This is a genomic window from Clostridium beijerinckii HUN142 (assembly GCF_000621745.1).
Lineage (GTDB): Bacteria > Bacillota > Clostridia > Clostridiales > Clostridiaceae > Clostridium > Clostridium beijerinckii_A.
The window spans coordinates 115,343-173,013 of sequence record NZ_JHXK01000005.1; the positions used below are offsets into that span (position 1 = coordinate 115,343).

Consider the following 57,671-nt stretch of genomic DNA (forward strand, 5'->3'; position numbering starts at 1 on the left):
ATGTCTTAGATGACTGTATGAAACTTTGTGCAAGAATTCAGTTCTATATTATATTTTCCTATATAAATTAAGCTCTTATTTATTAGCTAAATTTAGTGCAAAATCTAATACTTTTGCTCCATTCATCATTCCGTAATCAACCATTGGTATTACATCCACTGGAATTCCAAGTGGTTCACATATTTTTTTTGCTTTTCCTAATGTATATCCAACTTGTGGACCCAACAATGCAACGTTTACACCATCTAGATGTTTATCCATTTGTCCTTCTGGGAAAGCTTCAATATCTACTTCTATACCTTTAGTCTTAGCCACATCATTCATTTTACTAACTAAAAGACTTGTTGACATTCCTGCTGCGCAAAATAATCTAATTTTCATCATAGTTGATTCCTCCTTAAATATATATAGTTTATTAAAACAAGAATTATAGTTGTTTATTAATTAAATTTATATCTCTTTTATTGTTTTACTAATGTATTTATAATTTTTCTTAATTCCATTATTTGTTCAATTAAATTCTTTTCAGTTATTGCTGTCATTAAATGATCTTGTGCATGTACAAATAAAACCGATATGTCAACTTTTTCTCCATTAGCTTCTTTATGAAGAAACATTGTCTGACCTTCATGAGCTTTAGCTAATGCATCATTTGCTAATTGCATTTCTTTTTCAGCTTCCTCATAATTTCCTTCGTTCACATTATTAAGAGCCATATAAGCATGATTTTTGCAGTCTCCAGCGTTTATTATAATATTCATGATTGCTAATTCTAATTCTTCCATTTTGCTCTCTCCTTTGATACTTTTTGTTTTTATACTTTATATTAATTTTGTTTTGTTTCTCTTATGCTTATATATAAAGCAATAACTGTGCCAAGTTTCTGATGCAGAAATAAAAATGTCATTATGAGTTCAATCGTAGCATTTATGCACTTTTAAAGATAATAAAATACTTTAAAAATAATTATTATGTGTTTTACTTTTTCGCAAATTTTTTAAAACAAATAGTCAATGTGTTTTATTTTGTGTATTTATTATATGTTTCATACGTAATTTTTTAGCTATTAGTATGTTCAAGAAAATATTTTGCACTAAATTATAAAACTTGATCTATAAATTTAAACAAAAAAATATAAATATCTATAAAGTAAGATTACTGATCATCCTACAGAATAAATATTTATATATTTTTAATTATTATTATTTCATCATTTATTTCTCAAATGTTGTTACTATTACTATTAAAGAAGGTCATCAAATAGCATATTTCATCATCTGAAATATTAATTGAATACTTTGTATTTATGGACGCACATGCATTTTTCACTATCTTATATAAGTTTACACTGTTTTTTATATATTCTTCTTTTCCTTCAAAATCTAATGTAATTTTATTTTCTTTATATCTATCTATAACACAGGCCATATGCAAAGTGATTCCAATTAGCATATTAGTTCTTATATCAATCTTTAATTCCTCTGCAACTGTTCTGTTAAATTTCTTTATGCTCTTAAGTACCATTATTCCATCAACATTCTTTAAATCACGCTCTAAAGTTTCCTCCATTTTTATATAGGTTTCCTCTGCATCAATAAGATTTTGTATATCCTTAGCACAATGTCCATCTATAATATCATCGAGAGAAAACTGTGGGCTGTTTACATCTAGCTCAAAAGGTCCAACGAAACAGATAACCTCATATTTTTTCCTTAACTTCTCTATTCTTTCATACACATTCTCTTTGCCTATGAAATTTATAGGAACAATTTCAATTACCTTTTTATCAAAAGTTAAATTTCTCTCTAATATTCCTTTAATTGTCTTAGCTCCGCCTTCACCTGTTGTGCATACTGTAACTATTGCTAACTTTTTATCCTTTTCATTTTTCTCGTAATCTATATCTGAAACATTATCATCATATAAACTATTTACATCTAGTGTTTCTCTATATATTTCATCCAAAGAATATCCCATCATAGATTTTCTTGTTGCTTCTAATGCATGCAGAGTACTGACTAATGGTATAGTTCTAGTTTTTATATTAAATATGTTTTCTACTTCTTTTCCAAAAGTCGTAAGTGAACCCATATCCACTAAAAATAATATATCCGATTTAATTCTTTGTTCTCTAATATATTCTATAGTTTTCTCTAATATCTTCTCAGGCTTTTCTTCTATAGGAGCATTAATACCCGCAGTGTTTTCTGTTCCAAGCAGACTATTAACTGCCTCAGCCATTGATGTTGCTGTACTAATGCCATGAGCAATTATTATTATCTTCACATCATTTTGTGCATATCTTAAGTTTCCATAGCTATAACTTAAGAACATGGCTATAAACCCTGCTTCATCAATAGGCATACTTATGTCAATTGCTCTCTCTATCATCTTCAAAGCATCTAAAGCAACATTAAATTCTTTTTTATTTTCTTCTCTAATACTACTTAATTTGGGATTAACAATTTTTTTATTTCTTCTTATCCTATCTATTGAGTTACTAATATGAACTGCTAACCCATAGCTAATCTTTTTGTCTAGCTTTATTCCCAGTTCTTCTTCACAGAATAAAATAATCTCCTCTATTATCCCCATAACATCTTTCTCTACGATATTTTTTATATTTGTCATATCAACTTTAGTGCTAAATTCATTAATATATTTTTTAAAATAATCTTCAATATCTTTTTCTATTTCCGCCTCTAAATATTTTCCTTTTATCCCCTTTGCTTTAAGTTCACTTGTCCTTAAATCCAGCATCTCATAGATATTGCTATCATTAGTACCTTCCTCAAATATTTCCCTATCTTCATCTTTATCAAATATTAGATACCTCTTATTTATGTCAATTAGTTTGTTCCATAACTGTCTATGTTCTATTTCTTTATATAAGCCTTCCCTTATATATAGCGGTAAATCTATACTATTTATCTTTATAGCATCTTTCCTATTTGATAGAAAATCAGCATATGCTTTAGCACAAGCTAATTGTATATCAGATCTTAACTGCCCTATATTATTCTCACAATTATATGATAAGAAAGCTTTTATTGAGTTTATTGATACTTTAATCCTTTTTCCAAGCCTTCCTGACTCCTCAATCATGAATTGTTTTATTAAATTGAATCGTTCTTCCATTCCTCTATTTTTTAATGATGGTATTGTTATAATCATAGGGATTCTTCTAGTAAATGTTCTTAGCAATGCCACATTCGGATCCTCTGTAGTAGCAGTTATTATAAGAACACTCGCACTTCTTTCACTTTCTGTTTCTCCAAGCATTCTATATACTCCTCTATCCATAAATGTAAAGAACATCTCTTGCCCTTCCGCCGGCAATCTATGGACCTCATCAAGAAATAAAATTCCTCCATTAGCTTTCTCTAGCAAACCAACTTTATCAAAATCTGCACCCGTATAAGCACCTTTTTTTACTCCAAATAATTGTCCAAGTAATAATTGAGGATTATTTGCATAATCTGCACAATTAAATGTTATAAAAGGACTATCCTTAGATTTCACATTCATTTCAATAGCATATTTATAGATTAATCCTGCAAACGTCGATTTGCCAACTCCTGTTTCCCCAAGCAATAGTATATTCATTCCATTTGGTGGATATAATATTGCAGCTTTTGCCTGTTCCACTGCTGTATATAAACTAGGATTAGCTTCTGAAAACTTATTTATTATTGATAAATTGGAGGTAACGTTTTCCTCGTCTATTGCAATAAACAGTGTTGGCTTTCCCTTTACTTTTACTGCTTTTCCTTCACTTACCAACTTATTTAAATCATTGCTTACATTTGCTCTGCTAAGGTTTAACTCCTCCGCAATTTCTAATGCAGAAATTCCGTTTGGAAACAAATCTTTTATTTCTCTTAACTTTGCAAGAATTAATTCAATTCTTTTCATCTCATTAATCCCCCTATTAACTTAAAATATTTTTGCATACACTACTTAACTTAAAATATATAAAGCGAGACTCTATACATAGTAATATAATAACATACTATTTATTAGCCTCGCCTGCTTTATCAATGACAATAATAATATTTGTTTGTAATAGTCCAATTACAAATTATCTTATCGCTTTTTTACTTTATTGTAAATACCTACCTTAAGCAATTAAGTTAAACTCATACATTTACATAAAATGAACATAATTTGATTAGAATTTATCTTCACTCTCCTACTAATCCGCTTTCCCTCATCCTATTAACAAATTTTTCTGACTTCTTATTCATCTTTTCTTTTAAAAATACAGCAATAATTATTGATATGAAAAAATATATAGATAAAATTCCAATATTGTAATATAAGGAACTCCAGATAATTCCACCTACTGCCTCTCTCATTCCTCCTATGGCATATGTAAAAGGAAGCATTGGGCTTATATTTTGAAAAAATTTAGGTGTAAGTTGTATTGGAAAAGTTCCTCCTGATGCTGAAACTTGAAGCACCATTATAATTAAAGCTAAAGCCTTACCCACGTTTCCAAATACGGAAACCAAAGTATATATTATCATGATAAAAATTATACTTACATACATAGAAAATATTAAAAGTATTCCTGGACTTACCGAATAAGTTTTAATAAAAAACAAATTCCCTAAAACAATGATAATAGCTTGTAGCAATGAAAGAGTTGCAAGAGTTAGGAACCTGCCAAAAAACATTTTTGTGGTTCCTAAATTCTTCACATCATCCAATGGCTCTACATGGACAGATAGTATAGAAAGTAATGTAAATCCACCTACCCATATAGCAAGAGTACTGTAAAATGGAGCCATAGCTGATCCATAGTTGGGTATAGGAAATACCCTATTTTGAACTGGCTCAATTGGGTTTGCCAAAAAATCACTTACATCCTTTGTATTTTTATTTAGAAAACCTGTAAGCTCGTTGAATTTTTCATCATTACTCAAACTTTTAAATTTTTCAACATTACTGTGGATAGTCTCCTCAGTTTTTGGAAATTTATCTTTAATATTTTTAATCTGTTCTGCTCCTAAATCAGTACCAATATTAGCGTCTTTTAACAGACTATTTATTAAAGGTATATTATTTTTTGCGCTTTCTAAAAGCGTTAATGAATTGTTTACCATATTTGTTGTATTGTTTACAAGACTATTTATTGCTGGCGAAATAGCGCTGTCAAAATTATTTATTGAATCATCAATAAGTTGTGATGTTTTATCTATTCCTTGTATTAGAGATTCTACTGCATCTGAAGAAATCTTATTACCACTACTTAATGTAGTTATCAAAGCATCTAAATTTAATTTATTTTGAACTAATTGATCCCTAATATTTTGCATTTTATTTATAAAATTAGATATTGCACTACTATGTAAAATATTATTTACAGACTGAAGTATATTTATATCGTTATTAACAGCAGATAGTGAATTATTCATTTTAGTTGAAGCTGATTTTAGAATATCCTGCTGCCCCTTAACATCTGTATCAATGGAATTATTAATACTGTTAAGTGCATCTCTTGTTGCAGTAGAATTAGCCTTTACTGTAGCTAAATCTGTTCTAACATACGGAGATATATTTTTTATTGTGTCATTAACCTTAGAAAAAAAGTCATTACTGGATTGAACAGCATTTTGAGCGTTGTTCAGTGAATTTGTTATATTAGGTATATTCCCTTGAATATTTTGTATAAAGTTATTTAGATCTACTGCCCCATTATAAGCATTATTTATGCCTTCACCAATTTGAGGTAGGTTATTATCTATATCATTTATAATATTCATAAGTTCTTCTAGCTGAGGCTTAATCCTCTCAAGCTCAATACCATAAGCATTCATATAATTTAGCACAGTACTGCTTACTTCTTCTGTAACAGAACTAGTTATTTCATTTTGTAAACTGGTTAATCCGCTTTTTGTAATTTTAGGTGCTATCGCATTAATTTTTTCGTTAACAGAATAAATAAGTTTAGCTTTTTTAGGTTCACCATTTGCTGCAACTGAGAGAAGATTACTTGAAAAATCTTCTGGTATAGTTATACTAGCATAATACTTACCATATTTTACTCCACTTTCTGCTTCATCATCATTAACAAAAGTCCATCCAATACTTTCATTACCTTTTAGCTTATCTATTACCTCTCTACCTATATTAATTTCTAGGTTTTGAAATTGAGCACCTTCATCATTATTTACTACTGCTACTAAAAGCCCTTTGGTGTTCCCATATGGATCCCAAGAAGCTATTATATTAATCCATGCATATAAAGCAGGTACGAAAAGTAACCCTACTATTATAATCATGAGAGGAATATTAGTTGTTATTTTTCTTATATCCCTTTTGTAAATTTTAAATATTGTACTCATAACTTTTGCATACCTTCCTTCTTGAACTTAATGTTAAGGCACAATTAAACAATACAAGTATAATAATGCTAAGTTTATGTTCTCCATTAAAGTATTAAATAATTCAAAAGCACTTTTATGATTTTACTACGACAGCTCAACAATAGATTCTAATCAAAAATAATACTAGTTATTATTTTTCTATCTACAAAATTATCTACTCGCAAAAAAGCTACATTAAATAATTCCAGTGTAGCTTTTAATCTTAACTATTTTGAATAATTTTGGACATGTGATCTAAATTTATTTTCCACTTCCATAAAAATATCTTTATCATAGTAGGTAAAAATAGTACAAATTATGCCCGGTACAAAAATTAAACATATAATAGAAACCGATTTTAATAGATAATACATTAAAACTAGAACAACAATTTTCAATATGGTTTTTGGAAACTTTTTTATCATAAAGTATAGTGATAGGATCAATAAATCTTTTAATTTAATCTCAAATCTAGAGTTTATAGAAAAAGCGTATATCCCTATAACAATAGATATCGCCATAAGTAAAGCAATGACTACGTGTATGCCACTTTGAGGCATATTTACATAAAAATATTTAAAATCAATAAAGAATATCGTGATAATAATAAGTTCAGTGAGCCAAAGCCTAATGTTAGATAAAAAATTCTTCCTATAAGAGTTCCAAAAAGTTGAAGAAAAATATATATCTCTTTCGCGAATTATCTTACCTATAGTACTATACAAAGCTCCTAAAGATGGTCCTAATGGGATTAAGCATATAAATAGAAGCGATAAACTAAAATTATTAGGGGATAGTGCAGTCAAAATTAAAAATAATATAAGGAGTATATTACAAATACCCATATAAATACTACTTAGACAGAGCCCAATAATATAATTTGTAATTGCGTAAATTGGTTTATCATAAAATTCTCTCATCATAAATCCTCCTATACTAATTTTATGTTTTAACCAAATTAGATCTGATGCTAATTTTAGCGATATGCTCGTCCGCACAACATACTCTATTCAAATTGGCTAGTGCTAATGTCTCAGATCTAGCACTACTTTTATACCTCATATGCGTTATAATACATAGAACTTTTATTCTATTATTTATCCACAAAGAAACTCTCTTCTGGTCCCAAAAATGAAGCCGGAAGTTTTCCTTTTGATAATACCATCTTTTGCAATACTAATCCTGCATCCAATCCATAAAATCTGAGTGTGTGTATTCCTCTAGTTAATTTATGAATAGTTGTAGTTACATGAATATTTTCCAAAACTGCATTACACCAAATGTCATTATCGTAATCTCCAGCAATAAAATCCTTTGGCAGCGCATCTGCTATAATTGGTGTTTCATCATCAAATGCTACAGCATATTTTAATCTGCTCTTTTTAGATAGATTATTTGTTGGTGAAACGTAGGTAGTTAAAGTATATTCTGCATCATCATTTAACCTTAATCTATATTCTAAGTATGGTGCATCTTCTGCTTTTTCAAAGGACACAGTTGTAGGGAACATCTTCATTGAAGACAAAGTACGACCATAATTTTTAAGTACTTTCCATTCCACATCGGATTTTTTAGCTTTATCTGCTACATGCTCTGCTTCAATAGAAACCACATCATGTGCCTCAGCAAAGGTCATACTCTGTAAATCCGCAATATCGATAACTTCAGCTACAACGTTTACCTTTACTGTTTTTCCTGCTCCTGAAATAGTTATAAAACCATTTGATGTATCTGATACTTTATTCCACTCTATTGAAACATTAATTTTTATTCCATCGGATATAGTTCCTTGTTTACTATTTAACTTTATCCAATCTGCACTTGTTTCAATTTTATAATCAAATTCTGTGCTTCCTCCATTGCTGATAACAATAGAATAACTCTCTTTACCTAAGTTTGTAAAGGCTGGCAGAACTGCTGTACCTGAACAGTACGCATCTTCAGTTCCTTGAACATCTACAATCATGACACTTCCATCCTTTAGTGAAATTTTGAAAACTTCAGGATACGTCCAGCTATCAGGATTCCATTCCATATATCCTATATGAGGAGAACTCATCATTCCCTTCCACTTTCCATTAGACATATTGTCATTATAATAAGCCTGCATTTCAATATCCTTTACTTTACACTCTTCTACCAATTCAGCATATAAATTTGCAAGAGCACTATTTCGTTTATAATACAAATTATTTAATCCTGCATATACCTGCATTTTAATAATATTTGCTGATGCTACAGCAGGATAATACACCAACTGGTAATATGTATCCTTATAAACTTCTGGCATCTCATCGTAATATTTCTTAGTTCTGTGTTCTAAATAAATTGCTTTTTCCAGTACTCTTTGTGCTTCATTATAATTTATATAGCTATACGTATCAGGAAAAGTAACCTCAGGCTTTCTCCATCCGCTCATTTTCGCATAGCTTGTTAATATACTTTCAATTCCATCTAATACATCTTCGCTTCCAGCATTTCCGAATTGCTGCACAATCCACTTCTTTGTATATTCCCTAGTCTTATTTCTTCCATTAGCGCCCCAATTTTCAAAGTCATAGGCCAAATCTAAGAAGTAGGAAACAGGAAATTCATTTGGTTTTAAATCTCCAATATTCGCTATCCATATATCACGTACACCATAATCATAAGCCATAGTCATCTGTTCCCATACTTTTTCAAGAGGAGTTGTATTTACCCATTCATAAGAACGTGGACCTCCATGATAATCAAAATGGTAGTACATTCCCCAGCCTGTCTTACGATTTCGTTCTGCTGCCCCTGGAAGGGTACGTACATTGGCAAAGTTATCATCTGCAAGCATAATTGTAACATCATCTAGCATATCCCAAGATCTTAATCCCTCTGTCTTATCTGTTCCATACCAATATTTTTCTACTTCCTTATATATAGTAAGCACCTGAGGTGCATCCTCAAGACCTTGTTCTTTTAATAAACGCTTTTGTGTTCTGATGATATCCTTTAAAAGTTCGATGTTTTCTTCTTCAGAACCTTTTAATGCAGAGTCTTGCTCTCCTCTCATACCTATAGTGATTAGACTTTCAAGACCCTTGTTACGCTTAAGCCCATCTTCCCAGAACTTTGTTATCGCAGATGCATTGCTGGAGAAATCCCATATTGGATTTGTACCATATTGACCATTAATATTCTTCCATTCTTCACCTGCTCTAAACATTGGCTCATGATGAGATGTACCCATTACAATACCATATGCATCAGCAAGCTCCGCATTAGCTAAAGGATAGCTTTTACCATTTTCACTAAATACAGCACTCCACATAGCTGGCCACAAAAAGTTTCCTTTTAATCTCAAAATCAACTGGAATACCTTATCATAAAATTCTTCATTAAAATCTCCAAATGCATTAGTTACCCATGATCCTAAAGATGGCCATTCATCATTTAAGAAAAAGCCTCTATATTTTACTGATGGTTCTTTAGAAGTAATAGTTAACTCATTTTCTGAAAAGATTAATTCAGATTTCTTTGCTGGCATAACATCTGCAAAATAAACCCATGGGCTTACTCCAATTAATTCTGAAATACGATAAATACCATAAATTGTTCCTCTCTTATCACTTCCTACAATAACAATAGCTGTATCAACACCTTCAATGGGCTTTTCAACAACCTGTACCTTATAGCATTCGCGCTTGTCCTTTATTGAAGATACATCTAGCATTCCTTTAGTAATTAACGAATCAATTATTTCGTTATTTTCTATTGAGCCTGCAATAACTACTGTTTCCTTTAATTCTCTGATATCTGTTACTACTGTTGGTGTCACTCCAATAACTAAATTAACATCTTCTGCAAAGGAATCTACTACAAGCTTTAAACCTTTATAATCTTTTCCTTTTGAATCTATATATATGGTAGATGCTTTTCCTTCTACCGCAATTGTTACGTTTTTCATATTTCTAATCTTACCCCCTTAATAATTGAATAAATTATTAATGTCTCTTATATTTTTAATCTAAAAATGGTGTATATCTAACCTAATTTAAACTATAATATAATCCTTTTAGCTTCATCAGCTCCTCATGAGTTCCTTCTTCAGCAATTGTATTATTGTCAATATATAGAATCCTATCAGCATTTCTTATAGTGGATAACCTATGTGCTACTATAAATGCTGTTTTATCCTTAAGGATTATATCCATTGCCTCTTTGATCAAATTCTCAGTCTCTGTATCTATAGAACTTGTTGCTTCATCTAATATAATAACCGCAGGATTTTTAAGAATAATGCGAGCAAAACTTATGAGTTGTTTTTCCCCTGCTGAAAGTCCTGCACCACGTTCCTCAAATTCTTGATAGAAGCCATCCTTCATTTTATCTATACATCTGTCTGCGAAAATAGTTTTAGCCGCCTTAATACAGTCTTCATCTGTTGCCTCTGGTCTTCCATATCGTATATTATCTATTACAGTTCCCTTAAATATAAAAGGATCTTGCATCAATACTCCAACTTCTCTACGAAGTGACTCAAGCGTAACCTCTCTTACATCAATACCATCTATCTTGACACTACCATTATCTACATCATAAAATCTTGTAATAGTATTAATTACTGTTGTTTTACCTGCACCTGTAGGTCCTACTAACGCAATAGTTTCTCCTGGCTTCACATGGAGATTAAAGTTCTTTAGAACATCTACTCCATCTTCATATGCAAAAGTTACATTATCAAAATCAACCTGTCCTTTTACATTTATGAGTTCAATTCCGCTATATTTACTTTCAATCTCAACAGGATAATCAATTGTATCAAATACCTGCTCTAAGTTAGAACTTACCTGCGCCAATTGTTGTATAATGATAGCAACCTGTGTAAGTGGACCACTGAAAAGACTCATATAGCTGATAAAAGCAACTATTGTACCAGCATCAATATTGCTATTGCCTTGAAGTATCAAATATAATGCTGTTCCATACAAACAGAGAGTACCAATGTTCCAAAATATTTCAACAGTTGGTGTATTAAGTTCATTTCTCATAACTATCTGCATCCACGTTCTAGCACTGATATCATGAACTTCCATATATATTTTTTCATTCATATCAATTCTGTTATAGTTCTTAACTATTTTTTCGCCCATAATTGATTCCACAAGAAATGCTGTTCTATTTGAAAGCCTTGCTCTGTGATATGCAAACAGCTTCCTTATTGAATACCTAAGTCCGAAGACACATATCATCATTGGAATAACTGCTCCAAAAACTATAGCTGTAAGCTGAGGACTTATTGCAAGCATAAAAATAGTAACAACTACTATTTTTACTATATAAATAAGAAATAACAGCAAATTGTTAGTAAAAAAGTTAGCAAGATCATTAATATAATCAGTAACACGTACAACTATCTTTCCATCAGGTCTTGAATCAAAGTAGTCAAATGACAGCTGTTGAAGTTTATAAAATATGTCCTTCCTTATTTTCGCAATTATGTTATGCCCCGTCTTACCCATAAGTCTTTGATGAGCAAACGTAATTCCTATTTCAATAGCTGCGAGTACCAGAAACCCAGCAACTATAAGCACCAGTTCCCCATACTCCTTAGCTATAACTGTATGATTAATAATATATCTAAGTAATAATGGCGCCATCATTGATACTGCCGCTGAAATAAGCATCAAAAAACCTACTAGTATAAAAATATTTTTATACGGAAGGATATACCGTATAACTCTTCTAAACTGCTTGATATCCAATTTCTTTTCTATAATTTCATCCTGAAAATACGTATTTCTCTGTGCCATCTTATCTTCCCACCTCACCTGCTGCTAGAGCATCAAAGTCGATAACTGATTTTCTCTGAGCTTCTTGAATTTTATATACCTTTGCAAAATGACCTCCAAGTCTCATAAGCTCCTCAAAGGTTCCTCTCTCTGCAATCATACCATCTTGCATATAAATTATTTCATCACAATCAATCACTGAAGACATCCTGTGGGCAGAAATAAGAATAGTTTTATTTGGATAATGCTTTTTAATATCTGAAAGAAGTCTCTTCTCTGTATCGACATCTAGGGCACTTGTTGAATCGTCAAGTATAAGTACAGGAGAATCTTTGAGAAGTGCTCTAGCTATAGAAACCCTCTGCTTTTGTCCCCCTGAAATACCCATTCCTTTCTCTCCCACAATTGTTTCATAGCCTACTGGAAGCTTTTTAACAAAACTGTGTGCTTGAGCATGTTTTGCTGCTTTTATTACCCTTTCTTTTTCAATTTCAGGCTCAGCATATGCTATATTAGAATCAATAGTGTTAGAGAAAAGAAATACTTCTTGAAATACATACGAAAAGTTACTTCTAATAGATTTAAGTGAATAGTCTCTTATATCGTTTCCATTTATCTCGATGGTTCCATCTGTTAGGTCATGGATACGCACTAAGGACTCTAAAAGTACACTTTTACCGCTTCCTGTTCCCCCTACAATACCAACCTTCTTGCCATATGGAATATGAAGGCTGACACCTTTAAGTACCTCATTTTCCTCCATGGTAAGGTATGCATTCTTGATATAGATGTTAGGTACGCTACTTATTTTTAAATTTGCCTTACCATCTATTATTTTAGATTCGCAGTTAATGAAATTCATCATTTTTTGTCCCGAAACAAACTGCTGCTGCATTTGGAACAAAGTGCTATTGATCTGTGATATATGATCCATTATTTTAAGTACATAGTTAGAACATGCAACAAGGTATCCTACCATCATATAACCTTTTATAACAAGAATTGTGCTGACTGTAATAGTCCCGATATAGGATATCTGCTTAATTGAACTAAATATAACTTCAAACTTAGTAGATAAATTAATTTGACTGATATAAGAATTTTTCATTTTCTCGTTGGACTTATCAAATTTTCTCTTTTCAAGCTCCTCATTAGTAAAAGAACGAACCAAACGTACCGCCTCAATATTCTCCTGAACATTCAAACTCATCTCGCTATTACTCTTTCTTATATTGCTGTAATTAGCCTTTGCTGCATTTTTAAAATTCTGCAATGCAATAACAAAAATCGGCATCATAATTAACGGAATAGCAATAAGGCTTATGTTAATACTTGATAACAAAAATATACAAGTAATGAGTACAAATATGCTATCTAGTATATTAGGAATCATTCTACAAAAAAGCTCCTTATACATGATGGTATCAAAATTCATAGTCGTTAATAATTCGCCAGTGTTATACTTGGAAATAGATTCACTATCCAACTCCATGAGTTTACGAAAAGTAATCACTCTTAAGTCCCTCTCCAAATTGAGACCAAGACGTTGATTAGTGGTATTCTTAATATAAATAAGAATTATCCTTGCAAGAAGAAAGACTATAAACACAGTTGCTAAACTGAAAAAAAGCTTTATTGAATGAACCTCACCATATTTTCCATTAAGTACAAATGAAAATACCCCATTATTTGCAGGCTTATTATCACATATAACATAATCAATAAACATTTCTGAAAATATAGGAATCATTAGATCTGCAACTATAGCTGCATAACTGATAAGCTGTATAATAATAGCTCCTACCAAATTTCTTTTCCAATATTTAAAACCAAACTTTAATACTTCCATAAAATCACTCTTTTCTTTATGAATATGCTCCTTATTTACTATAATGTTTAAATGAAGTATGGTCTCTCTCTGTTTTCTTAATATTCTCTATAATTGCTTTTGCTTTAAATTTAATAGTAGGATCATTAATTTCGTTTGATAAATTTGCACTTCATCTCTATTAATTTCTTTTAATCGAGTCTTTTCTAATATTCAGGCAGAAGGCTTATCGTTAATAAATTTTCTCAATGCTAATTATATTTTCACCTTTTAATAACAATTAACATCCCTTCTCAAAATCTATAATCAGGTTTTATACGCCACTATTCTGATAAAATGAATATAGTTCCAATAAATTTTCCTACTTCACATTAAATTACTATTTTACTAAAAACATGTCTCCTTAAAATTTACCACTAATTAGAAATTAAAAAACCTAACAAATTATATAAAAAACATTAATAATTATACTTTTTCAATCATTAGTTCATTTTCAAATCATAAATTTATACTTAAAAAGAGCCGAGCACTAATTTAGCACAACAGCTCTTTTAATTTATATTGACATCTCTCAACTTCTTTAAGAAAATTAAAATAATCTAATTATATCCAAAGCCAAGAATAGTAAAATATTTATCAAAACTATCTTCTGCCATCTTTATTTCTATCCTGTGTTCCATACTGCTTTCCTCTTGGTACAAAATAACAGCATTGCAGTGTGTCCATCCTACTACTTTGGGATCTGCTGTTAACACAAACTTACCATCAACATAGACATTTGCCTTACCAAAATCCATTCTTCCAGAATCCTTGAATACTAATAGTAAACTTCTGCTACTAACTATTAAACTGAAGCTTTCATTTCCAGATTCAGGTGTATGCATCCAATTGTATGGGAATACAGGTGTTGGGAATGGATTATCATCCATTTCCACATATTGAAGATCTTCATCTGTTTCTTTAAAACTTCCTTGTTCTATTACTGCACTACATTCATTATCCTTCTTATCAATAAGGCGCATCCCTACAAAGGAGTTGCCTATAGCTGGTTCCTTATCTAATGAGACATCCTTCTCATCTAAAGTGCTATTTGCAGTTTGTTCAAATAAGTATGCAAGACAATCTGCCATTATTGAATGCCCGTCACTTGTAGGATGATAGATGTCATAGAAAAACTGTCTCTTGGTTATAATATTTCCTTCTTCTTTAGTTAGTTTGAATTGTTCAACTACAGCATCAGATATACTTACCATTGGCAAATCATAAAGCTTTCCAACAGGTGAAAGCCTTTCTTGTAAATTCCAGTCATTAGCAAATACACTAAATAATAAAATTACTGCCGGCTTATTTTCACTTGAAAGTGTGTTCAAAATCAAACTCTCGTAACATACACCTCTTGTCTCATCACCTTCATCATTTACTGCAAATTCAACAACTACAATGTCTGGCTTCACCTTTCCGTCTCTAAAAACATCTCTATCATATCTTATCAACCCTAGCTCAGAAGGTGTCCCACCTACCCCTGCTTTTATAAAATTAATGTTACCGCCTTCATTGCTTCCAAAAAGCTCTTTAAATTTCACATAGGATTTATAGGCATAACATGCGGTATGAATTGGTTTGGCTCCAGCTCCTTGAGTGATAGACCCACCAATATATGCAATAGTTACATCTTCTCCCCTTTTTGCCTTATCTATAGCTGCTTTAAGCCTTCTGTTATTACCAATACTTAAAAGGGATTTTGAAATCATTGAATTATACTTATCACTTTTAAATTCCACTGGTGGATCTATTTCGATTTCCGGTACCTTATAACCTTCATTCAAATAAACTTTTACTGTTGCCTCCGCTATTAGTCCTGGTTTTTCAAATTCAAAGGCTATTTTCCCTACTACATCATCATCCTTTGACCACTCATAATCTTCAATCTTAAGGATTACCTCAGTTCCATCCTTCTTACAAGGCAGTTTAATTTGAGTTCCACCTCCATATCTGTCCACTTTTCCATAGTTATGAAATACAAAATCAATATTCCCTGCACCTTCAGATGCTTTTACAGAAACTCCAATACTATGAACCAGTTTGCAGAACCCATCATATTCATTTAGCAATGTAAGAATATTTTTATCCTCAACTCCCCCCACAAATTGAGCATCAAAGGCTAGTCTTCCTTCGTCTAAATAAATTTCCTGTGAAGGTTTTCCATCTAATCGTGCAGTAGCCTCTATAATCTTATCTATCATTATATAAAAACCACTACGCTTTTTTTGTGGATCTTTGGGAGCTTTAGGCCCTGACTGTGAATTATTAATCATATTTTTCTATCCCTCCTCTTGAGATAATGTAAAACAGACTGGAAATTTTCCCAGTAGTGTGTTATTATGTTTTAGTTTACGTTTACAATAAAAAGTATAATTATGATACATCATAATATTAAAAATAAGCTATACTTATGCGGTCACACTACATAAGTATATTTCACTAAATTAATTCTAAAACCATCTTACTAAAATCACTGTCAATTTAAAACCTATAAAATTATAGATTTTATCCAAGTTTTTATATATAATTGATTTTCCCTACTAACCATCACCCTTCTTTCACTTCTAAATCAATTTCTTTCATTACGAAATTGGTATGGTGTAAGCTTTGTATTTTTCTTAAAGCACTTACTAAAATAGTTGCCACAAGAAAATCCACATTTTAAAGCTATTTCATTTATAGACAACTCTGTGTTGTGAAGCAATTTCATTGCATGTTGCATCCTAATATTTGTAAGATATTTTAATGGATTTACTCCTGTTTCCTTAGTAAATTCTCTAGTAAAGTGACTAAGAGAAATTCCTAATCCATCAGCTAATGTGTTAATTCCTTCAAGTTTTGAAAAATCATTTTCCATTCTTTCTATGGCTATCCTTGTTCTCATAGAATAATCATCTTGATTATAAGCAACTTTACTACATAACAAGCATAAAAAATGAAAAACTGTTTCACTTCCTACAAAGGGCTGAATATGCATTCCATTCCTTAAGTTTTCATGAAACTTTAATAAATACTGTATTACACTACTATTTTCAGAAAGTGTTATAATCTTTCCTGTCTTGTTCACTATCTTATCATAATAGGGCTTTACAGCAGTCCCTTCAAAATGAATATATAATATCTGCCACCCATCCTCATCTAAATCATCTGGACAATAATATTTTTCGTCATCTGGAATTTCTACAAAAAACGCCTGTCCTGCCTTAATATTATATTTTTCATCTCCTGTTTCAAAAACTCCATAACCCTTTAAAGTATATTGAAACAAATATCCCTTTATATCCCTAAGATTATTATCAAAATAATAATCAGAAGTATTCCTCTTTTCAATTCCCATATCCTTCAATTCAAATGGTGGATTTGGAATTTGGTCAAAAAATACAAAACCATAAGATCCAAATTTATATGACATCAAAAATTCACCTCTTTTATCATTTTATCACTCTTGCAGCTTCAAGAAATGCTGTAATAAACTTAATATAAAGTATCATATTAATATAAAAATGTACAGTATGATTACATCAAAAAAATACGTTATTCATACAAGAGTTTAATGGGATACTTAAGTTAATTTATAAATTTTTCATAGAAAGGATTTTTATTATGCTATTAAAAAACAATTTTGCAAAAACTCCGCCAATGGGTTGGAATAGTTATGATTATTATGATACTACAGTAAATGAAGCCGAAGTAAAAGCTAATGCAGAGTATATGGCAAAACATTTAAAAACTCATGGATATGATTATGTTGTTGTTGATATTCAATGGTCTGATCCTGATGCAGGCACCGATAGAACAAACTACCAATATATAAACTTTAGCCATTTTAATATGGATGAGTATTCTAGGCAGATTCCTGCTGAAAACAGATTTCCATCTTCTAAAAATGGTGCTGGTTTCCGTCCTCTTGCAGACTATATCCATAGCTTAGGTTTAAAATTCGGTATTCATATTATGAGAGGTATTCCTAGATATGCTGCTCATACACATATGAAAATTAAAGGTACTGATATAACTGCTGATAAAATTGCAAACCCTTATTCTGTGTGTAAATGGAATCCTGATATGTATGGAGTTGATTGCCAGAAGCCTGGTGCTCAAGAATACTATAATTCCATTTTTGAACTATATGCGCAGTGGGGTGTTGATTTTGTAAAGGTCGATGATATATGCAACACTAATTTCTATATAGATAATCCATATTCAGCTGAAAAAGAAATCGAAATGATTCATAAGGCTATCTCAAATTCTGGAAGAGATATGGTTTTAAGTCTTTCTCCAGGACCAGCTGTTATAGAAAAGGCTTGGCATTTAGAAAAGTATGCAAATATGTGGCGTATTACTGATGACTTCTGGGATAATTGGGACTTGTTAAAAGATATGTTTAGACGTTGTGAGATTTGGCAAAACCATGTATCAACTGGCTGCTATCCGGACTGCGATATGATTCCAATTGGGTGGTTAGGCAAAGGCTTTGGTCATGAGCGTTATACCAATTTTACAATCGAAGAACAGATTACATTGATGACCCTTTGGTGCATATTCCGTTCTCCCCTAATGATTGGAGCTGAATTGACCAAATTAGATTCCCAAACTTTAGAACTTTTGACAAATGATGAAGTACTTCATTTGATAGCAAATTCACATGGAGCAATTCAAATAGAACGTGATAATAAACATGCAATATGGTTTAGTAGAGATGTTAACTATGATAGTTGTTATTTAGCTCTATTCAATTTATCAGAAGAAAGTCAAATTTTAGACATTTCTTTAAAAGATATTGGAATTAGTACTGAAGTTTCTCCTCGTGATTTATGGAAACATGAAAATTTACCTCTAGTTCAGAATGTACTTATTTCTAATATTCCTCCGCATGGTGCATCATTATATAAATTGAATAAACAGCTGTAGACTAAAAAACTCAATCGCTCCCTGCTAAGTAGACAGCAAAAAAATGAAAACATTTTATTACTTATTGTGTCTGCCATAAGGGAGCATATTATTTTATACTAATTTCCTATTTCTATTATTTCTCCTGCATCTATTTCAATGATCTTTTCATCATATTCAAACCATATTTTTATACTTGATGGATTCTTTATCTTCTTGCCATAAGAACTAAATATTAATCTATTATAGGCCTCAATATACTCATAAATTTCTATGTTTGTTGCATACCAAATATCTTCTCTTTTACCTACATATTTACCAAAATCCTCAATAACATTCCAATTATCATCCGCTTCAAATTCATAGCTATGTCCCCACAGATAAAATAAATAAGGTGAATGAGTCACCTCATCTTCAACAAACTTTTTTGAAAGGTTTTCTAGTTCTGGTGACTTATGATGGCAGGTTGCGGTTAATCTCATCCAATCCCTTGGAATCCTAAAGTCATTAGTTGAAATTACAGTCCTTGCATATACAATCCCACATGCTTTAATTGCTGCAACAACTTTATCATCAAAGGTACCATAAGGATAGGCCATTCCACGTACTATTGTATTGAATTGCCTTTCAAGGTTTTCTCTATCTTTCATTACTTCTTTAATAACAAGATTACTTGATAATTGTTCAAGAAATGGATGTGTTAAAGAATGAACTGCCACTTCCTGACCAGAATTTTTATAAACCTCCGTAACCTGCTTTTCAGTCATTCTACGGTGAATCTGCCCTTCTGGATAAATTGTACCTTCTTCTGCATATACTCCACTATTCAAATTAAAAGTCCCTTTTAATCCATACTTATTCATAATTTCAATTAGACGAATATCCTGTTCTACACCATCATCATAACTTAGTGTAAGAGCCTTAGCTCTGCCTTCAGGGAACCTTAAAAATATACTTGCCATAATATCACTCCTGTTCAATTGTTTTACCCTGATACTTATATATTCACTAAATATTAGTGGACATCTTACCTAGAAATTACCATTAATCATCTGCAGCAAAATTGTTTTCTGTATTGCAAAGGTGTCTTTTCTTTCAGCTGAACGAATTTATTGATGAAATAATCAGTATTGTTATATCCAACTTTCTCTGCAATTTTATAAATTTTATCATCACTACGTTTTAGTAGTTCTGCTGCTTTTTCAATTCTATATGCATTTAAGTAATCCTTAAATGATATACTATACTGCTTTTTAAATATTTGACCTAAATATGCACTATTAATATAGTATTTTTCACTTAAATATTTTAAACTTAATTTTTCCATGTAGTGTTCTGAAATCTCTTTATCAATTTGATTCAAAATCCCTTGAAATGAGTTTTGTCTTAATTGACTTAAATATTCTGCAAATTCTAAAGAAAATGTCTTTAGATGGTTTGCACTTCCTCTGCTTATCATTTGTTCAAAAGAAACAGAACTAATATACTGCATTACTTCCTCTTGATTTATTTCTGAATCTAATTCTTTTGCAATATTAATAAGATTACATAATAAATAATTTATATTGATTTTTATTATATCTAAATTTATTTTATATTCTCTAAAACTCGTATAAATCCTATCAACACACTTTATTATTTCTTCCTTATTATTATCCTCAATTTCATGAATTAGGTAATCCATGTACTGTTTTCCTGCATTACAGCTTAACTCTTTTCTCTTTGCCATTTCATCATAATAAGTGATATTGTTTTCAATTGAAAAATCAGAAAATAACTTAGCCACAGTAGCAGATTTATATGATAATGATATTTCTTCAATACTATTTACTTTCTCACCTATATAAATAAAGAAATCATGTTTTTGAATCTGTTGCATACCAGATTTAAAGTTTAAAATATATTCACTCTCGTTCATTCCTTTTTCTTTTGCTAATCTTTTATCATAAATAAATCCAATATCATAGCATTCTTTTGACTGTCCCATATCAATAATTACATTATAATAATTTTCACCCAACCAACTAATCATGTTTTGATAGAAAATTTGCTGCTGTTCCATTTTTTCATTCTCTGATATGTTAATTTCATCATTATTACAATAATTAATTTCAATGATCATATATCTGAGCTCAGAAGAAAACATTTGACGCTTTTTAATATATTTCAGATTGGAATCATTGCATTTACCATATATAATCTCATTTAGAAATCTATCATATACAACTTTGTCTTTTATTTTCTGTACGGTATTTTGTTTTTTCTGCTTCATATACTCTTCTTTAAATGAATTTAGCACTTTAACTAGTTCATCTCTTTGAATTGGCTTTAGAATATAATCAGTTACATTACACTTTATCGCTTTCTTTGCATATTCAAACTCATAATATCCACTCAATACAATTATTTTTATCTCAGTCAATATATTTTCACGCACATACTCAATTAATTCAATTCCATTCATTTCTGGCATTTTTATATCTACAATGAGTAAGTCCACATCTTTTGTTTCTAATTCCTTTATTGCCTCAATGCCGTTAGCAGCCTCTCCAACAATTTCATAACCATATTGTTCCCAATTAATTAGAATTTTTAACCCTTGCCTAATAAATGGTTCATCATCTACTATCAACACCCTTATCATAATATCCTCCCAAATTAGAAATTATTATTCTGATTCTCTTTAACAAAAGAATTGCTTACCCCTGGCTCATCAAGAAAAATCTGTATTGTAACATCCGTTCCTTCCTTTGGTTTACTGTCAATTTCGAACTGCATATTATTATTACAATACATTTGCAAACGCATATAAGTATTAAGTACACCTGTACTTTTGCTGTTATTAAGCATATCTATTTCTGCATTTCTTAGCTTGTCTCTAATTGAATTCAACTGATCTTCCTCCATACCACTTCCTGTATCTGAAATCTCTATGAATAATCTACTATCATACTTAAATATGGAAACATTAATACTAGCATTATGGGATACTTCTTCAATACCATGAACACAAGCATTTTCAACAAAACTTAAAATTGATAGTTTCGGAATCCTTATTCTCTTACAATCTCCCATAACATAAAAACTAAAAGTTAATTTTTCCCCAAACCTATATTTTTGTATTTGAAGATAATTTTCCACAAAGAGCATCTCGTCTTCAATTGTAATATAATCTTCTCCCCAATTTATTGTCTTTCTTAGCAATGCTGATAAATTTTCAATTATTTCTGCTGTTTCACTTTCACCTTTAATTAAACTTCTCATTCGAATACTTTCAAGAGTATTAAACATAAAATGAGGGTTTACTTGACTTTGAAGTGCTTTTAATTCAGCCTGCTTTTTTGCAAGTTCAAGCCTTTGCTTTTCTGCATCCCTTTTAAACACTACTTCTATTAATTCCTTAATTCTTAATACCATTAAATTATAGCTGCGAATTAATTTCCCTATTTCATCTTGTCCATCATTATACTCTATTGTTGAAAATTCCTCATTTTCTACCTTTCCTAAATATATACCAAGCAGTGTTACCCTATAACCTATAGAGTGAGATACCAAAATAATAATAATTGTAGGCAACAATAAATTAAATATCGCTAGTCCAAATAATATTTCTTTTCTCTCTACAATTTTTGATAAAGGACTGACCTCATTTGCCGTGATAATAATATTCCATGCTTCATTTGCTACCTTAAATCTAAAAAAGTCGTTTAACTTAACATCCTTTTCTTCTATAGAATCTATTGTGTCAAATTCTTCTGTACCAACGTTAGATTTTTTATTAGAAAATAATATATAACTCTTATTACATACATATAAATTATCTTCCATTTTTTCATTTAAAATATCATTTAATATAACATTATAATCAACGTCAATTTTCAAAATATTCTCATGCGTTTTGTCGAAGTTGTCTAACTTTCTTGTAATGCTAATTGTTCGTGCAGTATTATTTATTCCATAATTCTTCCTATTATCATCATAATATACTGATATAGTCATATCTTCATTATTGTTATAGAATTGCCTATACCACTCACTTTGGCGTGTTTCTGATGTTAATTTTCTAAAATTACTACTATTACTAATAGTATCATTATCGGTATATATAGTAACTTGATATACATGTTGAGAATTATAGTAGTAATTGATTACATTATTTTGTAATAAATAATTATATCTTTCATAGTAATCAAGAAGATTATCATACCTTCTTGTAATAAAATCATTTAAAGTTATGTCATTATGCAAATGATTTGATACCAATACACAATCATCTAAAACTGAACTCAAATTATATTTAACCCTTTCTATTGCATGCTCCATTGTTATTCTTTGCTCTCTTACCTCGTTACTTTTTATAGTTATATACACTATAGAGTTAGTAACTATCATAGGAATTAGAACACAGAATAAATATATTATTATTAATTTTGATCTAATACTATAATTATTCAATATTTTAAAGTTCTTCATTTTATTACCCTCTTAAAAAATAATACGCACTTGTATTCTATGAATATAATATAACATCATAGTAAAATAATCAAATAATTGATGTTATTTCCAATTAGTATACTCTCTTGTTACAAAAACTTTTTATTTAACTACCTTAAAATATTTATAAGTATTATTATCTATTTTGATTTTATATTTAATTTATCATAACAATGCTTTTATATATCTAAATCAAAATATAAATAACTTTATATTATAATATTAATTGAAACATTTGCTAATTGGGGATTCAAGTCTTTGTCCTCTGTTAAATCTAGTACTGGATAACCATCTATATCAAAATGTACTCGACGAATTCCACTACTTCTTGGTGCATCAACTCCAGGTCTTGCATGATAAAGATTCCATACAATTCCATCATCGTCAGTTACATATGAGTTATGTCCTGTTCCATATTCTCCGGGAACACTTCTAGCAGTTAAAAGTGGATAGTTCCCCTTTGTCCAACTGTTTGGATTTAATAAATCTGCATCTTTTTCAGCAGTTAAAAGTCCTATAACATAAGTCGAATCTATAGCTGCACTTGAAACGCTTAAAAATATCTTTTCATCTTTAATAAGAGCAAATGGCCCTTCATCAACAAAGGTATGGTTATTTGCCCAACCATATTCTGGCTTGGAAATAATTACTAGATCACTTATTAATTTCCACGGTTCTTTTGGATCAATCTTTGCAATATAAAGCCATGCTCCAAGATCTACAGGCAAAAACTGGCGTTGTGACCAACAAACATAGTAATCACTGCCCCATTCAAATACGGTCATATCAAGAGATATAGTTTTTCCCGCTTCACATAATTCTGTGCCATCTTTCTTTACAATTCGCTGTGGTCTTGACCAATCTGCAGCACACATTGGATCACCATCTTTTTTGAGCTTCATAAAATGAGATTCTACGCAGAAAAATTCGCCTGTTGTTGCGGCATGAAAAATATATAATTCACCTTCTATGATATGAAATTCTGGTGCCCATAATAAATTCTTGATATCATCATATGTGTCTGAATCTAGTATTAATGCTTCTTCTGCTGTTACAAGCTCAGGTATACTGTCTGCTTCTCTCATATATAATGTATGATTTTCATCAGCATCATTAGTTGCAATAAAATAATACTTTCCGTTCCATTTTATAGCACATGGATCTGCACGATTAATAGCAATTGGAAATTCATAATGATCTTGATGTATAGTGCCTGTAATCCTATATGTTCCTTCTTTATTCCAATCTATTTCACCTGTATTCCAATCTATAGTCTTTAAGTCAGTTGTCCCATCACTATAAATAGCAGTTGCTTTTACATCTTTTAAATCCTCTTTAGATGTCACTTTCACACTGCTTGGAATTTCAATTTTGATATTTGTTGGAGCAGTTAGTTTACAAATAATTCTATGAGCTATTTCTGTAGATACATTTATTACATTGCGTGGTACTATCCCTTCTATATCACTCTTTACACTATCTATCGCAAAAGCTTCTGTTCTTTCTGGCATTGAAGCATCCTCTAGATTTGTAATATTAGTGATGGAATTCTTATAATAGTTTCCACTTTCATCACTCCAATGAATAAAATAAGTTTTCATTTCTTCATTATATTCGCATGCCACATCATTTACATATGCATCACTTTTTAAATTAATTAAACCTATTTCTTTATATTGCAATAAATCTGATGATGTAAATAATAAAACAGAGCCTTTACTTTGACTATCATTTTCTCCATCTTGTTTTGTGCGTACAGCTATAACTCCAAAAGTATTATCTTTCATATGAAAAATATAAGGATTTTTCAAACTCTTTGCATTAAGAGATCCGTCCTCATTTTCAGTTGCTTTAGCAAATAAAACACCTGAATTATGATTTAAATCTTCAAACTTTATTCTATCATCGCTATAGGCAAGATGCATACTATATGCTAACTTAGTAGAATATATGTCATCTTCTTGTGGAGCTCTAGTGTAGCAAAGTATATAGTTAGCAGTTTTTTTCATTTCTGATATCATTTTTAATCCATCTCCTTAATTTATAATTTCCAAATAGCATTGTATAGTTATTATCTCTTACTTTAAAATGCTATACTTAAACTTAGAAAACTCAGCAGTTCCACCAATTTCCTTCGTGGAAAATAAGAATAAACCAAAGCGACACCCTACAAACTGATCCATTTTCCATACCATATTATGTGTGATACCTAATTTAATCCATTCTTCTCCATCTTGATAATAAAACTCACACTCGTCTTTATTGTCTACGAAACAGCCGTGTGCCTTAAGTACAACTTTGTTTTCCTTTATAGGAATCCTCGCATACTCAGTTCCCGGCTCATTATCTATCAAATTTCCAAAGATGGATTTGTCATCAGTTTCTCTTGCTAACATCACCAAATAATATTTGTCTTCTTCTTTGGTGAGTGCAATCAATCCGTAGGAACTGATTAGAAAGCATAAACCAGCATAATCACCATTTTTAAGTTCACTACCATCCAAATTTACAGTAACTTCACACGCAGGTCCCATGGCACGTTGTGTAAGTGTATTTACTGCATAATTTAAATTCGGACTTATTTTTCCTGAATGGATGCGATATGTTCCTGGCTTTTCTGTTACTGACCATAAATTATTTGACGGTATATGATTCCACTGCCAGATATCCTTTAAATGAATCTTGTGGTTATCATCCGGTTTATAAATAAAATCATCATCTCCAACAAGCGGTTTATATTCATAATCTGATCGTGTACTCGGAATCTCAATATGTTCAGGAGCTTTTTTATCAAATACCGGAAAGCCATTTTCAAAGCGCAGTGGTACAAGAACTGGTATACGTCCAACAGCACCATGATCTTGAAATAACATTGAATACCAGATACCATCAGGAGTATCTACTATTCCTCCTTGCGCTACACCTGAATTAAAATATCCCATATCATCATCAAAAACCTCTCCCCCAACAAATTCTCCCTCTAAAGATTCTGCTACAAAGCAAGCTTGAGTTCTTCTATGATGTCCAAACTTTGGTATATGAATAAAAAATGCATAATACTTACCATTAATTTTATAGAAATGAGCTCCTTCATACCCAAGGTAAAACTCTTGTGTCTCTCTCACAATTATTCTATTTATTCCACCTGCTCTAGGGCTTGAAAGCTCCTTATTTAATTCTGTGAGATGAATTTCAGTGTTACCGTAAATAATATAAATTCTGTCGTCATCATCAAATAGCAATGAACAATCGTGATAGAAGCCTTCTATTATTTGTTTTTTCCAAGGTCCAGCTATATCTGTAGCTGTAAACAGATATGTCTTTTGCGTATCATTTGCTACAAAACATACATAAAATTTTCCCTTATGATAACGAAGGGAGGCTGCCCACATTCCTTTTCCATAGATATGTTTTTCACCTTCTAGTTTCTGACCTTGTGTATCATCTAAGGCTTCATATACATAAGTTGCTACTTCCCAGTTTATAAGATCATAGGATTGCATAATAACGCAACCTGGCATAAAATGCATTGTTGTAGTAACCATATAGTAAGTATCATCTACTCGTATTATATCTGGATCTGGATAGTCAGCCCAAATAATGGGATTACCTCTCATATTAGAACCTCCTCTCTTATTTTGAATATATATATCCTCTATCACTTTTTTGATCTACTGGAAATACTTCAAAATATGTCAAAGCATTCTTGCTTAAATTCAGCTTAATTGTAGTCTCTTCCTTCTCTGCTGCCACTCGCTCCGTAGTAACTAATGGCATTGAGCTTCCACGAAGTAATGCATTCTGTGCTGGCGTCGGATATGCTGGTTCTCCAATATCATGCCAAATCTTAAGAGGATTACAACACACTTCATCAACAGTTTTTACTAATAGACATGCCTCTTTGCTCATTGGCAGTGTAAAATTCAACTCCAAGTCTCGGTCTGCCTCAACATTTTTTATTAAATTCCACGCAACACCTTTATAGCTTCCGTCTTGTGTTTTTACTATAACAGCTTCCTCAGATCGATGTACGCACTCACCTTGCAGCTCTTTAAAGAATGCAAATGTCCAAAAGGTTGGTTTTGGAATTACACCATTAGCAACAAGACCAAAACCGCCATGGAATGGAGTAAATGGAACTCCATTTTCTTCAAAAATATCTCCAAAGGTCCAATAAGAATATGAGGCATTGCAATCACCTAAGCTAGAAAGAAGCTTAGCGATATAAGCAGCATTAACATTTTGATCGTGTAGCGGACAATTGGGAATATAAGAAGTATTAAATTCCGTTATGTGGATATCCATACCTTTATATTCTTCATAACTATCTACAATATCCCTAGTTATCTGCAATTCCTTAAGTAAATTTTCTGGCTCACGCAATTCTTGATATCCATAATGCCCAATATGTTCAGGCGCTTCTGTTGCATAAGCATGTCTTGTTACGAAATCTATTGGAGCAGAACTTTCATGGCAAAAATTCATAAAATCCTTCATCCAGTTCACATCATCAACACCGCAAATTGCAGGCCCTCCGATTTTAAATCTTTTATCCAGCTCTTTAATGGCTTTTGCTGTGAATTCATACAATTTAAAATACTCTTGCTTGTCTGCATTTTTCCAAAAAGCATTTAAGTTTGGTTCATTCCATACCTCAATCGGCCATTTTACCACTTCGTCTTTCCCATAACGTTCCATTAAATGTCTTAATGTTGCCTGAATAAGAGCATTCCATCCTTCATAATTTCTTGGTGGTGTCACATTTCCTTTCCAATAAAATACTGTTTGATCTCCAGAAGCTAATTTCTGTGGCATAAATCCTAATTCTAAAAATGGACGTATCCCAAGTTCAAGATAAGAATCCATAACCATATCAAGATACGTAAAGTTATACTCTGCAGTCATATTTCCAATATCATCTTTATACTCCTGATAAATTGCCATGTCGTCAGAAAACAATCCATGCCCGCGAATATGAGAAAAATGTATGTTGTCTTGAACATATTTCAATTGTTCTTGATAAGCTTTATGAAGTGCAAGTCCCATTCTTCCCGTTCCAATGCAGAACAATGCATTATTGTTAAATGTAATTTTCTTTCCCTTTATTATAGAATAATGTTTAATCATATATTATCTTCTTACCTTTCTTACTTACATACTTCAAGTATATTGCTAAAACTTACTGTGCTTGAAGGAGTCGCTGATATCCAGCCACTCCTTCATGTTAATTCTTCTTACGTTATAATCCATCAAAGTTATAATTTTAAGTATATATTGATTAGAATAACAATTTATTTTCTCTTTATATTTCATACTACTATTTACATTCAGTATCTAAAGTTAATCAACAAGTTTTAAATTACCCACATTTCTCATAGTAGACCAAGTTTGACCAGTTGAATCTGACCATATATTTATTCCGTTTCTTACACCTCCAGCAGCATCATTTACTTGAGCATCAAATCCTATAATTTGATTAGCTACAACCTCATTGTGCAAAGGTATAGCCATTTCTACTATATATCCATTATCAGTTACTTTTGTGGCTGATTTGAATTTATCAGTAATCCTGCCTCCTCCTCCACTTTGCTCATTATCATAATTAACTCTATATTGAGCATCATCATTATCATAAGCTGAAGTTCTTGCATCATTTTCATCTATAAATACCTCAACTGAATCCTGCTCATACGCATTCTTACTAGACTTATCCAATTTGCTATCTGTTACTTCATATAATACATAAATATAATCCTTATCCCATAAAGTTCTAACTTTAGCCTTAGCTGCATTTGTACCTTGTAAACTTATATCTGTGCTTATAACATTAGCATTTCCCCATATATCATCTATATTACCATCAATAGTAGGTGTTCCTTTTCTAGTTTCTACTGATTTTGACTCTGGATTACATACCAATATTCCACCATTTTCTGGTTTCATTGTTCCACCACTTACATAATCATTCCAAACTACTGATGAATTTAATATTCCATAAGTATCGTAATCATTAACTCTCATATCAAATTTAAGTTCAGTTCCAACTTTTGGCTCAATAGTTCCTAATGGTAATTTGGCTTGTATTTGATACCCTTTTGATGTTGAAATAACCTTAACTGTATCAGTATTGCGTTTAACCGAATATTTTACATATTTACCTGTACCGTCATCTATAAATATATCTACTCCATCATTATTTGAAATTGTTGCATCATTTACGTCTGCAAAAACATATATATTCTTTGAATCCCACATGGTTTTCACTTTAGCTGTAGCCCCATCAATTCCGCTTATATATGAGTTAACATCAAAAGGCTTAACCATCATCCATTTTGAATCCAAAGTATTTCCAATAACAGGTGATCCATTTGAGGCACTTGTTTTTTGCTTAAAAACATTAGCCTTTGAAGGATCAACAAGTGCCCAATAAGCTGGCTTAGCCTGTAAGCTTCTATCGAAAAGTAATGGAGAATCTGGTCTGTTCTTTGCCGGGAAATTATCTAACCATGTATCATCATCTGAACCGCCCCAAAACATGACTAAACCTAAATTACCCTTTTTAGCTTCATCTTTATAGACATCAAATATTGCTTTATATTTGCTTGCTTCCTGTGCTAAAACATCCGCTGTAACTGTTTTTGTACTTTCATTGCTACCGTTATAAATAGACATATCTAATTCTGTAACTTGAACAGTAAACTTTGGATTATATTTCTTTAAACCTGCAAATTTCTCAATATCATCCTTGATTTGTCCAGCCGATGGATTGTACATAGAAATGTGACTTTGAAGACCCACACCACCTACTGGAATGCCTTTTTTAAGCATTCTCTCAATTAAATTGTATAAATCATCTCTCTTTCTAGTACTTCCTTCAGTGCCGTAATCGTTTATAATCAGCGTAGCATCCGGATCAGCCTCATGAGCATATTTGAAGGCTAATTCAATATAATCATCATCATAGCCGTCGCCATCAATATCTCCTATTATAGATTTCCATTTTGATTTTTCATCATCACCTCTTAAACCACTTTTGTCTGAAATAACTTCATTTGCAACATCCCAATACTTTATCTTTCCTTTATAGCGGCCAACTACAGTTTTTATATGCTTTTCCATTCTGCTTCTTAGCTGTTCGCTTGTAGCCGGCTTAGCTTTATCAGTTGGATCTTGAAAGAACCAATCAGGTATCTGACTATGCCAAACTAAAGTATGTCCCCTTAATATCATGTTGTTTTCTTCACCAAACTTTACATACTTATCTGCATCATCCCAATGAAAATTGCCTTCAGTTGGCTGTAGTGCATCCGGCTTCATAAAGTTACCTGGTACTAGTGCATTATATTGATATTTTATAAACCCAGAATGTGGATTACTACTATCCATCATACTTGGATTAAGTTCTGTTCCAACAGGGAAATAATCTTTAAATACATCTTTTAATGCTGGAATATCCTTTTGATAATCTTGTTTAACTACTTGAGTCTGAGCTAATATATCTCCTGTATCTGCGAATACAGGTTTACAGCTAACGGCCGCATATATTCCACTAAGTAAAGAACCTGCAATAATTAAACTCATCAATTTTAATCTTTTTTTCTTACTAAACAACCTATATCTCTCCTTATTACAATATTCATATAAATAGTTTCAATTGAAAATTAACTCCTCTTATGTTTAATGTAATATCTAACTTTGTATTTTGAGAAATGGTTATATATTAAAGTATATTATTTATACTCAAACCAGTAGAAATCCGCATAATTATCAGTGGTTTTTCCATTACTACTTGCATACATTCCAATTGTACATCCTACAAAGCCACCTGCTACTTCTGTACTTAAATTTTTAGTACTAACATCCTTTTGTAATAATTTATAGCTAGTACTATCTGTTCCATAATATAAATCTAATTTTTGCCCTTTGCTTACCATTTTCAAACAAAATTTATTCGAATTTACTTCAACTTCATTAATTAAAGTATCTTTACCCTTATTACACTCTATAATTTGTAATACTTCTCTTCCATTTCTCTTCGTACATTCATACCTAATATGATATTCATTGCTCTGGACTATAGCTATTCCTGCACTTTCGTTTTCATTATTCGGTTTAAATTCCATCATAGTAGATGCAATATAATGATACTCTTTTTGCCTAATCCCTACATAAGCCGGGTTATCTAAATCTTTTAAAGACTGCTCCTTCAAGTGCAGGCGAAGACAACCTTCTTTTTCCATTAATGAATATAAATTTTCACTTGGATTTCTTAAAAACATCCAAGTATCATCTAATTCTTTTCCATAGAAATGATAGCAAGATTCCTTAGGTTCTACTTCATATTCTGGTAATTCATGCTCTTGTTCTAATTCTAATATTCCAGAGCTTGGGTTAGCTACTGGCCATCCATCTTCCCAGATAACTTTAGCTAAAAAGGTTTCTCTTCCAGTGTTACAATATCCATCGCAGGTTCTACTTGCTAACATTACCATAAACCATTTATCATCTAGCGTTTTAACTAAGTCTCCATGTCCAACATGCTTTATTGGATAGCTTTTTCCTAAATGTCTATGAGTAATTATAGGATTACGTGGACATCCTTCATACTTTCCATAAATTGCTGTACTTCTTGCGATAGTAACGCAGTGTTCAGGACCTGTTCCCCCTTCTGCTATCATTAAATAATAATAACCATCTTTCTTATATAAATGAGGGCCTTCAGGCCATATTACCTCCCTAAGTGCACCTTTCCATATTTTATGGCTATCGCCTATAAGACACATATCATTCAAATCTAATTCTTGAATCCATACTTCCCAATCTCCATTGTAGCGCACACCTTCTGGATTTGGTCTTGTTCCTATATAATATGCTTTTCCATCATCATCAAAGAATAGGCTTGGATCAATTCCAATTGCTCCTTCTAACCAATACGGATCAGACCATGGCCCCTCAGGCTTTTCTGCTGTTACAATAAAGTTTCCTCCATGAGAGATATTTGTGGTTATTAAATAATAGATTCCATTATTATAACGTAAGGTAGGTGCAAATATTCCCTGCGAATGACCTGCACCCTCTAAATTTAATTGTGATTCTCTAGTAAGTACATTCCCAATTTGCTCCCAGTTAACTAAATCCTTGCTATGAAAAATTGGAACTCCTGGAAAATACGCAAACGTAGATGTGACCAAATAAAAGTCCTCTCCTACCGCACATATTGATGGATCTGGATAAAATCCAGATAAAATTGGATTTTTTATTTTATTCATTTCTGCTTCCCTCTACTTCCAAATTCTATAATTTCCACTTAACGCCAAGAAGGCGAATAAATATAAACAGTTATCATAATATCTTCTTTCACCTGTCCTAAGAGGTATATTCCAAAATAAATCAACACATTCTTTTCTATACATCCCTTTGCTTGCTAAAGAAGCCATTGCGTTAGTTGCTATAATTGCTACTGGATGAAGGGCTTTTTCTTCAATAATTGTGCCATCTATTTCATATATTAAATCCGCTTTACCTTTAACTGTTTCACAGAAAAAAGTTTGAATTTTATCTGCACACTCACATTCCCACTCTGAACTTTCAAACCATTCGTAAGATAAGCCTAAATTAGCTGCTACTCTATAAGCATCACTATAGAATCTTTCATGATGGCCTTTATCCCAAGGTGAATCACATGGTACTCCATCATACTTCGAATACTCTGGTGCGAGTCCTGTAATAGGATGACAAGCTTTTTTTAGATACTCTCTGCTACACTGCGCTGCCTCTTTCCAAAATTCATGATCTTCTTCATTACACCAAAGAGAAAATAATTCATAAAAATGTGGTAAATGATATGATGGATCAGTAAAATGAAGATTTGGAACAAACTTTATTAATTTATTACTTGGCTCCCACATTGGATCTCCTGGCTCTTTTTCTCCTTTGTGGATACATTCATGAAGAAGATCTCTTGCCTCTTTTGAATAATTAAAAATTCCCTTTCCATCTCCCCATCTATTTGCCGCAAAAAATAACGCCATTGCAAAATATTCTTCTCCATCAGGTGCAGGTCCATAAGCATTCTTCTCTCCACTTAGCTTAACAGACCATGCAAAATATCCTTTATTTAGACCTTCGCCCATATACATATAAGTTTTTGCCCATTTCCATAGCCGATCGAATTCTCCTTTCATATTCCTTTGAACACACATCATCATGGCATAAGACATGCCCTCTGTTCTGGCATCATTATTACCTGTATCAACAAAGTAGGCCATATCATCCCCAACGGGATGATATAACCTTTCTGATTCATTTCCATAAAAAATTGTTCTATAAATATCTTCTAATCTTTCTTCTATCTCTCTGTCTGAATGACCACATTCTTTAAAGACATTATGATAATTATCCGTTTTATAAGCACTCATTTGCATTGCTCCTTGTATAGTATAGTCTGTAAATTAAATTTTTTATTTCACTTATTATCTTCTATTCCTTTACCCCTCCAATAGTAAGTCCAGATACAAAATATCTTTGTAAGAATGGATATAAGCATACTATTGGTAAAGCAGTTACGATTGTAATAGCTGCTCGAAGAGATTTTGGTGTAACCATATTACCTGCGTTCTTAACCATATCTATTGTTCCTGAGCTACCTTGTTGTGTTGATGCTGATAATACTTTCATAAGCTCATATTGTAATGTTGTTAGTGATGGGCTTGCTGAATTATAAAGCATTGCATCAAACCATGCATTCCATTGGTCTACAGCCACGAATAGTGCAACAGTTGCAAGTACTGGTTTACACAAAGGTAATATGATTTGAATAAAAATCCTAAAATCACCTGCTCCATCAATTTTTGCTGATTCAACTAAGCTATCTGGAAGCCCGTTTATGAAAGTTCTAATAACAATCATATTAAAAGCACTAATTAAACCTGGTAAAATATATACTAAAAAATTATTTGTTAAGTGAAGATATTTCATCAATACATAAACTGGAATCATACCTCCACCAACATACATTGTTAGCACATAGAAAAATGAAAGTTGCTTTTTAAATAGGTAGTCTTTTCTACTAAGAACATACGCAAGCATTGCTGTTAAAAATACTTGCAGTGCTGTACCAATTACAGTTCTTGAAACCGATATAAATGCAGCTTGTATCAAGTTCTGATTATGAAATACTGTTTGATAATTTTTTAGTGTAAACATTCTTGGCAACAGATATATTCCGCCACGCACAGAATCAATTCCATCATTAAACGAAACAGCTAGTGTATTTAAAATTGGATACAATGTTACAATTATAAATATTACCATAAACATACCTATAAGACTGTCAAAAAAAATATCACTTTTACTTCTTCTCCTAAAACCTACCATTTGATGCTCCTCCTTTAGAATAACCTTTCTTCACCAGCTGATTTTGCGAATCGATTTGCTATATATATTAACGTTACACTGATTACGCTTTTAAATATGCCTGCTGCTGTAGCTAATGAATAGTTATTTAAGCTAATACCATATTTTAGTACAAAAATATCTATTGTTTGCGATACATCTTGAACAAGACCATTTCCAAGTAGGTATTGCACCTCGAAACCTGCGTTAACGATATTCCCAATGTTCATTATTAGTAATATAAATATTGTTGATTTTATGCCTGGTAATGTAACATGAAGCATCTTTTTAAATCTTCCCGCTCCATCTATTTCAGCTGCTTCATATAAATCTGGATTAATAGAAGTGATAGCTGCAAGATATATAATGCTTCCCCATCCTACTTCTTTCCAAACATTTGTTAATCCTACTATTCCCCAGAAATATTTTGTATCAGCAAAAAAATTTATAGGTTGACTTATGATATGTAATCCAACTAAAATTTGATTAATAATACCTGTTTCTGGTGAGAGAACATCTGCAACAATTCCTGTTACAATTATCCATGAAAGAAAATGAGGTAAATAAGAAATTGTTTGTACAAATTTTTTAGCTAACATTAACCTAACTTCATTCAATAATAAAGCAAAGCCAATAGAACATATAAAACCTAATGTTAAATTAATTAAACTCATGCATAAAGTATTTCTTATAACCTTTATAAAATTTGGATCAGAAAATAATATTTTGAATTGATCAAGACCACACCAAGTTTGGTTAAATAAACTTTTTGCAGGTTTAAATTTCTGAAATGCCATAAGCCAACCGACAAGAGGTGTATAATTAAATATGAATGTATATATTACAAATGGAATAGACATTAAAATTAACGTTTTTTGTTTTTTCATATTCTTCATTAAATTATTTTTTGTTTTTATTTCTGGATTTGGATTAATATCTTTTACTTCTAATTCCATGTTCAGCCTCCCTTTATATGTTTTTAAAAAATTTTTAAGAATAGGGATCTAAACAGATCCCCATTTTATATATCAGTTGCCTTTACCGAATTTCTCCACTCTTCTTTTCACTTCTTTAGTAAGAGCATCTTCATATGCCTTTACATCTGCTTGAGTTGTAAGCGTAGTTTGATATTGGTTCCAAGTAGAATCGAATTCATTTGGCTTAACCATGATAACCTTAGGAAGCCATTGCTTTTTGATGTCGTCCATCTTTTGCATTGCCATTTGTTCTGGCTGATCAGCCGACCATGTGCTACATGCTGAGTAAATTGGATACCAAGGTTCATTTTCTTCTGGAACCTGATTAAGGAACTCTGTCCAATTCTTAAAGCCATATGCATTTAAAACCTTTTTATCTGAATCTGTTAATGTTGCTTCAAATTCAGTCTGCTGTTGCTCTGGTAATATAGTATTAATTCCATCATCTAAATAACCTGCTGTATATTGAGGTAGATATGTGTACATACACATGTTAGCATTTACCCAATCTTGGTTTCTTGCGTTTTCTCTTTGCTCATCTGTTCTATAGAATAAACCTTTATCATCCACTTTATAATCCTTGTCTTTTTCTCCCCAGTATCTCAATGTTAGAACATCTGGAGATAATAAATCATTAATAGCCTTTAATGCACCATCTACATCTTTACAGCTTTTTGAAATTCCTATACCTCCACCTGCGTTAAATGCTGGCTTAGCTCTATATTGAGCCTTAACATTAGGATCTATTGTTAAACCTAATGGAACCCAAGTTCTCTCATCTAAGTGTTGTTGTTTTAATGAATTTTCTGCAGTTAAGAACTCCCAATGCTGATCTACCATTCCAAGAACTCTGCCTGTAGAAAGTTTCGATGTATATTGATCATAAGATGCTGTAAATGTTTCCTGATCTATAATTCCTTTATTATATTCATCATTTAATTTTTTGAAGTATTTTTGTGCTTCCGGAATTGTATTATAATTCTTAGCTGTCAATGTAGACTTATCTATAATAGCCTTTCCATCATTAGGATACCCTGCTAAAAATTGAGGTGGGTTTTCCAAACAGAAATATCTCCAATCATCACTTAGAACTTCAAATCCTATGGTTGGTTGTCCATTTACTTGTGGATTTGCAGCTTTATATTTCTCGATTAAATCAAAATATTGGTCTATTGTTGTGATCTTAGGATAGTTGGCCCATTCTAATACTGCTTTTTGAATCCAAAACGCTTCATCATTATGTTGCACTTGTGTATCTTTATTTCGAATCTGTCCAAATTGTTGTATAAAATAAATATGTCCATCTTCTTTTCTTAATTTTTCCCACTGGGTAGATGTTAAAAAGTTTTTAATATTAGGATACTTATCAATTTTATCTTCCAATGGAATGAGCGCACCAGCATCTACTAATGCTTGTGTTCCATCTCCTCCATCTATAATATCCGGATACTCACCGCCCGCAATCATTACTCCAATTCTTTCTTTAGCCGTTTGACCAGTAAGCCATTGCTCATTTATTTTTGCTCCAATCTTTTCAGCTATAACATTTTTAAGTCTGTTATTATCAGGAATTTCTTTTCCTGCTGTTGCAAAAAAGGCTGAAAATTCTTTTATTTTCCCATCACCTGATGCACTTGTTTCTTGGCTGCTACCACCACAACCTGTGAGTAAGCTCACGGCTAAAGTTCCTGCTAAAAGCATACTTACAATTAACTTGCTCTTTCTCATTTATTTTCCCCCTATTTTTATTTTAGTTAAACATTTAATTCCTTGTAAACGTTTCTTCTTACAATGTAAAGTTTATCATCATTATATTTAGTCAACAACCTAACAAACTATATAAAAAATACCAAAAATTATAGATTCTAAATTTGTGAAAAATCAACTTATTACTTTAGCAAAAATAATCAATATATATATCATTCTAATCCTTTTTTGTATTTATTGTAAATTTAAGAAAATTTTCCAATCTCTTAACTTTTAATATAGATTCTCTTCGTTCTTGAAATACTCCCTTATTAGAAATTTCATTAGATTGCTTGGTTGTTCCTTTACAAATTCAACTTTATCGCCAAATACCATTCCATACGGTTCCTTAGGTGTGTATCTTTCCCAACGCGGCATTTCCTCTCCAGTGGAATCTTTACCATTTGGATCTCCATAACTTATGAAGTTAGCCCAATAATTACACATTTGACGAGCAAGATCATAATGCTTGCCAATAAACGGTCGCCAACATTTAGCAAGTGTCTCAAAAAAGAACCAAAGATCTACAGAGTGAAATGTTCCCGGGTTATCCCAACCTGGTATTTCTGCATCAAAATTATAATAATACAAAGGCGTGTTCGCTTTTGTATCAGCATTTGACTGTCCAATAATACGAATAGCATATTCGATACTTCTTACTGAAGCTTTTTTGCGTATTTCATCAATGTCGCCTAACTGAGCTTGACAAAGTTCAATATACTCATCTGCATCATCTCCAAACATTTCAATAGCCATATGCTTAAATTCATCAATATTTCTAACCTTTGGAACGTTAAGAAACTCAGAAGAAGTATGACCTAAAAGTACTGGCACCATTAAACGTTTATTTTGAAGAAAAAGGTTAAATGCATCTCCTACACAAAATACATTATCCTCAACAGTTCCCCAGTATTTCTTATATTCAAGTGATTTATCACGAATATATTCTGCATCGAGCCTACGTGCTTCAGCAAGTGATGAAACTCCTAAAAATCGAAAAAATTTTATTCCTTCTTGTTCAGCTTGTACTAAGTTATGCTTTTCTAAAGGCAACGGATTTCCTTCATAAAGCGTAGTAATAATACCACTTTGAATAATAGCCTTCTGACAAAGACATTCATTTTGAGGTGAAGTAAGTTGATTTAATACACTTCCACCTCCAGCGGACTGTCCTCCAATTGTAATATTATTAGGATCACCACCGAAAGCTTCAATATTCCGTTTAACCCATAATGTGCCTGCTTGCTGATCTAGATTTCCGAAATTAGCTGGAGTATCTGGAGCTTCTGCTGTTATTTCAGGATGACATAAAAAACCAAAAACGTTCAGACGATAGTTGATCGTTACAACCACAATGCCCCTACGAGCAATACGCTCACCATCAAATTCCATCTCAGCTGTATTTCCAAACTGAAGTACTCCTCCAAAGTACCATACAAACACAGGTAATTTCTCATTAGTACTACATGCTGGAGTTCATACGTTTAGGTATAGGCAATCCTCATCCATAGGTATGTCTGGATCCACAGCCCATTCCCTTGTATATATATTCTTCTCAGCTATAACTGTTTTTGCCTGCATTGATATTGGTGCAAATTTAAATGCTTTTAAAACACCGTTCCAATTCTTTGCAGCCTGAGGAGCACGCCACCGATTCTCACCTACTGGAGGTGCAGCAAATGGAATACCTTTAAAACTTGTTATACGTGGATCAGCTGCTGGCAATCCCTCTATAGTACCATTTTCAACTTTTACTGTCCTTAACATACTTAACTACTCCCTTTATTAATATAAATTGAATATTATTCAAAATTAAAAATATAAACTATCAATATGAATTAAGTACCATTCTAACAATACTTGGTTCTAAGCATTCCTTCCTTTTCCCAAAAGATAAACGGATAAAATTATATGCGCCATTGTTCCATACATTAAAATCATGTACACCTCCTTCTATAAGTATTTGATAATAATTGTCCAGATTATTTCCCACAGTCTCTATAATATCTTCAATCGCTTTTTCATAGCCTTCTTGACTTGCTATTTCGTCTGCATCGCCACAAGTAATATAAAGTAAGTTCATCCTGTAGCTACATAATGCTATACTGGAACCAAGAACCTTACCGCTGCTAGATGTAGGAGCATTTGAAAAAGCACCAACGTAAGTGAACAAATCCTCCATCCCTTTCGCTAACACAGTCTTATCAAGCCCATTGCTCCATCCCCCGTTTGTCCCTGTATGTGTTTTGGAATCGCATCTATATCCTCCAATAATCAAGTTTAAAGATTGCATTCCCCCCATGGATAAACCAGCAATGGCTCTATGAATTCGATTATATTTAATTCCTTCAGATGAAGTATCTTTTATATCTGCATACACATTATAATTGGATTCTATAAACGGAATCAGATCATATCTTAGTTCATAATCGAAATAATAAAAACCAAGCATATTAGTTCCCTCTACGTTAAATGAATTATCTCTCCAGTCATGTGCACTTCTCCCCTCTGGAAATACGACAATCAAAGGATCGATATCACCATTTGCAATAAGATTATCCAATATGTTACATATAATAAAATTTCCTTGATCATTACCGCTTCCATTTAGCCATTCGTAACGATTTCCACCAACTCCATGAAGTAAATATAATACATTATATCTAGTATCCTTATCATATTTGTTGTACCCTGCTGGCAAATACACGTTACATTTCTTTATAATCTCTGCTCCACTAATCGTTTCTCTTCCTGCTTCTTGAAAACTAATTTCTTGATTTGTCACCAGTTGTCGTGACTTATTTATATAATTTCTCACACTATATGACACTTCAACAATATTACCCTGAATATCCTCACTAGCTGCTTTTTTATATTCATTAGGTACAGCTGTCACTTCAATATTATTCATAGCTTATTCTTAATCCTTTCTCTTTAAATATAATTTATTGTTAACATATAATTTGTCATTAAAAAACATTCTTCTATTCAACTTTAATAACAATACATTATACTTCATTACATAAATGATATATTGAATTCACTTACACTACTAATAGATATCCGTAAATTAATTTAAGTATATATTTTCCTTCCTTTCTCATCCTCTATTCCAGACATTCTATAGAAATACGTATTGATTTGGTCTCTCCAATCTCTTGCACTATCTAACTGTATATAAAGACGTTCAATAACCTGATTGTATATATTTCCATCTATAATCCCCTCCAACTCCTTCCACTTCTCAATAAACTTCTCTACTTCTTCAAAACCTTCAAAATGAGTATCATAAATATGTTGTATTACAGTTTTTCCCGATGTCAACACATGCATATATGGAACATGGTGGAAAAATAGCAATAATTCATCTGGGCAAGTTTCTAAATTATTATATATATTCTTAAGAGGTTCATTATATTGGCTCGTATAACCTGTTCCATCTTCTAAGGTACGATCAATTCCTATACCCTTGCAATCTGACCTATGATATGTTCCCCAAAGAGAAAACTCATAACCATCTACATCTGGGCCATAGTGATTCCCTGGTGATACCATCCATCCGATTCCTAATGGCGACGTATATTTTTCATAAGTTTCCCATGACTTCATCAGTATATAGCACACATTTTTCATAACTAGCGTATTGTCTCCTAATGTAAGTTGAATCCATTCTTGTACTATTTCTTCACAACTGATATCACTATTCCAAGCAAGACGTCCATACCCATATAAATTAGCTTGTGCCAGAAAATGTCCTGTCCAATTTTCATCATTTCCTACATTGACTATTGCTGCAATCCCCTTAATTCTTTTAGCAACACTATTTTCATTTGCATTGTCACTATTCGCATACGTTTGAGTGCCTAACACCTGTTTCCACCAAGGGATTAGGAAGCACACATGTTTTTGTTGACCCGTGTATTCTTGCGTTATTTGGAACTCCATTAATTTATTAGTTTTATCCATTGCTCCAAATAGTGGCGATACAGGCTCTCTAACTTGAAAATCCATTGGACCGTTTTTAATTTGCAAATATACGTTATCTAAAAATTGTCCATCTAATGGTGTAAAGCAGTCATACGCAGCCTTAGCTCTATCAATTGTGTTATCTCTCCAATCCTGTTTGCAGTTATATACAAAACATCTCCATATTAATAGTCCTCCATACGGTGCTAAGGCACTTGCAAGCATATTTGCACCCTCTGCATGATTACGTCCATAAGTAAAAGGTCCTGGCCTTCCTTCTGAATCGGCTTTTACCATAAAACCTCCTAAGTTGGGAATTATGCTGTATACAAATTGAACTTTCTTCTTCCACCATTCCCCTACGTTTTTGTCTAGTGGATCTGAAGTTTTCAAGTCTCCAATGGTAATTGGTGCAGCAAAATTTATGCTAATGTAAGTTTTTATACCCCATCTGCCTAATATCTCACTTATTACTTTAACAATGTTTATTTTATTATCTATAAGATATGTTTCTTCTCTATGGACATTTGTATTATTAATAACTACTCCGTTGATACCAATTGAAGAGAGTATCCTTGCATAATCATTAATTCTTCCTAAATCATCTGCTTCCTTATAATCATCATTAAATGCTTTCCTCAGAGTCTCGTTAGTCGCTGTGATGCCTCCTATTACTTCCATTATTTCTTTCATAATATTCTTATTTCTGCAGCTTTCAAATAAAATTGAACCACCTGCGAAACCACGTTCAATAGTTCCATCAATGTTATCCCAGTTATTTATCAGCCTTATAGCATTCTTTGGGTTATCTATTACTTCTATCTTCTCAATCTCCTTATTTTGCCCAAAAAGACGTAATAAAGCAAATACTCCATAAAGAATTCCATTATCATCTTTAGCCGAAATAGTAATCCTATGTTTTTTCTGAGAAAGAATTTCATGCTTTATTTTATACCCTTCAATAGCTAACCTTTCATCATCTGATTTTTCTAATTTTATATATTTATCCCCGCAAGCTTCTTCCTTTTCGTATATCTTCTGCTCCTCATTTATATCGTGAATTTGTTCAAATGCGTTCTTCAATTCGCATAGTGCAGATTCTACAATTTGACTTCTATAAGAAATCACAATATTTTCAAGATACTCTTTATAGTTGTTGTTTTTAATTTCTCTGTGGCTCAGCCAACAAGAATACATCTTACTATTTTTATTTACCATGTTAATTAATCTCCTTTATATATTTGTTTTGAGAATTAGTGATGTTCAAACTGAAGGTTTGCTATAAAGTTTAGTTAATTATTTAATAATATACAACGTTTTCACTACAATATTAAGGCTTCATGGAAAGAATTTAAACATGTATAATTATAGTATTTATACAAAAAATTATAGAATCTAAATATTTCCTATTTTCTTGCTTTCACACTTAATAATATCCAATGCTATGCTTAATTAACAAGAAACTACTTATAGAGTTGTGGACAAAATTTATCCTTCTAAAACTAAGCAATATTACTTTATTGCAATAAAAATAATCAGATAAGAATATTCTTATCTGATTATTTACACATTTTAATACAACTAATTTTCTTCAAAAATACAATAATTATTTTTACCTTTACTTTTTGCTAGATATACCGCCTTGTCCGCATTTGTAAAAAGTTCCTTAAAACTCTTACCATGCTCGGGATATTTTGCTATTCCTATACTTCCAGAAACTTTTTGACTTAAAAATTCCTCAGTATGATTACTTTTAAAACCATTCATTAGAGCTTTTGCTTTTTCAATTAATAACTCTTCTGATGTAATATTTTTAAGAAATATTATAAATTCATCTCCACCTATTCGTCCTACAATAGAATCTTCTTTGAATGTTTCTGAAAACATTAATGAAATATCAGTCAAAACAAAATCTCCCGCTAGATGACCTAGGTTATCATTTACAGCTTTAAAATTATCAAGATCTACAACAAATAACGCTCCACTATCGTCCTCTTTAGCATTTTTCATATATTCTTCAATCATATTTTGTGCTGTTCCTTTATTGTATAGGCTAGTTAAACTATCTCTTTGTGCCTTAAATAAAAGTTTTTCATTCTCTCTCTTTTCCTCATCAATATCAATAATTATCCCTATAGCTTTAAATATGTCTCCATTTTCATCAAACATAGCAGTTATTCTTATTTTGCACCAAATATATTCATTAGTATTTTTCTTTATTCTAATTTCAGCTTCTTTATATGCATCCCCATATATAATATCATTAAGCAATTTTCCAAAATTCTTTATATCATCATTATAAATATAATCTGTTTTATATATAGCCTCACTAATATTATTTACAACTGATTTATAGCTAAACTTATTTTCCCAATTTCCAGAAAAATAAACAGTATCTTTTGGGATATTCCATTCAAAAATTGCATCTTCTGTCTGAGACATGATTATACGATAACGTTCCTCACTAATTCTAAGCTCTTCCTGAGTTATTTTTGATTCAGTTGTATTTATTACTACGCTGTAACTAAATAATTTACCATCGCTATTTTTTACTATTTGACCATTATCCAATAGCCATACAATAACTCCATCACTCCTTTTAACCCTATATTCAACCGTATACTTACCATACTTACTTATTTGTTCTTTCCTATCCCTCATTACTCTTTCTCTATCAGCTTCGCAGATTAAATCAATTAATTTTTTACGTCTTTGGTTTTCAGTAAATTCATCTTCTTTATAACCTAAAATACTTAGACATCCACTACTTACAAAATCCAAAATATATTCTCCATTTTCTATTTTACACGTATAGACTCCTCCTGGTATATTGGATGTTAGGGATTGTAACCTTCTATTTTTTTCTTCTATATATTTTTTATTTTTTTCTATAGTGTCTATCAACTCGTTAAATGCTGTAGCTATTTCTCCAAATTCATTCTCCTTGTTATATATAAATCTATCATCCATATTTCCTTGTTTTATTTTTCTAATTACCTCTAATAGTTTATATATTGGTTTAGAAAAATAATTAACTATAAATAAATATGAAGCTGTTATTAACAATGAAATAATTATAAAAAATGTCACAGTATTCTTTATAGTTCTATCAGTTGGGGTCTTAAATTCTGCTAATTCAATTGCACTTAATACTACCCATCCAGTATTACTAATCATTGAATAATATCCTATCTTTTCAGTATTATTAATTTTATATTCGATTATTCCATTTGGTGTACTATCAAAATCTATTTTTTCCCACTGCTCGTACAAATTATTAGCACTATTTATCTTTTTTATATTTTCTTTTATATCCTTACTAGTTCCCGCTGCAACAACGCCATTCTCATCCATTATTAGTAGTCTCCCAGTATCAAAAAACTAACATCGTTTACAAGTTTTTCAAAATAATTCATATTTATTATATTGGCTATAAAACCTTGGTATTTACCTTCTAAAAATATAGGATTTGCAATTATTGCACTTTTAGCTCCATTGTTAAAGCCTTCTCTTTCTATAATATTTGTTACAATGACTTCATTTTGCTTGAGCTTATCCACTTCATTATTAGAAATCATAGCTTTTTTATTTATGTATTCGCTGCTATCACATGCAATAATTACACCCTCCTTATCAACAAGTACCTCTCTGCTTAAAAAGAATCGTTCTTGCTTTCTACCAGCTAAGATCTCATTTAAAATCTGTATATCATGCCTTTTATTCTCCGCATCTTTTTTATTATTTGATGCAATTAATAATTCCTTGACCATTGGTATGTTTGTATCATTATTAAGATTATTAATATTCTCATCAAAAAAAGCTTTTAAATGTATAGCTTGATCTTTAGAAAAGGTTTCTACATTCTGCTTAGTTAATTCTAAGTTTCTAGCATTAAAATTTGAAATACATATGCTTGTCGAAATAATTGCAGGAATTATTCCCCATAATATAGAGAAAACTATAAACTTTCTTCTTATATTCATTTTTCACCTCATTAATATATCATTAATAGACAAATTATATATTAATTTTATCAGATTTTATAATTATTTTATATATATTATATTAATTATTATGTTTTTTTATAGTTATAGTCAAATTAATATCAATATTTTATTTTTTTACCATTTAATCATTACTTTCCAATATTCCATATCTGAATATTGCAACTTAAGCTATTGCTCTGTAATAAAAAAATAATGCACAACCTATAACTGCATGATTAGAGATATTTTGGGGTTAATAAACCTTGAGTACAATCAAAGTTTATTTGCCTTATTCCTAATCATTCAATATAAGTTATGCATTTCATATATTCAAACTTTAAAATATATTGTCTTCTATTCTACAATTACACCACTATTATTCATTTTCTTCTTTAACACAAATATATAGTCATTAGTCTCTAATGTATTTATTAATTGTAGTTGCTCCTTCTTCATTTGCATGATAATAAACTCTTAAGTTCCCTGACTCATCCATGTCAAATCTTTTTTCTTCTAAAAGTCCATTAGCTTCTGCTGTCATTAGCGCTGAAATCACAGCGTCTCTTTTAAGGGCTTTAAATTTACCGTACTCACCTTTTAAAGCTTCAATAACGTCTTCTGCACAAGCTTCAGATACTTTCGTAAAGTATTTTAAAATAGCATAATTAAGTGGTTTCATACTATTTTACCTCCTTTTTTCTGAATAAATCTAATGGATTCATTGCAATTACTAAGATACCAGCTATCATTAGTACTGCTGCCCCCCAAGCGATTGGAGGTAATGACCAACCATCTATTCCAAAGATTACACCAAGTAATATCCAACAGCAGAATGGTCCCCAGAATGAATATGTACCATTGCAAGCCATACCAAGTGCAGCACCACACATACTATTACCTTTATACCATGTCATAAATGAAATAAAAGCGCAAAGACCACTTGCAGCAAACCAAATCATAGCAGAACCACTTGTAAATGCTTGAGCCACAAGTTCTGTTGAAATATTAACTCCGCCCGCTATCATTCCTAAAATAGGAATAAAGATAATTAGGTTTGAAATGCCTGCTGTTACCTGACGAATGGTAATACCTATCTCTGAGTCAATCATAGATGTACCATAACCCGCTACACAACCTTCAAATCCCCATCCAAGAGCCGCAATGAAAGCAATGCAAATTCCTAGTAGCATACCTTTTGGTGCATCACCCGTAATACTCGTACTTCCAATCATAAAGCTGGCACAAACGCAAATAACAATACCTAATATCATACGTTTATTTAATTCCTGCTTGAATAAAATTCTACCTAAAATAGCACCAATAGCCGGACAAAGAGCAGTAATCGGAATAACTATTGAACCTGCCATCTGAAGTCCAATAACATAAGCCGTACTAGCAATAGGTCCTCCTATAAGAGCTGCCAACATCATTACACGGCCTGGAGTAGTATTAATACATCTTAAGAAATCTCCAAACTTACCTTTAATAATTGCATAAGTCACTGCCCATACAGCACTGCAAATATCATTTACGGCACTTCCAAGTGCCCCTAGTAAGTACGTAATAACAAAAGCGGATAAACCAGCTGAGTTTACTCCAGTCCAATCCCCCCAAACTCCTTTAGTCATGCCCAAAGTTAAAAATGCTGAATAAAATCCATACATGAGACCTGAAAATAAAGCTATCGTAATACCCTTTTTAAAAAATTGTGCTGATAATTTCTTTTTTGCAATAACCGCGGCTTCATTAACTGTGGTATTTTGTATAATATTTTGCATCAAAAGTCTCCCCCTTAAAATATAAGTCCGTATTAGTTATAATTTTTATGTTTTCTACCTTGCAATAATTTTCTTAAACTAAATTATTTCTTTACTATATAATAAACAAAATGAATATATATTAAACTCATTTCTGCCTTAATCTTTCTAGTTCATTTTGTGAACAACATTATATTATCATTGTTCACCGTTCAAATCAACACGTTCATAGAAAAATATTATAAATTCTCGTAAAAATTTCAAACTAATTCATTCTAGTTCATATTTAAAGGATTAATAATAAAAAAGTAGCAGGCAACTATGATTAAGTTCCGTATTGTGCTTCGCACTCTTTTCATATGTGTAGATTTTTTTCAATCATCTGCTTTTTCCAACGAATTCAAAAAAATTAGTCAGGCGAATAGATTATTTTTTATTTTTTGGGTTCTTTCAAGCCTAATGGAGTAGCCTGTTATATAATTCATCCACATACTTAGCCGCATTATAATTTCCCAAATAATAAAAAATCATGCCTTTGAAAGAGCTATATCTTAGACACTTTACATGTCCATTTTCAATAACACTCGCAAATGCATGATCCTAACTCAAGAGTTCTATAATAAATACTCTTCTCTTAATACCTTATTCAATTCCTAATTATCTTTTAATTTTGAATTTTACAAGCAATTTATTTGCTAGTTCAAAAAACACTTGATCTTTAGTAATTATAAGTATTACACCATATATTAATCCACATGCTAATACCTCTATTAAGCACCCAAGAAGTATGTTATGTATAACAATCTTTATTCCAAACGTTACAGGAATGAATATTAAAGAATAGTAGAAATACTTTATATTTTCATAAGCAAATAAATGTATATCTAATTTTATAACTTTCTTAACCATCCTATATTCTAAACATATTACAATAAGATTTGCTAGAAGAGTCGTACTTATAGCAGTAACCATGTTAAATGTTCCTGTTAAAAATAATATTGCATTAAAAATCAAATTAAGTATTCCTCCAGCTAATACTAACATAGCATCATACTTTTCTTTTCCATGAAGATATATTATTTGATTCGCTATTACTCCTTCAACTCCAACACTTAACATATGAATTGAAAACACAACCATAACTGGAACCGCTGCTAAAAATTCTGGCCCTCCAAAAATATATATAGCCTCTTTAGAAAGACATAAAAGACCTATAGATGCCGGAAATAAAATTAAAAAATATATCTTTATAACCCTTTTTAGTAAGACTAAATACTCCCCTTTAGATTCATTTCCCAAGTAGTTAGAAAGCCTTGGCATAGTAACTTGGATAACTGTTAGTAGTAATGTGCTTACTATAGTAGTTACCCTTTGAGCCATATAATAATAACCAACATCCGTAGTTCCACCAATACTGTCTTTTAGCATGATCTTATCAAGCTGAGTATATAAAACTCCTGTATTAGAAAGAATTACAACGTAAAGCATAGGTTTCAAATGTCTAAGAAACTCAAGATTAGAAAAATCGAACCTTACTTTTCTTTTTACGTATACGAAACTTATTATATTATTTATAAAATTGAAGCCTATAACTAAGTATAAATAAAACAGATAGTCTTCTTGTCTTCTAACAAATAGTAAAATCAGCGCAGAATATACGATTCTAACTATCATTGTTTTAATAGCAATGAAATCATAATTTTCTAATGCTTCATTAACCCATTCCACATAAAAAAGATTGAATACCAAATTAAAGCCCATAACTATACATGTATAAAAATATGGTTCATTCTTGTAAAAAATAGCTACAAATATCATGTACGCAGCTGAAGCTAGAATATTGGTAACACTCGCAAAAAGAAATAAACTTGTAAATGTTTGCCTAAGTTTAGCTCTATCATCACGCACTTTACTTATTTCTCTTAGCCCATATTGGTAAATTCCAAAGCTTGCAAATATTAAAAAATATGCAGTTAGAGAATCTCCATATCCCATATAACCATATAATTCTTTTCCTACTGATCTAGTAACTAATGGAATTACCAAAATTGGCAAAATTATGTTAAATAAGTTAAGCATCGCCTTGAATATAGCATTTTTCGAAATAGATTTAGCCATTTGTTTACCCTCCATAAATATATTCTAATTAGCAATGCACATTTCATGACTTTTAGGTACCTTATGGTAAAATCAGAAATCATTTTATTAAAATGCACAGTTCCAATTGGAACTTATTTGTACTTAACAAGTTCTTGGTTGCGCTTCGCGCTTTTTTTATATGTGTATATTTTTCACTTTTTCAATTGTACATTCTACTTTATTCCTTGTCAATTCACATGTAAATTCCACGGAAAACGTTGAAATTTTATGGACTTTTCTCTTACTATGGATTATAATGAAACTAACGATTGTTAGTTTGAAATTTCAAAATAGTATTGTGGTATATTATGGCTATTTTTTCAAACTCTAATTATTATTTATATGTGTTTGTGTTTGATATATATTAAATTATATAAATCAAACACTTTAAAGTTTTGCAATAATATTTTTGTGAGGAGTTTTTATGAATACAAGAGAAAAAATTATCTATGAGTCATTAAATCTTTTTTCAAGGAAAGGTTTTAATGCAATATCTGTTAGAGATATCGCCAAAGCAGTTGGCATAAAAGCAAGTTCTCTTTATAATCACTTCAAAAACAAGCAAGATATTTTTGATACTATAATCCAAAAATATTCAGATCTAGTAAATAAGTTTTTGGACAATATAAAAATCAAGGATAATTCTGATGATAATCTGACTAATAAAACAAATTGGCTATCTGACGAGTACTTTTTCAAAAAAAGTTCATGTATCTTTAATTTTTACTTGGAAGATGAGAATATGATTAAGTTCAGAAAATTACTGACGATAGAGCAATGCAACAATTCTAAGCTTTCAGATTTATATAATAAGATATTTATTGATGATATATTAAATTTTCAAGCTGATTTATTTTCGAAATTAATAAATTCAAATATATTTATAAAAAAAGATCCTTATACATTAGCTCTTCAATTCTACTCTCCGGTTTTCTTACTATTTTACAAACATGAAAGCTTAACGGATAAAGAACGTATATCCCTAGAAAATCATATTTCAGAGTTTAAAGATACATATATAATGAAAGGATGATCTCTTGTGAATGTAATCGTCATTTATGATACTTCAAGCGAAACAAGTACATATAGTTGTGTACAACTCTTACTAAATGCTCTTAAACTTAATATAGATCTAAAAGTCACGGAATTTTTCTTATCAAAAGATTATGTTTATAATGGATGTCTTTTTTATCCTGATGTTAATTTAAACATTAATAATAGTATGGAATATATTATTAATTCGTTAGATAACTCTGATTTATTTATAATAGCTTCCCAAGTATCAAAATGTGATATTAGCAATGAAATGAAGCTGTTCTTGCATAGGCTATGCTGCTCTTATCTGTTACGTAGTCCAAAATCGCCAATGCATAGCAAAATCGGATTATCTATATCAACAACTTCTGGTGCTGGTCTTTTCTATACTTCTAAAATTTTAAAAAGAAATCTTAATTCATTAGGAATAAAAAACACTTTAAAGTTTTGTAGAACTCTTTATGAGATAAATTGGGAAAATGTCAGCTTAAAAGCTAAAATGAAAATAAATAAAGATATCTTCAAACTTTCCTATAAAATATTAGATCTACATAATCATACATATAATAAGAAAACATCAATTTTGAGAAAAATAGATCTTTCAAAAAATAATCATACCCTTATAGATAACAGTTCAAATGTTATACAATTTGGTTCCTGGAAATATCAATCTCACTTGCATAATAGACATATTCAATAGCCTTTTAAACATATATTTTTACATAAAAAAACTACACAAAAATATACCTTGATCAAAACAAGTATATTTTAGTGTAGTTTTTCATAGTCCCATATTATATTCTACTTTTATATCATTAAATTATAATTTCAGCTCATTTTTCAGATATGCTAAATCTTGCAATGAATCTATTTCAAATATATCGTTTGATTGTATCTTTTCGATATGCACCTCCATGTGCTCAAGGTTATCTACTGCAATACTATCCCAATATAAATCTCTAAAATCTCCTTTATTTATTGCTCCCTCAACTTTTCGTGCTATAAGTTCCCCATCTTTCTCAGTCCAAAAAGATGCTCCAGACATTATGTAGCTTGGATTATCACCTTTTTTTCCAATATCAACGCCAAATATTCTGTCATTATCATCATACTTTAAAATCCATTCACCTTCTATATTTTCCTTACAAGCTGAATAATATATCGATGTATTAGGTTTGCTTTTTGGTAAAAAGTTTCTTGTAATATAATTATCTGCATCTATAACAAACGTATCTTTAAGATATTGTCTAACTAGATACATAGTATATATGTTATTATAAACATTATATTTATCATTAATCACTTTAATCAAATCATATTTTTTTACAATTTCATCAAACTTTTCATGTAAGTAGCCAGTTAATACTATAATCTCGTCAATCCCAATTTCTTTTAAATTTATTATTTGCCTTTCAAGTAAAGACATTCCATTAACTTCTATTAAAGATTTTGGAGTATTTTCGGTTAATGGTCTTAATCTAGTTCCCATGCCCGCTGCCATTAAAATTGCTCTCATATCTACCTTCTCCTCAGCTAATTAAAAAATATATAAATCATTTTAAATCTTAATACATATAAATAAACAAATTATATCCTAGACTTATGTGATATCTCACCAAACTTATAAATTTGATTTATAATTAAAGTTTATTTAAATATTCCTTAGCTCTATTATATCTATCTATTCCATAAGTACCAAAATCGTCTCCTTCTGCTTCCTTGATCAATGTCCAAACTGCCCATAAGAAATCTTGGCATATTTGATGAATTAATAATCTTCTTCTTGAATCTTTATCAGCATCTTTTCCTTTAAAATATAATCTAAACATTAACTCGATATCATCTTCTGAAAATTCATTTTCTAAAGAAAGAGCTGCCAAATCCCACATATCATCATTAATTCCACTGTATTCCCAATCGATTAAATAAATTCTGCCTGCAGTATCCTTAACAAAGTTTTCCGAAACCAAATCATTATGAGATGGCACATATGCTCTGTTGCATCTATTTAGTTCTTCTTCAAGAGCCATAACCTTTTCTCTTACTTCAGCATAATCCTCAAAGAAGTCTCCATTGTCTTTTCTTAAAATCCCTTCATATTTTTCAAGTTCTCTAAACATACTGAACTCATTATCCATATGAAAATCAGTACATTCATGTAGGTCTCTTAAAATAGCTGTAACTTGTTTTAAGTTTTCTTCTTTCTTAATACTTCTATGAGTTAAAGTTTCTGCATTTTCTATAAACTTAGATATTTTAACTCCAGTTTCAAGATTAAAATAAGGTACTTCTACATTATAGCCTTTCTCAGAGGCAATCGCCGAATTAAACATTTCCGTGTTTCTATTAATCATTTGTTCAGTTCCAACACCTGCTACTCTTAAGATGTATCTATCACCTTTAACACATATTTTATAATTTTTATTTGTCATACCACCTGCTGGCTCAACTTCTGTAATATCTTCACCAGTTACCTTTAAAGATTCTCTAACAATAGATTTTATGTTACTTATCTCATAACTTAACTCTCTTCTTCTTATAGTTGGATAAAGATAATTTTTGATTTTTTCATATTCTTTAGAACTATCTGCATCGCCCCATGCAAGATCATCTATTTTAACAAAACCGATGTTGTAATTTCTAGCAACATCCAATAGTACATATTCATAATTTAAATACGGATTCACATTTCCTTTAAATTCTTCAAGCATCATCGTATATAATTTATAAGATATCTTAGTAAGCCCTATCATTTCTCCGTCGATTCTATTAAATTGATGAATATCTTTAGACATCTTGAATAAATGATTATCTCTTATTTCAACAAATGCTTCATCACCTGATCCACTTTCATTTGTGAAAAGAATGCAATCACGATTTTGACTTTCCGCTAATTCCTTAATAGCTCTTTTTTCAAAAATTAAATCATTTTCAATAAGTAAAAAATCATCATCTATATAATCTTTAGCTAAAGATAATGAGTGCATTGTTCCTGTCCATTTATAAGTGTCACTCTTTACTAATATTATATTCTTACTATTTTCAAAAGCTTCTTCATAGTATTGACTTTCATATCCAGTTACTATGATAGTCTTAGTTATTCCATTTTCTTTTAATATATTTAGAGTTCTATCGATAAGCCTAAAGTCTTCAATATCCAACATTCCTACAGGTTTCCCAAATTCCTCGGCCTTACCTGCTGCAAGTATTACAGCTTGTTTAACTATTTTTTTCTCTTCTTCATGAATCTTTAATCTAGTACTTTTTGCAGAAGCAATGTTTTCCTCTAAAAACTTCATACCTTTTTCAGTTACTTTATATAAAGTTCCTCTATTATTAGTTATTCTGTCAATAAATCCATCCATAGTGAATTCCTTTAAAACTGCATTAACCTTCCCAAGGGATATATTAGTTCTTTTAGCCAATTCTCTTTGATTAATATTAAAATTATCATTTAACGTCTTTAAAATTTCTATCCTATCTTCTAACATATTACACCTAACTCCCCTTTAAATAAATATAACTCATTTCATGTTCGAAATTTGAACTACAATAATTATATTCCCTAAAATTTCAGTTGTCAATAAAAACCACCTTATAGATCAAACTTGCTACAATATATAATTCTTTATTATTTTTACTAATAATGATTTGTTTAGGGTAATTATAAATAAAAGCTGTACCGTCTTTGCCTATTCTAAATTTAAATTAAGAATACACATAAGCGATACAGCTTCCACTCTTAAGAATTCATAAACAAACTCTTATTAATTCATATATATTATCCTATTTTCTTATTACACTTTTAGTACATAGCCCCATCTTGTCCAAATTTATATACACCATCATCGATATACATACTTTGATTTAATACCATTTGTCCATTTGGAGTAAAGTAATACCATTTTCCATTTAAATTTAACCAGCCTTTTTTCATTACTCCATTTAGTCCTAAGTAATACCAGCTATTATTTAAATTCATCCATCCTTTTCTCATCTCTCCGGTTGTTGGATCTAGGTAATATGTTTGACCAGTCTTATCATCAACTTTCCATCCTGATGCTCTATATCCTAAATTATTTAGATAGTAGTACTTTCCACCAGTAGATATCCATGCATTTTTAACTTGTCTGCTCTTTTTATCAAAGTATGCTGGCTTTCCATTTACTGTTCCCCATTCATCATACTTAGTTAAATCTACCCAACAATCATTATAGTTATCATAAAATTGATCATCATCATTGCCACTATTATTGTTATCATCATCATTATTCCAATCTGAAGAGTCGACCCTATAAACTTCTAAAGTATAAGTTTTACTTTCAGTACCATCTTCTGATTTAACTTCTATACTGATCTCAGTTTTTTGAGTTCCTTTTAAGCTCACGTTTATTGCGCTATCTGAATATTCTTCTCCATTTACACTAGCTCTAGCTTTAGAGTCTTCTGTAATTGGAGTTACCTTGATGTTATTCACATTTTGATCAACACGCACTTTAGTTACATCTTCTTTAGGATCAAAATTATAATCTCCTACATTAAGAATTACATTTTTCAAATTTGCATTAGCACCTTTAGAATTATTAACAATTACAATATTATATGTTTTAGTAATAGTTCCATCTTGGGCTGTGACAACTATCTTAATAGTTGTAGTTCCATTTGAATTTAATGGAATATCAGTTGCTTGCCCTGAGACTAAATTATAAGTCGAATCACTTCCATTAATATTTGCAACAATTGATTTAATATTATCATCTTGTGCTGTAGCAGTTATTTTTTCTGTTGTATCTTCTTTAGCAACTGTAACTGTATAATCCGATTTATCACTAGAAAAGCTTGTATTTCCATCACTATCTGTTAACGTATATCCTTTGACCTTTAATGAATTTAACAAAGCATTATTCGAATTTTGCCCTGGTGTTGGAGAACCTGAACCATTATCATTTTCCGGCAAATAAAATACATAGCTATTTCCTACTGGATAACTTCCAGATAAAACTTTTTTAGTAGTTCCATCTGCTTGCTTTTCATCTTTAAATTCATCATAATATGCCTGAACAACCATTTTCCTAGCTGTTCCTATACTAACATCAACACTAATATTCCTCTTTAAGTAATCTGGGCTAGTTGGATCATTATTATATTCATTAGCCAACGATTCTGTTGCTTCCTTAAGATTAGTACTATCTGCTGAATCTGCAAAAAAAACTTTTATATATTCATTTTTGTTACTTCTAGATCCAGAGAAAGCTACACTTACTGGATCAATACTTCCATAATAAAGATCATATGTACGTCTAGCTGAACTAAAATCTAAGACGCTTCCCTTTACACCTGGTTGTGTCAATGTAACACCATTTCCAAATGTCAAAGCCATATTAAAGTTACCACCATTTGCATCAGGAGCTACAACATCTAGGCAATATCTAGCCAATATGTGAGACGAATCTGTCACGCTTCCATTAGAACCTGGATAAACATCTAATTGTATCTGATTGCTGGTCGAACTAGCAAGAAAATCTACAAATTGCTTTCCGTTTTTAAGTACAGATTTTTCCGTAACAGTTTTTCCAGTGGAATCTTTATAGTTATTTGTTATAATATATCCGACAGACTCTTTTCCACATATTAATGTGGGATCAACACTCACCATTCTTGCTCGTGAATCTAATACTATTTTTCCATTATATACAGCAAAACCTTGAGCATCTTTAGTAACATTAAAAGTTTTTCCTATATAAGCCGCTACTGTATTATCATCATCATAATCAAGTTTTGTTATTCCTGCATCTTTTATACTAAAATCCTTACTTGCATCTAATGCATTGTATTTTATTTTTATCGCATACGATTTTGCAATAATATTATCAACTCCTGTAACCTTTAGTACAATAAGAGCTGATTCCCCTATACTTCCCAAACTACCTTGCAACGAATTACTGCTGGTGTCTATACCACTATCCTTTACACCGTTTTTATATACTTCCGCACTACTTAAGTCTTTTCTAAAATTTATTATATATTTTAACATATCGGTAGAATCTGGTACATAAAAACTATATCTAAGTGGCATATCTGCATCTGGTTCTCCAACTTGTGTATATAAAAATGGCGCTTTGTTATTTTTATCATTTGAGATCTCATCATTCGAACCAAAATCCGACGCTTTACCTACGTAAGATTTATACAATAATGATTGTATCTGTTGAGTAACAAATGCAGTTGCTTGTTCAATTGTCATCTTTGAATTACTAGTGCTTGCATGTTCTATCTCTTTTCCATCATCAAATGTCCCAGTTCCTGTTGGCTTTTGATTGGAATCTAATGTAGGAGTATAACTTACTGTTCGCGTTCTATATATTATCTTATATGATATTTCATTAATACCAAGTGATAATCCTATTATTCTCTTGCCAATAACATTTTGTCCATTTAAGCCTACTCCTGAAATATCAGCATAACTTATACCTAAGTCTTTTAGCGATACTGTATCAGTTATAGGTACATCGTTTATTGATATCAGTTGAATTTCTTGATATGTAACTCCAGTAGCTGCACCACTTTGCATGCCATTACCTTTTGCTTGGCTTTCCAAATCTGATACGCTTTTGCTTACATTCTTAACTGTAATGTCAAATCCTTTATCTGGCTGTGAACCGTCTTGATTTAATAGCTCCGTAGTTGAATATATTACTTCCTTAGTTGTAGGATCTATTCTAGAAGTAAGTGCTGTATTTTCTCCTGTTATATTTACCGTTACTGCTTGAGCATCTGCAATATCATCTGCTTTAGCTACTTGTCCCAAAAAACCTAATGAGAAAAATGATGCTATACTTGTGAATACAACCAATAATGCTATAAATCTACTTTCGATTTTACCCATTTTGTCATCCTCCTATATTGTATTAAAAATTAAAAACTTCAGTTAATGATCACTTCATTATGTTTATATAATCATATTATTTAATAATCTTATTGGTTTGCCAATACCAAATTATTATTAAATTAATATGCTAAAATATTTTGCTGTTATTAAATTTGAAATTTAAGTATATCTACTATATAATTATCGAATTATATATTTCTATCTTTAGGAATTTATATGATATTCATGAACTTAATGAATATCATTCCATGATACTTCAAATATTAGCATATGATTAAAAAAATCATATAATCTCATGTTCATCCAAAAGATAAAAGTCCTCCATAATATAATACAAAACAAATATATTATGGAAGACCCTATATATAAATTTTAATGCAAAATCTTTTTACGAC

36 protein-coding genes and 1 pseudogene (1 of these 37 cut by a window edge) are annotated in these 57,671 nt (G+C 31.1%); 3 read left to right on the top strand and 34 right to left on the bottom strand.

Annotated features, from left to right (window positions below; translation table 11 throughout):
* Positions 1-75: 75 nt before the first annotated feature.
* From T483_RS0100555 to T483_RS30040, 10 genes are all read right to left on the bottom strand, one after another.
* Positions 76-384, bottom strand: coding sequence for a PTS sugar transporter subunit IIB (locus T483_RS0100555; RefSeq protein WP_026885050.1), 309 nt, complete (start codon positions 382-384; stop codon positions 76-78).
* Positions 385-461: 77 nt separating this feature from the next.
* Positions 462-785, bottom strand: coding sequence for a PTS lactose/cellobiose transporter subunit IIA (locus T483_RS0100560; RefSeq protein WP_017212129.1), 324 nt, complete (start codon positions 783-785; stop codon positions 462-464).
* A 436-nt stretch (positions 786-1,221) separates the two neighbouring features.
* Positions 1,222-3,915, bottom strand: coding sequence for a sigma 54-interacting transcriptional regulator (locus T483_RS0100565; protein ID WP_026885051.1), 2,694 nt, complete (start codon positions 3,913-3,915; stop codon positions 1,222-1,224).
* A gap of 269 nt (positions 3,916-4,184) precedes the next feature.
* Entirely contained in the window at positions 4,185-6,350 is a 2,166-nt protein-coding gene (locus T483_RS0100570; protein ID WP_026885052.1) for a YhgE/Pip domain-containing protein, read from the bottom strand.
* Positions 6,351-6,598: 248 nt separating this feature from the next.
* On the bottom strand, positions 6,599-7,294 hold the full coding sequence (locus tag T483_RS0100575; RefSeq protein WP_347460257.1) for a DUF624 domain-containing protein: 696 nt from the start codon (positions 7,292-7,294) through the stop codon (positions 6,599-6,601).
* A gap of 170 nt (positions 7,295-7,464) precedes the next feature.
* Entirely contained in the window at positions 7,465-10,308 is a 2,844-nt protein-coding gene (locus tag T483_RS0100580) for a glycosyl hydrolase 115 family protein (protein WP_026885054.1), read from the bottom strand.
* Positions 10,309-10,390: 82 nt separating this feature from the next.
* Positions 10,391-12,154, bottom strand: a complete 1,764-nt coding sequence (locus T483_RS0100585) for an ABC transporter ATP-binding protein (RefSeq protein WP_026885055.1) — start codon at positions 12,152-12,154, stop codon at positions 10,391-10,393.
* A 1-nt stretch (position 12,155) separates the two neighbouring features.
* Positions 12,156-13,982 (bottom strand): ABC transporter ATP-binding protein, encoded by a 1,827-nt coding sequence (locus T483_RS0100590; RefSeq protein WP_026885056.1) that lies wholly within the window; start codon positions 13,980-13,982, stop codon positions 12,156-12,158.
* A 578-nt stretch (positions 13,983-14,560) separates the two neighbouring features.
* On the bottom strand, positions 14,561-16,276 hold the full coding sequence (locus tag T483_RS0100595; protein ID WP_026885057.1) for an SGNH/GDSL hydrolase family protein: 1,716 nt from the start codon (positions 16,274-16,276) through the stop codon (positions 14,561-14,563).
* 296 nt (positions 16,277-16,572) lie between these two features.
* The gene (locus T483_RS30040; protein ID WP_026885058.1) at positions 16,573-17,415 is read right to left on the bottom strand and encodes an AraC family transcriptional regulator; all 843 of its coding nucleotides are present in this window, start codon (positions 17,413-17,415) and stop codon (positions 16,573-16,575) included.
* Positions 17,416-17,606: 191 nt separating this feature from the next.
* Here T483_RS30040 and T483_RS0100605 point away from each other — a divergent pair, with 191 nt between their 5' ends.
* Positions 17,607-18,914, top strand: a complete 1,308-nt coding sequence (locus T483_RS0100605) for a glycoside hydrolase family 27 protein (protein ID WP_026885059.1) — start codon at positions 17,607-17,609, stop codon at positions 18,912-18,914.
* Between the two features lie 98 nt (positions 18,915-19,012).
* Here the strand turns inward: T483_RS0100605 and T483_RS0100610 are convergent, their stop codons facing one another.
* From T483_RS0100610 to T483_RS0100700, 20 genes and pseudogenes are all read right to left on the bottom strand, one after another.
* A complete protein-coding gene (locus tag T483_RS0100610; protein ID WP_026885060.1) occupies positions 19,013-19,855 on the bottom strand; it encodes a polysaccharide deacetylase family protein in 843 nt (280 codons plus the stop codon).
* A gap of 86 nt (positions 19,856-19,941) precedes the next feature.
* Positions 19,942-21,537: a response regulator transcription factor gene (locus tag T483_RS0100615; RefSeq protein ID WP_026885061.1), complete on the bottom strand. Its 1,596-nt coding sequence runs from the start codon at positions 21,535-21,537 to the stop codon at positions 19,942-19,944.
* A gap of 14 nt (positions 21,538-21,551) precedes the next feature.
* A complete protein-coding gene (locus T483_RS0100620; RefSeq protein ID WP_026885062.1) occupies positions 21,552-23,366 on the bottom strand; it encodes a sensor histidine kinase in 1,815 nt (604 codons plus the stop codon).
* A gap of 230 nt (positions 23,367-23,596) precedes the next feature.
* Entirely contained in the window at positions 23,597-25,408 is a 1,812-nt protein-coding gene (locus T483_RS0100625) for a family 43 glycosylhydrolase (RefSeq protein WP_026885063.1), read from the bottom strand.
* A 57-nt stretch (positions 25,409-25,465) separates the two neighbouring features.
* A complete protein-coding gene (locus tag T483_RS0100630) occupies positions 25,466-27,004 on the bottom strand; it encodes a glycoside hydrolase family 43 protein (RefSeq protein ID WP_026885064.1) in 1,539 nt (512 codons plus the stop codon).
* Positions 27,005-27,020: 16 nt separating this feature from the next.
* On the bottom strand, positions 27,021-28,514 hold the full coding sequence (locus T483_RS0100635) for a GH39 family glycosyl hydrolase (RefSeq protein ID WP_026885065.1): 1,494 nt from the start codon (positions 28,512-28,514) through the stop codon (positions 27,021-27,023).
* Between the two features lie 213 nt (positions 28,515-28,727).
* Entirely contained in the window at positions 28,728-30,998 is a 2,271-nt protein-coding gene (locus T483_RS28585) for an endo-1,4-beta-xylanase (RefSeq protein ID WP_051560253.1), read from the bottom strand.
* Between the two features lie 119 nt (positions 30,999-31,117).
* A complete protein-coding gene (locus T483_RS0100645; protein ID WP_026885066.1) occupies positions 31,118-32,656 on the bottom strand; it encodes a glycoside hydrolase family 43 protein in 1,539 nt (512 codons plus the stop codon).
* Between the two features lie 12 nt (positions 32,657-32,668).
* Complete coding sequence (locus T483_RS0100650) at positions 32,669-33,805, bottom strand: glycosyl hydrolase family 8 (protein WP_026885067.1); 1,137 nt, start codon at positions 33,803-33,805, stop codon at positions 32,669-32,671.
* 61 nt (positions 33,806-33,866) lie between these two features.
* On the bottom strand, positions 33,867-34,763 hold the full coding sequence (locus tag T483_RS0100655; protein ID WP_026885068.1) for a carbohydrate ABC transporter permease: 897 nt from the start codon (positions 34,761-34,763) through the stop codon (positions 33,867-33,869).
* A 14-nt stretch (positions 34,764-34,777) separates the two neighbouring features.
* A complete protein-coding gene (locus tag T483_RS0100660) occupies positions 34,778-35,737 on the bottom strand; it encodes an ABC transporter permease (protein WP_026885069.1) in 960 nt (319 codons plus the stop codon).
* A 72-nt stretch (positions 35,738-35,809) separates the two neighbouring features.
* Positions 35,810-37,486: a sugar ABC transporter substrate-binding protein gene (locus T483_RS0100665; RefSeq protein WP_026885070.1), complete on the bottom strand. Its 1,677-nt coding sequence runs from the start codon at positions 37,484-37,486 to the stop codon at positions 35,810-35,812.
* A gap of 252 nt (positions 37,487-37,738) precedes the next feature.
* A pseudogene (locus T483_RS28590) lies at positions 37,739-39,271 on the bottom strand (carboxylesterase/lipase family protein).
* A gap of 61 nt (positions 39,272-39,332) precedes the next feature.
* Entirely contained in the window at positions 39,333-40,415 is a 1,083-nt protein-coding gene (locus T483_RS0100675; RefSeq protein ID WP_026885071.1) for an alpha/beta hydrolase, read from the bottom strand.
* A 164-nt stretch (positions 40,416-40,579) separates the two neighbouring features.
* Positions 40,580-42,688, bottom strand: a complete 2,109-nt coding sequence (locus T483_RS0100680) for an alpha-glucuronidase family glycosyl hydrolase (protein WP_026885072.1) — start codon at positions 42,686-42,688, stop codon at positions 40,580-40,582.
* Between the two features lie 363 nt (positions 42,689-43,051).
* Positions 43,052-44,824 carry a diguanylate cyclase gene (locus T483_RS28595; RefSeq protein WP_242841779.1) on the bottom strand — a complete coding sequence of 591 codons (1,773 nt, stop codon included), beginning with the start codon at positions 44,822-44,824 and terminating at the stop codon, positions 43,052-43,054.
* A 2-nt stretch (positions 44,825-44,826) separates the two neighbouring features.
* On the bottom strand, positions 44,827-45,453 hold the full coding sequence (locus T483_RS31990; protein ID WP_242841780.1) for a hypothetical protein: 627 nt from the start codon (positions 45,451-45,453) through the stop codon (positions 44,827-44,829).
* 415 nt (positions 45,454-45,868) lie between these two features.
* Positions 45,869-46,135, bottom strand: a complete 267-nt coding sequence (locus tag T483_RS0100690; RefSeq protein ID WP_026885073.1) for a hypothetical protein — start codon at positions 46,133-46,135, stop codon at positions 45,869-45,871.
* Between the two features lies 1 nt (position 46,136).
* Positions 46,137-47,234, bottom strand: coding sequence for a membrane protein (locus tag T483_RS0100695; protein ID WP_026885074.1), 1,098 nt, complete (start codon positions 47,232-47,234; stop codon positions 46,137-46,139).
* Positions 47,235-47,870: 636 nt separating this feature from the next.
* On the bottom strand, positions 47,871-49,331 hold the full coding sequence (locus T483_RS0100700) for an oligosaccharide flippase family protein (protein ID WP_026885075.1): 1,461 nt from the start codon (positions 49,329-49,331) through the stop codon (positions 47,871-47,873).
* A gap of 445 nt (positions 49,332-49,776) precedes the next feature.
* On the opposite strand from T483_RS0100700, the gene T483_RS0100705 reads away from it, so the two are divergent.
* Together T483_RS0100705 and T483_RS0100710 are read left to right on the top strand one after the other, a co-directional pair.
* A complete protein-coding gene (locus T483_RS0100705; protein ID WP_026885076.1) occupies positions 49,777-50,385 on the top strand; it encodes a TetR/AcrR family transcriptional regulator in 609 nt (202 codons plus the stop codon).
* A gap of 6 nt (positions 50,386-50,391) precedes the next feature.
* Complete coding sequence (locus tag T483_RS0100710) at positions 50,392-51,087, top strand: NAD(P)H-dependent oxidoreductase (protein WP_026885077.1); 696 nt, start codon at positions 50,392-50,394, stop codon at positions 51,085-51,087.
* A gap of 120 nt (positions 51,088-51,207) precedes the next feature.
* On the opposite strand, the gene T483_RS0100715 is transcribed toward T483_RS0100710, so the two are convergent.
* The 4 genes from T483_RS0100715 to T483_RS0100730 all read right to left on the bottom strand — a co-directional run.
* The gene (locus T483_RS0100715; protein ID WP_026885078.1) at positions 51,208-51,903 is read right to left on the bottom strand and encodes a CTP--phosphocholine cytidylyltransferase; all 696 of its coding nucleotides are present in this window, start codon (positions 51,901-51,903) and stop codon (positions 51,208-51,210) included.
* A gap of 124 nt (positions 51,904-52,027) precedes the next feature.
* Positions 52,028-53,878 (bottom strand): NTP transferase domain-containing protein, encoded by a 1,851-nt coding sequence (locus tag T483_RS0100720; RefSeq protein ID WP_026885079.1) that lies wholly within the window; start codon positions 53,876-53,878, stop codon positions 52,028-52,030.
* Between the two features lie 314 nt (positions 53,879-54,192).
* Positions 54,193-57,273 (bottom strand): N-acetylmuramoyl-L-alanine amidase family protein, encoded by a 3,081-nt coding sequence (locus T483_RS0100725; RefSeq protein WP_026885080.1) that lies wholly within the window; start codon positions 57,271-57,273, stop codon positions 54,193-54,195.
* A gap of 391 nt (positions 57,274-57,664) precedes the next feature.
* Positions 57,665-57,671, bottom strand: partial view of a hypothetical protein gene (locus tag T483_RS0100730; RefSeq protein WP_026885081.1) — the final stretch only. It continues 392 nt past the right edge of the window; 7 of the gene's 399 nt are visible here — the last part of the coding sequence; the start codon falls outside the window, past its right edge; it ends in the stop codon at positions 57,665-57,667.

Excerpts from the sequence above, each read along its gene's own strand:
- T483_RS0100555 (WP_026885050.1), bottom strand. The coding sequence starts at position 384 with ATGATGAAAATTAGATTATTTTGCGCAGCAGGAATGTCAACAAGTCTT.
- T483_RS0100560 (WP_017212129.1), bottom strand. The coding sequence starts at position 785 with ATGGAAGAATTAGAATTAGCAATCATGAATATTATAATAAACGCTGGA.
- T483_RS0100565 (WP_026885051.1), bottom strand. The coding sequence starts at position 3,915 with ATGAAAAGAATTGAATTAATTCTTGCAAAGTTAAGAGAAATAAAAGAT.
- T483_RS0100570 (WP_026885052.1), bottom strand. The coding sequence starts at position 6,350 with ATGAGTACAATATTTAAAATTTACAAAAGGGATATAAGAAAAATAACA.
- T483_RS0100575 (WP_347460257.1), bottom strand. The coding sequence starts at position 7,294 with ATGATGAGAGAATTTTATGATAAACCAATTTACGCAATTACAAATTAT.
- T483_RS0100580 (WP_026885054.1), bottom strand. The coding sequence starts at position 10,308 with ATGAAAAACGTAACAATTGCGGTAGAAGGAAAAGCATCTACCATATAT.
- T483_RS0100585 (WP_026885055.1), bottom strand. The coding sequence starts at position 12,154 with ATGGCACAGAGAAATACGTATTTTCAGGATGAAATTATAGAAAAGAAA.
- T483_RS0100590 (WP_026885056.1), bottom strand. The coding sequence starts at position 13,982 with ATGGAAGTATTAAAGTTTGGTTTTAAATATTGGAAAAGAAATTTGGTA.
- T483_RS0100595 (WP_026885057.1), bottom strand. The coding sequence starts at position 16,276 with ATGATTAATAATTCACAGTCAGGGCCTAAAGCTCCCAAAGATCCACAA.
- T483_RS30040 (WP_026885058.1), bottom strand. The coding sequence starts at position 17,415 with ATGTCATATAAATTTGGATCTTATGGTTTTGTATTTTTTGACCAAATT.
- T483_RS0100605 (WP_026885059.1), top strand. The coding sequence starts at position 17,607 with ATGCTATTAAAAAACAATTTTGCAAAAACTCCGCCAATGGGTTGGAAT.
- T483_RS0100610 (WP_026885060.1), bottom strand. The coding sequence starts at position 19,855 with ATGGCAAGTATATTTTTAAGGTTCCCTGAAGGCAGAGCTAAGGCTCTT.
- T483_RS0100615 (WP_026885061.1), bottom strand. The coding sequence starts at position 21,537 with ATGATAAGGGTGTTGATAGTAGATGATGAACCATTTATTAGGCAAGGG.
- T483_RS0100620 (WP_026885062.1), bottom strand. The coding sequence starts at position 23,366 with ATGAAGAACTTTAAAATATTGAATAATTATAGTATTAGATCAAAATTA.
- T483_RS0100625 (WP_026885063.1), bottom strand. The coding sequence starts at position 25,408 with ATGATATCAGAAATGAAAAAAACTGCTAACTATATACTTTGCTACACT.
- T483_RS0100630 (WP_026885064.1), bottom strand. The coding sequence starts at position 27,004 with ATGAGAGGTAATCCCATTATTTGGGCTGACTATCCAGATCCAGATATA.
- T483_RS0100635 (WP_026885065.1), bottom strand. The coding sequence starts at position 28,514 with ATGATTAAACATTATTCTATAATAAAGGGAAAGAAAATTACATTTAAC.
- T483_RS0100645 (WP_026885066.1), bottom strand. The coding sequence starts at position 32,656 with ATGAATAAAATAAAAAATCCAATTTTATCTGGATTTTATCCAGATCCA.
- T483_RS0100650 (WP_026885067.1), bottom strand. The coding sequence starts at position 33,805 with ATGAGTGCTTATAAAACGGATAATTATCATAATGTCTTTAAAGAATGT.
- T483_RS0100655 (WP_026885068.1), bottom strand. The coding sequence starts at position 34,763 with ATGGTAGGTTTTAGGAGAAGAAGTAAAAGTGATATTTTTTTTGACAGT.
- T483_RS0100660 (WP_026885069.1), bottom strand. The coding sequence starts at position 35,737 with ATGGAATTAGAAGTAAAAGATATTAATCCAAATCCAGAAATAAAAACA.
- T483_RS0100665 (WP_026885070.1), bottom strand. The coding sequence starts at position 37,486 with ATGAGAAAGAGCAAGTTAATTGTAAGTATGCTTTTAGCAGGAACTTTA.
- T483_RS0100675 (WP_026885071.1), bottom strand. The coding sequence starts at position 40,415 with ATGAATAATATTGAAGTGACAGCTGTACCTAATGAATATAAAAAAGCA.
- T483_RS0100680 (WP_026885072.1), bottom strand. The coding sequence starts at position 42,688 with ATGGTAAATAAAAATAGTAAGATGTATTCTTGTTGGCTGAGCCACAGA.
- T483_RS28595 (WP_242841779.1), bottom strand. The coding sequence starts at position 44,824 with ATGGATGAGAATGGCGTTGTTGCAGCGGGAACTAGTAAGGATATAAAA.
- T483_RS31990 (WP_242841780.1), bottom strand. The coding sequence starts at position 45,453 with ATGAATATAAGAAGAAAGTTTATAGTTTTCTCTATATTATGGGGAATA.
- T483_RS0100690 (WP_026885073.1), bottom strand. The coding sequence starts at position 46,135 with ATGAAACCACTTAATTATGCTATTTTAAAATACTTTACGAAAGTATCT.
- T483_RS0100695 (WP_026885074.1), bottom strand. The coding sequence starts at position 47,234 with ATGCAAAATATTATACAAAATACCACAGTTAATGAAGCCGCGGTTATT.
- T483_RS0100700 (WP_026885075.1), bottom strand. The coding sequence starts at position 49,331 with ATGGCTAAATCTATTTCGAAAAATGCTATATTCAAGGCGATGCTTAAC.
- T483_RS0100705 (WP_026885076.1), top strand. The coding sequence starts at position 49,777 with ATGAATACAAGAGAAAAAATTATCTATGAGTCATTAAATCTTTTTTCA.
- T483_RS0100715 (WP_026885078.1), bottom strand. The coding sequence starts at position 51,903 with ATGAGAGCAATTTTAATGGCAGCGGGCATGGGAACTAGATTAAGACCA.
- T483_RS0100720 (WP_026885079.1), bottom strand. The coding sequence starts at position 53,878 with ATGTTAGAAGATAGGATAGAAATTTTAAAGACGTTAAATGATAATTTT.
- T483_RS0100725 (WP_026885080.1), bottom strand. The coding sequence starts at position 57,273 with ATGGGTAAAATCGAAAGTAGATTTATAGCATTATTGGTTGTATTCACA.